The 57671-nt window shown below is 60.9% G+C and carries 53 protein-coding genes and 1 tRNA gene (1 of these 54 running past the window's edge); 30 read left to right on the plus strand and 24 right to left on the minus strand.

Features of this window, described 5'->3' with window-relative positions:
• Nucleotides 1-120 precede the first annotated feature (120 nt).
• The 4 genes from fic to ACFQPB_RS15205 all read right to left on the minus strand — a co-directional run bounded on the left by fic (nt 121) and on the right by ACFQPB_RS15205 (nt 5072).
• Nucleotides 121-1080 carry a protein adenylyltransferase Fic gene (fic, locus tag ACFQPB_RS15190; RefSeq protein WP_382224941.1) on the minus strand — a complete coding sequence of 320 codons (960 nt, stop codon included), beginning with the start codon at nt 1078-1080 and terminating at the stop codon, nt 121-123.
• A gap of 194 nt (nt 1081-1274) precedes the next feature.
• Nucleotides 1275-2012: an acetoacetyl-CoA reductase gene (phbB, locus tag ACFQPB_RS15195; RefSeq protein ID WP_382224944.1), complete on the minus strand. Its 738-nt coding sequence runs from the start codon at nt 2010-2012 to the stop codon at nt 1275-1277.
• Nucleotides 2013-2073: 61 nt separating this feature from the next.
• Nucleotides 2074-3252, minus strand: coding sequence for an acetyl-CoA C-acetyltransferase (locus ACFQPB_RS15200; protein WP_382224947.1), 1179 nt, complete (start codon nt 3250-3252; stop codon nt 2074-2076).
• A gap of 32 nt (nt 3253-3284) precedes the next feature.
• Complete coding sequence (locus tag ACFQPB_RS15205; RefSeq protein ID WP_382224949.1) at nt 3285-5072, minus strand: PHA/PHB synthase family protein; 1788 nt, start codon at nt 5070-5072, stop codon at nt 3285-3287.
• Between the two features lie 109 nt (nt 5073-5181).
• Here ACFQPB_RS15205 and ACFQPB_RS15210 point away from each other — a divergent pair, with 109 nt between their 5' ends.
• Complete coding sequence (locus ACFQPB_RS15210; RefSeq protein WP_382204097.1) at nt 5182-5496, plus strand: hypothetical protein; 315 nt, start codon at nt 5182-5184, stop codon at nt 5494-5496.
• Here ACFQPB_RS15210 and pgeF read toward each other — a convergent pair.
• Both pgeF and maiA read right to left on the minus strand, forming a co-directional pair.
• Nucleotides 5416-6219: a peptidoglycan editing factor PgeF gene (gene pgeF / locus ACFQPB_RS15215; protein ID WP_382224951.1), complete on the minus strand. Its 804-nt coding sequence runs from the start codon at nt 6217-6219 to the stop codon at nt 5416-5418. The genes ACFQPB_RS15210 and pgeF overlap by 81 nt on opposite strands.
• On the minus strand, nt 6219-6896 hold the full coding sequence (gene maiA, locus ACFQPB_RS15220) for a maleylacetoacetate isomerase (RefSeq protein ID WP_382224954.1): 678 nt from the start codon (nt 6894-6896) through the stop codon (nt 6219-6221). Before maiA ends, pgeF begins: the two co-directional genes overlap by 1 nt.
• Before the next feature lie 104 nt (nt 6897-7000).
• Between maiA and ACFQPB_RS15225 the strand changes: the two genes are divergently transcribed.
• From ACFQPB_RS15225 to ACFQPB_RS15245, 5 genes are all read left to right on the plus strand, one after another.
• Entirely contained in the window at nt 7001-7705 is a 705-nt protein-coding gene (locus ACFQPB_RS15225) for a fumarylacetoacetate hydrolase family protein (protein WP_382224957.1), read from the plus strand.
• 87 nt (nt 7706-7792) lie between these two features.
• The gene (locus ACFQPB_RS15230; protein ID WP_382224959.1) at nt 7793-8854 is read left to right on the plus strand and encodes a TRAP transporter substrate-binding protein; all 1062 of its coding nucleotides are present in this window, start codon (nt 7793-7795) and stop codon (nt 8852-8854) included.
• Between the two features lie 29 nt (nt 8855-8883).
• Nucleotides 8884-9441, plus strand: coding sequence for an NUDIX hydrolase (locus tag ACFQPB_RS15235; protein WP_382224962.1), 558 nt, complete (start codon nt 8884-8886; stop codon nt 9439-9441).
• 16 nt (nt 9442-9457) lie between these two features.
• Nucleotides 9458-9805, plus strand: a complete 348-nt coding sequence (locus ACFQPB_RS15240; protein WP_382224965.1) for an Hpt domain-containing protein — start codon at nt 9458-9460, stop codon at nt 9803-9805.
• A 14-nt stretch (nt 9806-9819) separates the two neighbouring features.
• Nucleotides 9820-10974 (plus strand): MFS transporter, encoded by a 1155-nt coding sequence (locus tag ACFQPB_RS15245; RefSeq protein WP_382224967.1) that lies wholly within the window; start codon nt 9820-9822, stop codon nt 10972-10974.
• 7 nt (nt 10975-10981) lie between these two features.
• Here the strand turns inward: ACFQPB_RS15245 and ACFQPB_RS15250 are convergent, their stop codons facing one another.
• Nucleotides 10982-13702 (minus strand): cation-translocating P-type ATPase, encoded by a 2721-nt coding sequence (locus tag ACFQPB_RS15250; RefSeq protein WP_382224970.1) that lies wholly within the window; start codon nt 13700-13702, stop codon nt 10982-10984.
• A 483-nt stretch (nt 13703-14185) separates the two neighbouring features.
• Between ACFQPB_RS15250 and ACFQPB_RS15255 the strand changes: the two genes are divergently transcribed.
• From ACFQPB_RS15255 to ACFQPB_RS15335, 17 genes are all read left to right on the plus strand, one after another.
• Entirely contained in the window at nt 14186-15616 is a 1431-nt protein-coding gene (locus ACFQPB_RS15255; protein ID WP_382224973.1) for a tyrosine-type recombinase/integrase, read from the plus strand.
• A 266-nt stretch (nt 15617-15882) separates the two neighbouring features.
• Nucleotides 15883-16338: a helix-turn-helix domain-containing protein gene (locus ACFQPB_RS15260; RefSeq protein WP_382224976.1), complete on the plus strand. Its 456-nt coding sequence runs from the start codon at nt 15883-15885 to the stop codon at nt 16336-16338.
• Nucleotides 16335-18821, plus strand: a complete 2487-nt coding sequence (locus ACFQPB_RS15265) for a VIT domain-containing protein (protein ID WP_382224979.1) — start codon at nt 16335-16337, stop codon at nt 18819-18821. The genes ACFQPB_RS15260 and ACFQPB_RS15265 overlap by 4 nt, the downstream gene beginning before the upstream one ends.
• Nucleotides 18793-19275, plus strand: a complete 483-nt coding sequence (locus tag ACFQPB_RS15270) for a hypothetical protein (RefSeq protein ID WP_382224981.1) — start codon at nt 18793-18795, stop codon at nt 19273-19275. The genes ACFQPB_RS15265 and ACFQPB_RS15270 overlap by 29 nt, the downstream gene beginning before the upstream one ends.
• Nucleotides 19276-19333: 58 nt before the next feature.
• Nucleotides 19334-19939: an SGNH/GDSL hydrolase family protein gene (locus ACFQPB_RS15275; protein WP_382224984.1), complete on the plus strand. Its 606-nt coding sequence runs from the start codon at nt 19334-19336 to the stop codon at nt 19937-19939.
• A 55-nt stretch (nt 19940-19994) separates the two neighbouring features.
• A complete protein-coding gene (locus tag ACFQPB_RS15280) occupies nt 19995-20591 on the plus strand; it encodes a hypothetical protein (RefSeq protein ID WP_382224986.1) in 597 nt (198 codons plus the stop codon).
• A gap of 709 nt (nt 20592-21300) precedes the next feature.
• Nucleotides 21301-21762, plus strand: a complete 462-nt coding sequence (locus tag ACFQPB_RS15285; protein WP_382224989.1) for a hypothetical protein — start codon at nt 21301-21303, stop codon at nt 21760-21762.
• Between the two features lie 147 nt (nt 21763-21909).
• On the plus strand, nt 21910-22143 hold the full coding sequence (locus ACFQPB_RS15290) for a hypothetical protein (protein WP_382224992.1): 234 nt from the start codon (nt 21910-21912) through the stop codon (nt 22141-22143).
• A gap of 88 nt (nt 22144-22231) precedes the next feature.
• Nucleotides 22232-22534, plus strand: coding sequence for a hypothetical protein (locus tag ACFQPB_RS15295; protein ID WP_382224994.1), 303 nt, complete (start codon nt 22232-22234; stop codon nt 22532-22534).
• Nucleotides 22535-22706: 172 nt separating this feature from the next.
• On the plus strand, nt 22707-22865 hold the full coding sequence (locus ACFQPB_RS15300) for a hypothetical protein (protein ID WP_382224997.1): 159 nt from the start codon (nt 22707-22709) through the stop codon (nt 22863-22865).
• Between the two features lie 116 nt (nt 22866-22981).
• The gene (locus ACFQPB_RS15305) at nt 22982-23830 is read left to right on the plus strand and encodes an arginase family protein (protein ID WP_382225165.1); all 849 of its coding nucleotides are present in this window, start codon (nt 22982-22984) and stop codon (nt 23828-23830) included.
• A 10-nt stretch (nt 23831-23840) separates the two neighbouring features.
• Entirely contained in the window at nt 23841-25469 is a 1629-nt protein-coding gene (locus tag ACFQPB_RS15310; RefSeq protein WP_382225000.1) for a hypothetical protein, read from the plus strand.
• A 51-nt stretch (nt 25470-25520) separates the two neighbouring features.
• Nucleotides 25521-26174: a hypothetical protein gene (locus tag ACFQPB_RS15315; protein ID WP_382225003.1), complete on the plus strand. Its 654-nt coding sequence runs from the start codon at nt 25521-25523 to the stop codon at nt 26172-26174.
• Nucleotides 26175-26382: 208 nt separating this feature from the next.
• A complete protein-coding gene (locus ACFQPB_RS15320; protein WP_382225006.1) occupies nt 26383-26682 on the plus strand; it encodes a DUF3293 domain-containing protein in 300 nt (99 codons plus the stop codon).
• A gap of 135 nt (nt 26683-26817) precedes the next feature.
• Nucleotides 26818-27393, plus strand: coding sequence for an HD domain-containing protein (locus ACFQPB_RS15325; protein ID WP_382225008.1), 576 nt, complete (start codon nt 26818-26820; stop codon nt 27391-27393).
• Nucleotides 27394-27747: 354 nt separating this feature from the next.
• Nucleotides 27748-28344: a hypothetical protein gene (locus ACFQPB_RS15330; RefSeq protein WP_382225011.1), complete on the plus strand. Its 597-nt coding sequence runs from the start codon at nt 27748-27750 to the stop codon at nt 28342-28344.
• Nucleotides 28345-28827: 483 nt separating this feature from the next.
• A complete protein-coding gene (locus tag ACFQPB_RS15335; protein ID WP_382225014.1) occupies nt 28828-30054 on the plus strand; it encodes a hypothetical protein in 1227 nt (408 codons plus the stop codon).
• Nucleotides 30055-30138: 84 nt separating this feature from the next.
• On the opposite strand, the gene ACFQPB_RS15340 is transcribed toward ACFQPB_RS15335, so the two are convergent.
• From ACFQPB_RS15340 to ACFQPB_RS15370, 7 genes are all read right to left on the minus strand, one after another.
• A protein-coding gene (locus ACFQPB_RS15340) for an IS3 family transposase (protein WP_382225016.1) occupies nt 30139-31343 on the minus strand; the annotation gives its coding sequence in 2 pieces (ribosomal slippage) (nt 30139-31076 and nt 31076-31343; 1206 coding nt in all).
• A 33-nt stretch (nt 31344-31376) separates the two neighbouring features.
• Nucleotides 31377-31601 (minus strand): hypothetical protein, encoded by a 225-nt coding sequence (locus tag ACFQPB_RS15345; protein ID WP_382225019.1) that lies wholly within the window; start codon nt 31599-31601, stop codon nt 31377-31379.
• Nucleotides 31602-31678: 77 nt separating this feature from the next.
• Entirely contained in the window at nt 31679-32485 is an 807-nt protein-coding gene (locus ACFQPB_RS15350) for a hypothetical protein (protein ID WP_382225021.1), read from the minus strand.
• Nucleotides 32482-32868 (minus strand): hypothetical protein, encoded by a 387-nt coding sequence (locus ACFQPB_RS15355; protein WP_382225023.1) that lies wholly within the window; start codon nt 32866-32868, stop codon nt 32482-32484. The genes ACFQPB_RS15350 and ACFQPB_RS15355 overlap by 4 nt, the downstream gene beginning before the upstream one ends.
• Complete coding sequence (locus tag ACFQPB_RS15360; protein ID WP_382225025.1) at nt 32868-35789, minus strand: hypothetical protein; 2922 nt, start codon at nt 35787-35789, stop codon at nt 32868-32870. The genes ACFQPB_RS15355 and ACFQPB_RS15360 overlap by 1 nt, the downstream gene beginning before the upstream one ends.
• A gap of 11 nt (nt 35790-35800) precedes the next feature.
• Complete coding sequence (locus ACFQPB_RS15365; protein WP_382225027.1) at nt 35801-36049, minus strand: helix-turn-helix transcriptional regulator; 249 nt, start codon at nt 36047-36049, stop codon at nt 35801-35803.
• A 96-nt stretch (nt 36050-36145) separates the two neighbouring features.
• Nucleotides 36146-37375 carry a hypothetical protein gene (locus ACFQPB_RS15370; RefSeq protein ID WP_382225030.1) on the minus strand — a complete coding sequence of 410 codons (1230 nt, stop codon included), beginning with the start codon at nt 37373-37375 and terminating at the stop codon, nt 36146-36148.
• 390 nt (nt 37376-37765) lie between these two features.
• On the opposite strand from ACFQPB_RS15370, the gene ACFQPB_RS15375 reads away from it, so the two are divergent.
• The 7 genes from ACFQPB_RS15375 (at nt 37766) to ACFQPB_RS15405 (ending at nt 49570) form a co-directional block, all read left to right on the plus strand.
• Nucleotides 37766-40903: a DUF499 domain-containing protein gene (locus tag ACFQPB_RS15375; protein WP_382225033.1), complete on the plus strand. Its 3138-nt coding sequence runs from the start codon at nt 37766-37768 to the stop codon at nt 40901-40903.
• Between the two features lie 2 nt (nt 40904-40905).
• Nucleotides 40906-41532 carry a DUF3780 domain-containing protein gene (locus ACFQPB_RS15380; protein ID WP_382225036.1) on the plus strand — a complete coding sequence of 209 codons (627 nt, stop codon included), beginning with the start codon at nt 40906-40908 and terminating at the stop codon, nt 41530-41532.
• Between the two features lie 144 nt (nt 41533-41676).
• On the plus strand, nt 41677-41910 hold the full coding sequence (locus tag ACFQPB_RS15385) for an antitoxin (RefSeq protein ID WP_042419946.1): 234 nt from the start codon (nt 41677-41679) through the stop codon (nt 41908-41910).
• Nucleotides 41907-42308, plus strand: coding sequence for a type II toxin-antitoxin system tRNA(fMet)-specific endonuclease VapC (gene vapC / locus ACFQPB_RS15390; protein ID WP_382225039.1), 402 nt, complete (start codon nt 41907-41909; stop codon nt 42306-42308). The genes ACFQPB_RS15385 and vapC overlap by 4 nt, the downstream gene beginning before the upstream one ends.
• Before the next feature lie 69 nt (nt 42309-42377).
• Entirely contained in the window at nt 42378-45410 is a 3033-nt protein-coding gene (locus ACFQPB_RS15395; RefSeq protein WP_382225042.1) for an anti-phage-associated DUF1156 domain-containing protein, read from the plus strand.
• A gap of 12 nt (nt 45411-45422) precedes the next feature.
• Entirely contained in the window at nt 45423-48218 is a 2796-nt protein-coding gene (locus ACFQPB_RS15400) for a phospholipase D-like domain-containing anti-phage protein (RefSeq protein ID WP_382225045.1), read from the plus strand.
• 71 nt (nt 48219-48289) lie between these two features.
• Complete coding sequence (locus ACFQPB_RS15405; protein WP_382225048.1) at nt 48290-49570, plus strand: hypothetical protein; 1281 nt, start codon at nt 48290-48292, stop codon at nt 49568-49570.
• 27 nt (nt 49571-49597) lie between these two features.
• Here the strand turns inward: ACFQPB_RS15405 and ACFQPB_RS15410 are convergent, their stop codons facing one another.
• The 10 genes from ACFQPB_RS15410 to infC form a co-directional block, all read right to left on the minus strand.
• On the minus strand, nt 49598-50359 hold the full coding sequence (locus tag ACFQPB_RS15410; RefSeq protein WP_382225051.1) for a hypothetical protein: 762 nt from the start codon (nt 50357-50359) through the stop codon (nt 49598-49600).
• 247 nt (nt 50360-50606) lie between these two features.
• Nucleotides 50607-51449 carry an SIR2 family NAD-dependent protein deacylase gene (locus ACFQPB_RS15415; protein ID WP_382225054.1) on the minus strand — a complete coding sequence of 281 codons (843 nt, stop codon included), beginning with the start codon at nt 51447-51449 and terminating at the stop codon, nt 50607-50609.
• Nucleotides 51450-51627: 178 nt separating this feature from the next.
• Nucleotides 51628-51704: transfer RNA gene (locus ACFQPB_RS15420), tRNA-Pro, on the minus strand.
• Between the two features lie 31 nt (nt 51705-51735).
• Nucleotides 51736-52203: a MerR family transcriptional regulator gene (locus ACFQPB_RS15425; protein WP_382203715.1), complete on the minus strand. Its 468-nt coding sequence runs from the start codon at nt 52201-52203 to the stop codon at nt 51736-51738.
• Nucleotides 52204-52305: 102 nt separating this feature from the next.
• Nucleotides 52306-52653: an integration host factor subunit alpha gene (locus ACFQPB_RS15430; protein WP_382203713.1), complete on the minus strand. Its 348-nt coding sequence runs from the start codon at nt 52651-52653 to the stop codon at nt 52306-52308.
• 19 nt (nt 52654-52672) lie between these two features.
• On the minus strand, nt 52673-55108 hold the full coding sequence (pheT, locus tag ACFQPB_RS15435) for a phenylalanine--tRNA ligase subunit beta (protein ID WP_382225057.1): 2436 nt from the start codon (nt 55106-55108) through the stop codon (nt 52673-52675).
• Between the two features lie 15 nt (nt 55109-55123).
• On the minus strand, nt 55124-56176 hold the full coding sequence (gene pheS / locus ACFQPB_RS15440; RefSeq protein WP_382203709.1) for a phenylalanine--tRNA ligase subunit alpha: 1053 nt from the start codon (nt 56174-56176) through the stop codon (nt 55124-55126).
• 128 nt (nt 56177-56304) lie between these two features.
• On the minus strand, nt 56305-56664 hold the full coding sequence (rplT, locus tag ACFQPB_RS15445) for a 50S ribosomal protein L20 (RefSeq protein WP_342128519.1): 360 nt from the start codon (nt 56662-56664) through the stop codon (nt 56305-56307).
• A gap of 24 nt (nt 56665-56688) precedes the next feature.
• On the minus strand, nt 56689-56892 hold the full coding sequence (gene rpmI / locus ACFQPB_RS15450; RefSeq protein ID WP_382203707.1) for a 50S ribosomal protein L35: 204 nt from the start codon (nt 56890-56892) through the stop codon (nt 56689-56691).
• 192 nt (nt 56893-57084) lie between these two features.
• A protein-coding gene (gene infC / locus ACFQPB_RS15455; RefSeq protein ID WP_382203733.1) for a translation initiation factor IF-3 crosses the window boundary here: on the minus strand, nt 57085-57671 show its 3' portion. Its footprint extends 16 nt past the window's final position; only the last 587 of its 603 coding nucleotides appear in the window; the start codon falls outside the window, past its right edge — the gene reads right to left on this strand; it ends in the stop codon at nt 57085-57087.

The following is a 57671-nucleotide window of genomic DNA, read 5'->3' on the forward strand; positions in this document are numbered from 1 at the left end:
ACATTTCCATGGTGATCACCCTCTTTGCCCCCTGCCCAAAATTTGGGCAGAGCGAGTAAAACACCTGGGTCAGTTTTGAGTCGGCACAAACCCCTAAAGTGGGTCAGTTTTCGGTCGGCGTCAACACACCAGGTTGCCGATGCGGCAATAGGGCTGCTCAAAGATCACGTCCACCAGCTCGCGGGTGTAGATCTTGGGCAGGCGCGTGCGCACGTGTTCGGTGGTGTGTTCGGCCAGCGCGCGGATGGCGGCGATCTTGCCGGTGGTCCATTTGGAGGTGTCAGCCACGGCCTGCAGCATGAAGAGCAGCCAGGGCTCCCAAGCGCCGTCGCGCGTGACGCAGAGCAGCAGGCGGTAGTAGTCGGCCTTGTGGGCGATCACATGGCGGCTGAGGTACAGGATGGGCAGGTTCAACAGCCCTTCCTGAATGAGGTAGAGGATGTTGAGCACGCGGCCGGTGCGACCGTTGCCATCGGTAAACGGGTGGATGGCTTCGAACTGGTAGTGGCCCACGGCCATGCGGATCAAGGGGTCCAGCTCGGTCTGGTTGTGCAGAAAGCGCTCCCGGTTGGCCAGCATGTCGCGCAAGCGGGCTTCGCCTTCGGGCGGGGTGTAGACCACCTCGCCGGTGCGGTCGTTGGCGAGCTGGGTGCCCGGGGTGCGGCGGATGTCCATGTCCACGCCCTTGAGGGTGCGACAGACGTCCACGGCGGTGGCGGTGCACAGCGGCCTTGCCTTGAGCGACTGAAAGCCTTGGTGCAGCGCGGTGCGGTAGCGCAAGGCTTCTTTGGTGGCCGGGTCGGCGTTGTCGTGTCCCTGCGCGTACTGGAACAGCTGGTCGGTCGTGGTGACGATGTTTTCGATTTCCGAACTGTCTTTGGCTTCCAGCAGCGGGATGGTGTTGATCAACATCGCCTGGTTGGGGATCAGCTCGGCGGCCTGCTTCAGCTCGGCCAGCGCGGCGCGGGCCTCGATGCAGGCCTTGAGCACGGCCCGGGTCTCCAGCTCGTGCGCCGGGGGCAACGCTGGGAGCTGGTTGTGGGGCTGCTCGGGGTGCCAGGCAAAGGCGGCGTCGGTCATGATGCAAAAATCTCGTTTTGGCGACAGATGGTCAGCGTATGTCGCCACAAACGACACGTCAACAAAACGTGTTCTCGTTTTTATGAAATATCGACACGTACAGCGTGAATGTCGATGCCGATGACAAACCCCGATTATCCCAGCGCGCACAAAAAAACCCGCCGAAGCGGGCTTTGCGAGGGCACCCAGAGGGATCAGCCCATGTGCAGACCGCCGTTGACCGAGAAATCGGCGCCGGTGGCGTAGCCGCCCTCTTCCGAGGCCAACCAGGCGATGATGGAAGCGATCTCGCTGGGTTTGCCCAGGCGCTTGACGGGCACGGTGGCCACGATTTTTTCCAGCACGTCGGGGCGGATGGCATTGACCATGTCGGTGCCGATGTAGCCCGGGCTCACGGTGTTGACGGTCACGCCCTTGGTGGCCAGCTCCTGCGCCAGGGCCATGGAGAAGCCGTGCATGCCAGCCTTGGCGGCCGAGTAGTTGGTCTGGCCGGCCTGGCCCTTTTCACCGTTGACCGACGAGATGTTGATGATGCGGCCCCAGCCCTTTTCCACCATGTCGCCCACAACCTGCTTGGTCACGTTGAACATGGAGTCGAGGTTGGTGTTCATCACCGCGTCCCAGTCTTCGCGCGACATCTTCAGGAACATGCGGTCCTTGGTGATGCCGGCGTTGTTGACCAGCACGTCGATGCTGCCGTGTTCGGCCTTGGTCTTGCTGAAGGCTTCGACGGTGGAGTCCCAATCGCCCACATTGCCCACCGACGCGTAGAAGGTGTAGCCCAGCGCGGCCTGCTCGGCGATCCACTTGGCGTGGTCGCGCGTCGGACCGCAACCGGCGATGACCTTGAAGCCCTCTTTGTGCAGGCGCTGGCAGATGGCGGTACCGATGCCACCCATGCCACCGGTGACGTATGCAACTTTCTGACTCATGTGTGTGTTCCTCTGTTGTCGTTGTGGAAACTGAAATGCGAATGTGATGCTAGGGCGCTTCTCAGCGCTCGACAGCGAGGGAAACCCCCATGCCGCCACCGATGCACAGCGCGGCCAAACCCTTCTTGGCGCCGCTGCGCTGCATTTCGTGCAGCAGCGTCACCAGGATGCGGCAACCGGACGCACCGATGGGGTGGCCGATGGCAATGGCGCCACCGTTGACGTTGACCTTGGCCGGATCGATGTCCAGCGCCTGGTTGACGGCGCAGGCCTGAGCGGCAAAAGCTTCGTTGAGTTCGAACAGGTCCACATCGCCGGCCTTCCAGCCGGCGCGCGCCAGGGCCTTTTGCGAGGCCGGCACCGGGCCCATGCCCATGGTGGCCGGGTCCAGGCCGCTGGTGCCGAAAGCGGCGATGCGCGCCAACGGCGTCAGACCCAGGGCAGCGGCCTTCTTGGCGCTCATCACCATCACGGCGGCCGCGCCGTCGTTGATGCCCGATGCGTTGCCGGCGGTGACCGAGCCGGCCTTGTCAAACGCGGGGCGCAAGCCAGCCAACACCTCGGCGGTGGTCTTGCCGTTGATGAATTCGTCGCTGTTGAACAGCACCGGATCGCCCTTGCGCTGCGGGATGCTCACGCCCACAATTTCGTCCTTGAACTTGCCGGCGGCCTGGGCGGCGGCGGCCTTGGCCTGGCTGCCTGCGGCCAGCGCGTCCTGCATTTCGCGGGTGATGCCGTGGGCCTTGGCCACGTTCTCGGCGGTGATGCCCATGTGGTACTGGTTGTACACGTCCCACAGGCCGTCCACGATCATGGTGTCGACCATCTTCCACTCGCCCATGCGCTGGCCGTCGCGGCTGCCATTGAGCACGTGGGGGCTGGCGCTCATGTTTTCCTGGCCACCGGCAATGACGATTTCGCTGTCGCCCCAGGCGACCGCTTGCGCCGCCAGCATCACCGCCTTGAGGCCGGAGCCGCAAACGGCGTTGATGGTCAGCGCGGGGGTTTCCTTGGCCACGCCGGCCTTCATCATGGCCTGGCGGGCTGGGTTCTGGCCCACGCCTGCGGCCAGCACCTGGCCCATGATCACTTCGCCGATGGCGTCGGCGGGCAGGCCGGTGCGTGCCAGCAGTTCCTTGATGACGATGCTGCCCAGTTCGGTGGCCGGTGATTTGGCCAGCGAACCACCAAACTTGCCCACGGCGGTGCGGGCGGCCGAAACGATGACGATGTCTTCCATGTGCTTCTCCTGTTGCAAATCGGTTGTGTCTCTCAAGCCTTGGCCTTGACGTAGCGGCCAGGGGCCGGCTCGGTGGCCTTGTAGGCGCGGCTGCCGTAGGCTTTGGGCGCAGCAATCTGTTTGCCCGCGTGTCCCTTGAGCCAGTCGGCCCAGTCCGTCCACCAGCTGCCCGGGTGCTCCTTGGCGCTGGCGATCCAGTCGTTGACGTTGGCCGGGAATTTGTTGGCTGGGCCAATCCAGTGGCTGCGCTTCTTGGCCGCAGGTGGGTTGATCACCCCGGCGATGTGGCCGGACGCGCCCATGACAAAACGCTTGGGGCCGGGCAGGTGCTGGGTGCTGGCGTACGCGCCGCCGATGGGCACGATGTGGTCTTCGCGCGAGCCGTAGATGTAAACCGGCAGCTTGACCTGGCGGAAGTCGATCTTCTCGCCGCAGACCGTGGCCACACCCGGCTTGACCAGGTTGTTTTCCAGGTAGGTGTTGCGCAGGTACCAGGTGTAGTAGGGGCCGGGCAGGTTGGTGGCGTCGCTGTTCCAGTAGAGCAGGTCGAAGGGCGGCGGGGTTTCGCCCTTGAGGTAGTTGCCCACCACGTAGTTCCACACCAGGTCGTTGGGGCGCAGAAAGCTGAAGGTGGTGGCCAGATCACGTCCGGGCATGAGGCCGCCCTGGGCGAACTGCATCTCGCGGAACTTGCAGAAGTTCTCATCGATGAACACGTCGAGTATGCCGGTGTCGGTGAAATCGAGCAGCGTGGTCAGCAGCGTGGCGCTTTGCACCGGGTGCTGGCCACGGGCGGCCAGCACGGCCAGCGCGGTGGACAACATGGTGCCCCCCACACAGAAGCCCAGCGCGTTGATGGTGTCGGCGCCCGTGATGTCGCGCACCACGTCGATGGCGCGGATGACCGCGTCTTCGATGTACTGGTCCCAGGTGACCTGGGCCATCGACTCGTCGGGGTTGCGCCAGCTCACCACAAAAGTGCGGTGGCCCTGCTCCACCGCGTAGCGGATCATGGAGTTGGTGGGCTGCAGATCGAGGATGTAGAACTTGTTGATGCAGGGCGGCACCATCAGGAACGGCCGCTCAAACACCTTGGCACCCAGCGGTTTGTATTCGATGAGCTGGAACAGCTCGTTCTCGAACACCACCGCGCCTTCGGTGGTGGCCACGTTCTTGCCCACCTCGAACACGCTCTCATCCGTCATGGACACGTGGCCCTGCTTCATGTCGTGCAGCAGGTTCTGCATGCCTTTGGCAATGCTCTCGCCTTGCGTTTCCAGGGCTTTTTTCTGGGCTTCAGCGTTGAAGGCCAGGAAGTTGCTGGGCGAGCTGGCGTCGATCCACTGTTGCACTGAGAAGCGCACCCGGTTGCGGGTTTTTGCGTCGCCCTGCACCGCCTCGGCCATGGCCATCAGGGTGCGCGCATTCAGCAGATAGGCCGCGGCCGAAAAGGCCGACACGGGGTTTTTGCTCCAGGCTTCGCTGGAGAAGCGGCGGTCGGCCAGGGGCTTGGCCTGCAAGCCCTGGTTCCAGAGTTCGGCCACTTCGGTCAGGTAGTTGCGCTGGATCTCCAGCAGCTTGCCCATGTCGAAGGACACCGGCTGCCCGTTGGCCGCCTTGAACAGATCGGTGGCCCCCACGGGCAAGCCCCAACCGTTGGCCCCTGCCCCACTGGGCACCGCAGCCTGCATGGCGGCCATCAAGGGGTTTTCCGCGAGGTCAGGTACTTTGACCGTGCCTTGCGCTATCTTCGTCCATTGATTGACCAGCTGTTGCTGGAACTGTTGCGCGGTGGCCAGCCAATTCGGTTCTGAACTCATACGTGTCTCCAACGTGATAGGGCATTATCGCTGTGCAGCAAGAGGCGTTCCATGCGCTATCAACCCCGATGATGCGGGCCAATCCCTTACCTCCCACTGACTCAACACCATGTACCTCGTAGTCATAGCCTGGCTGTATGTCACCTTGATGATGGCCTTCGCCGAGGCCACCAACCCCGAAGGCAGTGTCCTGGGTGCCATTGTGACCTTTTTGCTCTACGGTCTTGGGCCCATGGCATTGGTGGTTTACCTGATGTCGACCCCCGCGCGCAAACGAAAGATCAAGGCCCGCGAGGCTGCGGAACTGGCGGCCTGGCAGGCCGCGCAGGCCCAGGCGCCGGCCTCAGCCGAGCCAGATGCAGGCGGCCATGCGCCCGGTGCTGCCGAGCCGCCCGGCGTCGCGCCGGTGCGAAAAGAAACGTGAAGCTTGGCCGACGGTGCACCAGTCGGCGGAGCCGTCGTTGCCCCACATGGACGTGACGCCGGCGGCCTGCAGGCGCTGCCGCGCCAGCCCCGCCAGATCGGCGAGGCATTTGCCCTGAGGCTGAGGCACAAAACAGACCTGCGCGGCGGGCAAGCTGTCGGTGAATGCCGCCTGCACCTCGGGCCCCACCTCAAATGCCGTTGGACCGATGCAGGGGCCCAGCCAGGCCAGCCAATCGGCATCGGCCACCGACTCGCCCGCCTCAGCCGCGCGCGCGCGCAGCGCCGCCAGCACCGACTCGATGACGCCAACGCCTTGCTGGCCCGCCAAGCCACGCCAGCCCGCGTGAGCAGCCGCCACCCAGCGACCGGCGCGATCGGTGAGCAGGATGGGCAGGCAATCGGCCACCATGATGGTGCAGGCCTGCCCCACTTCGGCGCTGAGGCAGGCATCGGCGACCGGCACACCGGGCGCGGGCGCTGGGCGGTCCAGGTGGGCCACCGCCACGCCGTGCACCTGCTGCAAAAACACCGGGGCGGCGTGGATGGCGCCGCCCAGGCGCTGGCGGTTGGTCGCCACGGCGTCGGGCGCATCGCCCACATGGTCGCCGAGGTTCAGGCTGTCAAAAGGCGCCTGCGACACACCGCCCGCGCGGGTGGTGAAGATGGCCTTCACGCGCGCCGGTGCAGGCCACTCAGGCACCAGCCAGTCGGACTCAGCCATCAGGGCGTGAAGTCCGGGCAGCTCGACGGATGGGCCTGCTGGAAGGCGGGCAGTTTCATGCAGGCCTCGTGAACGGCCATCGTCAAAGGCAGGTTCTCGTACTTCAAGCCAAAACGCGTACCGTTGATCACCTGGGGCACCAGGCAGCAGTCGGCCAGGGTGGGCGTGTCGCCGTAGGAATAGACCGAGGGCGGCAAACCGGCGGCGGCGCGCTGCTCGGCCAGGTCTTGCAAGCGGCGCTCGTACGACTGCAGACCTTCCAGCACCCAATGGTTGTACCAGGCGTCGCGCTGCGCGTCGGTGACCTGGAGCGTGCTGCCCAGGTACTTGAGGATGCGCAGGTTGTTCACGGGGTGGATTTCGCAGGCCACGGTTTGGGCCAGGGCGCGGACGCGGGCGCGGCCCAGCGGATCGGCCGGCAACAACGGCGGGTGGGGGTGGGTTTCGTCCAGGTATTCGATGATGGCCATGGACTGGCTCAGCAGCGCCTGGTCGGGGTCACCCTGCACATCCAGCACGGGCACCAGGGTGTCGGGGCTCACTGCGCGGTAGGCATCCTGCTTGTGCTCGCCCTTAGGCAAGGCCACCGGCAGGTACTCGTAGGGCAGGCCCTTGAGGTTGAGGGCGATGCGCACCCGGAAAGAGGTGCCCGAACGGAAAAAGTTGTAGAGCTTCATGGGCGCTAGGATAAACCCAGCCTCGCAAAACCACGGGCCAACAAACCCTGCTGAGCGTGGCACACTGCCCGCCTCGGTCAGCCCACACACCTTCAGGAAAACCCATGTCGCTTGATGCTTTTGTGTTCGTCCCCCCTGCCACGGTCTCGGTCCCGGTGGTGGGCCAGCCGGCCCGCTTTCCGGTGCACCGCATCTACTGCGTGGGCCGCAACTACGAGGAACACGCCAAGGAAATGGGCTTCACCGGTCGCGAGCCGCCCTTCTTTTTTCTCAAGCCGGCCGATGCCATTGTGGTGGCCGATGCCGGGCAGACCGCAGCAATAACCTACCCCAGCCAGACCAGCAACCTGCACCACGAAATCGAGTTGGTGGTGGCCATTGGCACCGGGGGCAAAAACATCCAGGCGGCCGACGCCTTCAAGCACATCTACGGCTACGCCGTGGGCCTGGACATGACGCGGCGCGACCTGCAAAACGACATGAAGAAGCAGGGCCGCCCCTGGTGCATCGGCAAGGCCTTCGACCAGTCCGCCCCCATCGGCCCCATCACCCTCGCCGCACAGGCAGGCGACATTGCGCAGGCCGACATCTGGGTGCAGGTGAACGGGGCAGACCGCCAGCGCAGCAACGTGTCCAAGCTCATCTGGAACATTGCCGAAACCATCGAACACCTGTCGGCCGCCTGGAAATTGCAAGCCGGCGACCTGATCTACACCGGCACACCCGAAGGGGTGGCCGCCGTGAAAGCTGGCGACGTGATGGAAGGTGGCGTAGGGGGCCTCACACCCATCCGTGTGGCGGTGGCATAAGGCCCCGCTTCAGTAGATACGCGGATTGAGCCCAGACCAACCCCGGGGCTACACTCGCGCCCACCTCAGACCCCCAGGAGACTTCCCATGATCCAGCGCCGCACCCTGCTCCAGTCCTCCGCCGCCGTGGCGCTGGGCGCCCCCGCCCTGGCGGGCTTTGCCCAACAAAGCGTGACGCTCAAGTTCCACACCTTCATGGCGCCACAGTCCAACGTGTGGCTCAACATGCACAAGTGGTGGATGGACAAGGTCGAAAAGGAGTCAGGCGGGCGCATCAAGTTCGAGGCCTACCCGGCCATGCAGCTGGGCGGCTCGCCGGTGCAGCTGTTTGACCAGGCCAAAGACGGCGTGGTCGACATCGTCTGGACGCTGCCGGGCAACACCGCTGGGCGCTTCCCGCGCACCGAAGTGTTCGAGCTGCCTTTCATGATGACCAACGCCGAGGCCACCTCCAAGGCCTTCTGGGAGTACATCCAGACCATGGCGGCCGACGAGTACAAGGACATCCAGCCCATCGCCCTGCAGGTGCACGGCCCGGGTATGTTCCACACCAAAAACAAACAGATCCGGCACCCCGATGACCTGCGTGGCATGAAGCTGCGCGGCCCCACCCGCCAGATCACCAAGATGCTGGGCTACCTGGGCGCCACGCCGGTGGGCATGCCACTGCCGCAAATTCCGGACGCGCTGTCCAAGGGTGTGATCGACGGCTGCGCCATTCCCTGGGAAGTGGTGCCCGCCGTCAAGGTGCACGAGCTGACCAAGTTCCACAGCGAGTTCGACCCCGCCGGCGGCGCGCTGTACACCACCACCTTTGTGATGGGCATGAACAAGGCCAAATACGCCTCGCTGCCGCCCGACCTCAAAAAAATCATCGACGCCAACTCAGGCATGGCCACCTCAGCCTACCTGGGCCAGGTGCAGCAGGCGGGTGACGTGCCGGGCCGCAAGGCCGCTGCCGACCGTGGCAACACGATCTACACCATTCCCCAGGCCGATGCGCAGGAGTTCCGCCGCAAGGCCCGCCAGGTGGAGGTGGAGTGGGTGGACGACATGAACAAGCGCGGCTTCGACGGCCGCAAGCTGCTCGACACCGCACGCAGCCTGATCGACAAACACACCAAGGCGACCAAACCCGCCAAGGCTTGAGGGACCTGCGGCGACGCTACACTCGTCGCATGCTGCCGCGTTTCCCCGTCAACCACTGCCGTGTGTGCGGCACCCAGGTGCAACACCGGGTGCCCGATGATGGTGACACGCGCGTGCGCGCCGTCTGCCCCGCCTGCCACACCATCCACTACGAGAACCCGCTCAACGTGGTGGGCACGGTGCCCGTGTGGGGCGAGACCGGCGAACAGGTGTTGCTGTGCAAACGCAACATCGAACCCCGCCTGGGCAAATGGACCTTGCCCGCCGGCTTCATGGAACTGGGCGAGACCACCGCCGAAGGCGCGGCGCGAGAGACCGACGAGGAAGCTGGCGCGCAAATCGAAATGGGCCCGCTGTACACCCTGCTCAACGTGGCGCGGGTGGGCCAGGTACACATGTACTACCGCGCACGGCTGCTGAGCGACCAATTTGACCCCGGGCACGAAACCCAGGAGGCCCGCCTGTTCACCGAAGATCAGATCCCCTGGGACGACATCGCCTTCCGCACGGTCAGAGAAACACTGCTGTGCTATTTTGCCGACCGCCGAAGCGGACACTTCGGTTTTCACACCCTCGACATTGCCTGACCTGGCACAGCGCCCTATGCAGCTCATCGACCACGCCACCCTGAACGAACTGCGCGAAGCGCTGGGTGACGAACTCGACGGCATCGTGAAGCTGTACGTTGACGGTTTGCCCGAGCAAAGCGCCCACCTGGTGGCGCTGCTGAGCGCGAGCGATTGGGTGGCACTGCGGCGCACCGCCCACAGCCTCAAGGGCAGCAGCATCAGCATGGGCGCTGAGCAACTGGGGGCGTTGGCCGCACAGATCGAGAAGCTGGCCGCCACCGGCATGGGCAGCACCGAACTCGACACCGCCGTGGCGCGTGTGGCGGCGCTGGCGCTGGAGACCGCCAACGCCTACGTCGAATCGGGCTGGGTGCGGACCTGAACACCACCTCGCTGGTGCTTCGCCTGGGCAGCGCCCAGACGCTGGCCTGGGCCTCGTCCTACTACCTGCCGGCCATGCTGGCCGGTGCCATGGCCGCCGAACTGGGCATGGCCGCCACCGAGGTGTGGCTGGGTTTCAGCCTGGCGCTGGGCGTGTCGGCGCTGCTCGGGCCGTTCAGCGGCCGCGCGATCGACCACCACGGTGGCCGCCGTGTGCTCAGTCTGGTCAGCCTGCTGTTCGCCACCGGTCTGCTGACCTTGGCGCTCGCGCCCACACCAGCGGTGTTGTGGGTGGGCTGGCTGGTTCTTGGCGTGGCCATGGGTTGTGGTTTGTATGACGCGGCGTTTGCCGCCCTGGTGCGCATTCAGGGCGGGCACGCCCGTTCGGCCATCACCGGCATCACCCTGCTGGCGGGTTTTGCCAGCACCGTGGGCTGGCCGCTCACGGCCTGGCTGGCCCACACCTGGGGCTGGCGCGAAGCCTGCGCCACCTGGGCCGTGCTGCACCTGGTGCTCGGCCTGCCACTCAATGCCAGCCTGCCGCAGGCACGCGCCGCCGAACCTCAGCGACAAATGAAGTCGGCGGCTGTGCAAGCGGCCAGCGCGTCTGCGCCCAACCAGCCGCCGCGCCGCGTGGCATGGGCACTGGCCTACGTGTTTGCCGCCACCTGGTTCATCAGCACGGCCATGGCAGCCCATTTGCCGCAATTGCTCATGGCGCACGGCGCCACCCTGTCGGCGGCGGTGGCCACCGCCGCGCTGGTGGGGCCGGCCCAGGTGGCTGGCCGCCTGGCCGAATACGGCTTGATGCAGCGCTTTCATCCCGTGTGGTCGGCACGCGTGGCCGCACTCGCACACCCGCTGGGTGCCGCCTCCTGGCTGGCATTTGGGCCGGTGGCCAGCCCAGCGTTTGTTGTGTTGCACGGCGTGGGCAATGGCATCCTCACCATCGCCAAGGGCACGCTGCCGCTGGCCCTGTTCGGGCCACAAGGCTACGGTCAGCGCCAAGGCTGGATCATGGCGCCATCGCGGCTGGCACAGGCGCTGGCACCGCTGCTGTTTGGCGCCTGTGTGGCGCGCTGGGGTGCAGGTGCCATGTGGGTGTCCACCGCGCTGGGCCTGAGCGCGTTGGGTGTGCTGGCCTGGCTCAAGGCCGACCCAGCACGCTGACGCAGGCTCACATCCGGAAGGCACCCGCGCGACGCAGCCAGGCTTTTTCCAGCTCCACGGCGCAGAACAGTGCCACCCCCAGCAGCAGGATCAGGCCCCACGAAGCGGCGTCCAGCGCCACGCTGCGGAACAGCAACTGCAAGGTGGGTGTGTAGGTGAACAGCAGTTGCAGCACGATGAGGATGGCCAACACCAGCATGGCCATGCGGTTGCCGGTGAGGGTCTCCAGCCGGAACGCGTGGTCGGTGAAACGGCGCACGTTGAACAGATAGAACATTTCGCTCACCACGATCATGTTGACGGCGGCGGTGCGCGCAGTCTCCAGGCTGCTGCCACGCGCCAGCTCCCAGTTGAAAACAACAAAGGTGGCCGCCACCATGAGCAGCATCACAAACAGGATGCGGCGCGCCAGCGCGCCAGTGACGATGGGCTCGTCCACCGGCCGGGGCGCGTGGTCCATCACCCCGCGCTCTGGCGCCTCGAAGGCCAACGCAAGTGCCAATGTCACCGAGGTCACGGTGTTGACCCACAAGATTTGCGCCGCCGTCACCGGCAGGGGCAGGCCGGCAAAAATGGCCAGCAAAATCACGCCGGCCTCGCCACCGTTGGTGGGCAGCATGAACATCAAGGACTTTTTGATGTTGTCGAACACCACCCGCCCTTCGCGCACCGCGCGGGCTATGGTGGCGAAGTTGTCGTCGGTCAACACCAGGTCCGACGCCTCGCGCGCGGCATCTGTGCCCTTGCCGCCCATGGCCACGCCGATGTCAGCCGCCTTGAGCGCGGGCGCATCGTTGACGCCATCCCCCGTCATGGCCACCAAATGCCCTTGCGACTGCAGCGCCGCGATCAGGCGCAACTTGTGCTCCGGGCTGGCGCGGGCGAACACGTCGGTGTCCAGTGCGCGGGTTTTCAGTTGTTGGTCGTCCAGGCTTTCGATCACATCGCCCGTGAGCGCCGTATCGGCCGCCAACCCCAGTTGCCGACCGATGGCTGCGGCCGTGACCGCATGGTCGCCGGTGATCATCTTCACCCGTATGCCAGCGCGCTGGCAATCGGCCACCGCAGCAATGGCCTCGTCGCGCGGCGGATCGATGATGCCGACCAAACCGAGCAACTCGAAGCCACCCCGCATGTCCTGCACATCGATTTCGTGCCGGGAGACATCCCAGCGGGACTGGGCCAGCGCCAGCACACGTTCGCCCACGCCGGCCGCGCGTGCCACGGCAGCGTGCCAGTGCGCCAGGTCCAGTGGCTGGCCACCGGCCTGGGTGGCACACAGCGCCAGCACACGCTCTGGTGCGCCCTTGAGCAGCACCAGGTGGTGGCCTTCGTGGTCGTGGTGCAGCGTGGCCATGTACTGCCGCTCAGACTCGAACGGTATCGCGTCCAGACGCGGGCATTGGGCCAGCACTTCGGACAGGTTCAACCCCGCTTTGAGCGCCAGCGTCAGCAGGGCGCCCTCGGTCGGGTCACCCACCAGTTGCCAAGTGGCTTCTGGGCCAGTGTGCAAACGCGCGTCGTTGCACAACAGCGCCACACGGGCCAGGTCCATCAGCACCGGGTTGTCGCCTGGGTCCAGCGACCGCCCGTGGTGCAAAAAGCCGCCCTCCGGCACGTAGCCGGTGCCCGTCACCGCCAGTTCGGCGCCTGGCAGCAGCACGCGCACGGCGGTCATTTCGTTGCGGGTCAGGGTGCCTGTTTTGTCGGAACAGATCACCGTGACCGAGCCGAGCGTTTCCACCGCCGGCAGGCGCCGCACGATGGCTTTGTTGCGCGCCAGCACCCGCGTACCGATGGCCAGAACAATGGTGACCACCGCCGGCAAACCCTCTGGGATGGCGGCAACGGCCAAGCCCACCACCGCCAGAAACACCTCCATCATCGGCATCTGCGCGACCCAGTGACCGTACACCAAGGTGAGTGCGCCAACACCCAGAATGACAGCGGTGATCTGACGCGCAAACTGGTCGAGTCGGCGCGTGAGTGGCGTGGCCAGCGTGTGCATCTCACCCACCAGGCTGCCGATGCGACCGATCTCGGTTTGGGCGCCCGTGGCCACCACCACACCCTGGCCCTGCCCAAACGCCACCAGCGTGCCCGAGTACGCCATGCACAGCCGGTCGCCCATGGCGGCGTCGGCAGGCACCGGCACCACGGTCTTTTCTACCGGCGCCGATTCGCCGGTGAGTGCCGCTTCCACCAACCGCAGGTTCTTGGTGCGCAACAGCCGCACATCGGCCGGCACCTTGTCGCCCGACTCCAGCCAGACCACGTCGCCCGGCACCAGCCCGGCGGCATCGATCTGGTGCCGTTCGCCACCCCGCAGCACGTTGGCGCGGGACGCCAGCAAGCCCCGCACGGCATCCAGCGCGCGCTCGGCCTTGCCCTCTTGGATGTGTCCGATCAAAGCGTTGATCAGCACCACACCAAGAATCACACCGCTGTCCACATAGTCCCGGAGCGCCAACGTCGCCAAGCCCGCTGCGATCAACACATAAATCAGCGGGTTGTGGAACTGCAACAGAAAACGGTGCCACGCCGGGCGACGGTGGGCCACAGCCAATTGGTTGGGGCCATGTTGCGCCAGGCGGGTTTTTGCCTCGTCGGCCCGCAAGCCCACATGTGCGTTGCTGCCCAAGGACTGCAACGTGACGTCGGCGGCCAGTGCATGCCAACAGGGTGCTGTCGCTGCTGACTCAGCCAAAGGGGCGTGCGGAGGGGACATGGCAACTTCCTCGCGCCTTTGTGGGCAGCGTCTTGCGGTTCAAGCGGTGTTTGAGATGCCACCGTGCCAGCCAGCAACAGCCACGCAGGCACGGAAACCCGAACGGGACATCGAGAGCGAGATCGCCGGTGGATCGTCAAACGCTCAGGTCATTGTAGAAATCGCTGTGACACGCTGATTTGATGTGGCGCAACCGACAGCCCAAGCACGAGGCGCAAAAAAAGCCTGAGGTCGTGAAACCTCAGGCTTTTCGAAGAAATGGTCGGCGTGGCGGGATTCGAACTCGCGACCCCTTGCACCCCATGCAAGTATTTTAGCTTCCAACAGTGTCCCGGAACGTCAATATCAGAGACAAAATCTCATAATAATCAATACTTTAGGAAGACATTCTAAAATTTATCGTCCTAGAAGAGCCAACAACGTACACTCACAACCACCCTGAACTGTGGGGGTAAATGTGGGGGTAAATTTTCGGAGGCTGCTATGGGCGTGATCTCTCAGCTTGAACTTTTGGCACTCAAGGCCAGCGACAACGGACGAACCATAGCGCTGGGTGATGGATTGCGTGGCACGGTACGGGCAGGGGCAGACGGATCGATCAGCGTGTACGTTACGTACCGCTACCGCCTCAACGGCAGCAAGCCACGAGAACCATCTATTGGTACCTGGCGCGCAAAAGGCGGCAAGTCTGTCGGCACGTCCTTGAAGGCGCTGCGTGACGAGGCCGGGCGTATCCGAGGGATGGTCAAAGCCGGCATTGACCCAGTAGAACAAGCTCAAGTGGAACGACAGCGGGATGCCGCCATGGCGGATGCCGAACGCCTGAAGATTGAAGCCGACCGGCAAGAAGCCATCCTGACTCAACAACAGCGCCTGCAGACGCTGGCAGCGCAACAGGCACGGTTGACAGTAGAGGGGTTATTTGAGCAGTGGCGGCGACTGGAGTTGGTCAAGCGAGTCGACAAAGGCAACGAGACAGAAAGATCTTTCAAGCGCGACGTGTTCCCACTGATCGGTAGCATGGCCGCTGCTGACGTGGAGAAGGTGCATGTCCAGGAAGTGGTCGACACCATCAAAGCGCGCGCCACCGACAAACAGAACATGGTCCGCACCGCCAAAAAGACCTTGGCTGACCTGCGACAGATGTTTGGCTTTGCGCTGGACCGCGATTACATCGACGCGGACCCGACGGCGCGCATCAAGAAAGCCAAGATCGGCAAGGACGTTGAACGCGACCGCGTGCTGTCCGAGTCCGAACTGATCACGCTATTTCAAAAACTGCCAAATTCGGGCATGGCCGATACCAGCCAAGTTGCACTCTTGCTTCAGGTAGCGACCCTGGCGCGCATTGGTGAGGTGTTGGGGGCGCGATGGGAACATATCGACTTCGCTCGTCGTACTTGGACACTGCCAGAGACCAAGAATGGCAAGCGCCATGAAATTTGGCTGAGTGAGTTCGCCATGCGCCAGTTGAAAAAACTAAAGGCCATCACCGGCCTCACGCCTTGGCTGTTTCCGGCAACCCGAGCCAAGAAAGATCAACCGGACTTTGCGAACCACGTTTGCGAAAAGACCGTCACCAAGCAAGTGGGTGACCGGCAAAGACCTGGTGGTACCCCAATGTCCGGGCGATCGAAGCATATTGAAGCTCTTGTGCTGTCCGGTGGCAAGTGGACTCCCCACGATCTACGACGAACGGGCGCCACGATGATGGCTGAATTGGGCGCACTACCTGATGTGGTCGAGCGCTGCCTGAATCACACCGAAGAAAAGAAGGTCAAGCGCATCTATCAGCGGGCTCAGTTTGAAGCCCCGATGCGCGACGCATGGACGCTGTTGGGAGCCCACCTGGATACGCTCAATGCAACAGTCGCAGGCTTAGCCCGAGACCAAGCGACACCCAGGACAACCTGAGTTCACGGTCGCCAGGCACCCAGGGCTAAGCTGCGCTTCACGTACCACGCCTATCAGATGACAACGCGCCGGCTGATGACGGTCGTCGGAGAAGAATCAGCTTCGGATCGTCAACGCATGCACACGGTTGCTCAGATGTTTCGACACACGCCCCGTGCTCAGTGAACGACCAGGCTGTCACTGCAAGCGAAGCACCGGCAGGACGCCAAACAGACTCATATTAATACAGTTGTTTAAATACAGTCATAGTGATTTAATGCGTCACTATGGACACTGATTCAACGTCGTCGACACCAAGCTACCCACTGGCTGACCTGTGTGTGCTCGCGGACTTGCCGCCCCGGACGGTTCGCTATTACGTGCAGATTGGGTTGGTTGATCGTCCCGAGGGGGAGACCCGAGCCGCGCGCTATGGCGCAACGCAGTTGGAGCAACTGCTGCTGATCAAGAAATGGACGGCGGCGGGTCTGTCTTTAGATCGGATTCGGGAGCTGCTGCGTGGCGAGCAAGCCCCGGTACCACCTAGGGCGCGAGCCATTGGTTCGGTAGAGGTGCGAAGCCATCTGATGGTGGCAGACGGTGTGGACGTGGTGATCGAACCGGGGCGTGCGGGCCTGTCACCCGAGCAGGTGCGCCAGTTCATCAAGGGTGTGATGGCGGTATTCGCTCAGGTCAGTGGCGCCGATGCGGTGCCAGTGGCTGATGCAAAGAGCAAGAAATGAAAGGCAAGAACATGGACCAGCGTGAGTGTGCGCGTTTGGAGACGCGGGACGGGCAAGCGGTGAACCTGATGTGGGTCGGGCTTTCAGGAGACCTGCGCGGTCTGATGTTTGAGGCGAGCATCGAACAGCGCTTTTGCAACCCGGGCGACAAAAACGTGGAGGTTGTCTACAGCTTCCCCTTGCCTTGGGGTGCCGTCTTGATGGGCGTTGACGTTGTGTTGGGAGACAAGCGCCTTACGGGCGCGGTCGTTGAGAAGAAAAAGGCTGAAGCGCGCTACGAGGAAGCCATCTCGGAAGGAGATGCCGCGATCATGCTTGAGAAGAACCGTGATCACAGCTACAGCCTGAACCTAGGCAATCTCGCTGCCCGTGAGCATTGCGCCATCACGCTGCGCTATGCCCAGACGCTGCAGTTCGAACAGCGTGGCCTGCGGCTGCTGATCCCGACGGTGATTGCGCCCCGCTACGGCGATGCTCAGCAAGATGGCGGTCTGATGCCGCACCATGCACCCAGCCACAGTCTGACGGCAGATCATCCGTTTGAACTTGAGCTGCGGCTTCACGGCGAGCTGGCGCAGGCACGTGTCGCCTCACCCAGCCACCCCGTTGGTGTTTCCCACGGAACATCCGATCAGGGCAGTGTGCTGACCGTGTCATTGGCACGTCGGGAGTCTTTAGACCGAGACTTTGTGCTGGTGGTCGATCAGCTAGCGCACGACTCGGTGGCTGTTGCTGCTCAAGATTGCATAGAGCCCAGTCGCGTGGCGATCCTGGCCAGCTTTTGCCCTCGCATTCGCTCGGAAGGAATCCCCACAACGGCCGTCAAAATCTTGGTCGATTGCTCCGGTTCGATGGCAGGTGACAGCATCGATGCGGCAAAGCGGGCCTTGCAAGCCATCGTCCGGCAATTGGGTGCAGGTGACCGTTTTTCTTTGTCCCGGTTCGGCAGCACCGTGGAGCACCGCTCGCGCGGCCTGTGGAAGGCGACTGAGACGACAAAACTCGCCGCCCAGCGATGGATCGGCGCCATGGAGGCCGATCTGGGTGGTACCGAGATGGAAGCAGCTCTGTCGTCGACTTTCGCCTTGGCCCAAACGGTCAGCAGTGACATTCTGTTGGTGACCGACGGGGAAATCAGCGCGATCGATAGCACCATCGACTCCGCTAAAGGTTCAGGACATCGCTTGTTCATCGTAGGGATTGGCAGCAGCCCAGCCGAGACTCACCTGCGTCGCTTGGCGGAGGCTTCCGGCGGTGCCTGTGACTTTGTGGCACCTGGCGAGGCGGTAGAACCCGCCGTCCTGAGGATGTTTGCGCGCTTGAGGTCGCCTCGACTGGCTGACTTGAGCCTCGAATGGCCTGGGGGCGTGGTTCCCGAGTGGGTGTCGCCGCTTCTGCCCTCGGTGTTTGATGGCGACACGGTGAACGTTTTTGCATTTTTTGGGCAGGTGCCGACAGGCGACGTGCGGCTGCTGGGCAGGCGGTCCCTAGACGACGTGCCGCAGGAGATTGGCACTGCAACCCTCCCGAGTAGGTTGGGGGTGGCAGACACACTGTCGCGAGTGGCGGCCGCTATGCATTTCCACTCGGCCGGTAACAAGATCTCGATTGGTCAACCGATTGATGCCATTCGCCTGGCAGTTGACTACCAATTGGTGACCGACAAGACCAACTTCCTACTGGTTCACGAGCGACCGGACGGCGAAAAAGCCACCGATATGCCAGAGCTTCACAAAGTCGACCAGATGGTTCCGGCTGGTTGGGGTGGTACTGGCACAGTGATGTTCTCCCGCAGCGGTGGATACCTCAATACAAGGGTCATCAGCTATCCGGATCCAACAACCCTGGACTGGGGAGATGTTGACGTGCCTGCTGTGCCAGCGGTCTTTAGATCAGCGCGAAACACTTCACCCAAAGTAGACGTGGATGACGACTTTGAAATACCCGCCTTCCTTCGACGGCGAGACACGGGCGTGGATTTTCATGAGCCACCCTATTGGAGCAACTCTGCGTACTACACAGGTCTCACCCCTATCGGGGTCAGCGAGCGGTTGCGCACCACACCAGCGTCCGAATGGCCAACAACCTACATGGGGTTGCGGCAGCTGGGCGTGGGCGAATGGTTGGTTGACTGGCTCGAGCTTGTGATGGCTAGTCACCAAGGCACTTTGTATGCCGAGCCCAAAGTGGTCGCGGCTTTCTTGTACCTGATGTCCAGGCGAGACACCTATGAATCACTGGCAAAGTCCGGAGGCGTACTTGGTGCATTTAAGTCCACCGTACAGCGTCTGGGCGGCATGTTCGTCCGTGACCCGGCTGCGAGTGCAGCCAGCATCGATGTGGTCTTGGTCGAAGCGATGGTGGCCGTTTTGGATGAAATGACTGCCAGTACGTGGCCTGACCGAGTACTTTCTATGGATGGTGGGGAGCAGGTCACGGTTGACGAGGTGCGTGATGCGAGAGAAAACCCAACTATCGCTTGATCTGGACAAACCCTGCAATCACTGTGAGCTGCGTCTTGAGGATGGTGTTGGGCACGGCAAGCATCTGACCGACGGGAAGATCATCCTGTATTCGGAGATCTGGGCCGACGGACGCCACATCGATGAACCGCACTTTATCGATCTGCCCCTGCTCGTCCAGAGTTTGCATGAGCAGCGGTGGTTCGACATCTTCACCTGCGGCTTTGGGGTAGGGGGGGGCGCTAGCATCGTTGACGGCATTCAAGTGACCCACGACAAAGGTCTTGTTCGGTGGTCTTTCCGCCAGCCCCAAAGCTCAGGCAATCTTGTGGACCCAGAGTTGAGTGAGTGGGAGAATTCAGCCGTGCCAGTTGAGTTAACTTTTGAGCGAACCGAGATGGTGAGAGCCCATCTGATACGTCTGCGCGAAGGAGGGGCTTTGACCATGCAAGAACTGAACGCCAGGCAAACCTGAATACCGCAGGCTAATAAGCACACCAAAACAACGATTGTTACTTCAACAGACGCATCCAATGGTCACACAACCACACATCGCCCTGCTCGGCGACTCGATCCTCGACAACGCCCGATACGTGGTTGCTGGCCAAGCCGTCGTCGACCACTTACGGCAGGGACTTGGGGCAGGCATTGGCTGTAGCCTGGTCGCCGTTGACGGCGACACCACCCGAAACGTCTATGCTCAACTGCAACGGTTGCCAGCAAACACCACTCACCTGGTCTTGAGCATGGGCGGCAACGATGCGCTGGCTTGGTTGCCCACGTTGAACCAGCCCGCGGGGTCGGTGATGGAAGCGCTCGACCATCTGCAACGCATCCAGGCCGAATTCCGCGAGCACTACGAAGCCTTGCTCGAGCAAATCCGCCTAGTCAACAAGCCCACGCTGGTGTTCACCATCTACGATGCCGTTCCAGGGTTGACCCCCGCGCTGAGAGCGGCGCTGTCCCTTTTCAACGATGTGGTGCTGCGTACTGCTATGCGACACACGTTTGACATCATGGAGCTGCGCGACCTGCTCACACAGCCGGAAGACTACTCCTCGGTATCGCCCATCGAGCCCTCTGAACAGGCTGGCAAGAAGCTGGCCAGCGCCATCAGCAAATGGGTGGCGGATGCCTGAACTCAGGGCTTCCACGGCGAAGCTCACCGCACAAGACGTTGAGCACGCCATCTATGTGGACTACGAGGGCAACGTCGACCAGTTGCCCAATCTGCTGGGGTGGCGCATTGATGGCGTCAATCATGGCGCCATCCTCGACAATGACTTTGCTTCCTGCGCAGACCGCTATCGCGCCAAAGACGTTCTCTTGGAGGACCATGAGGAACAGGTGCGGCGGTTGGTTCTCCTTGCCGAGCTTGAAGACCGCCGAGTGGTGAGCTGGAGCGAGCACGACTGGCGCCACATGATGGCGGCACTATCCACCACCGACTGGCAGGCCCGCTTGTGTCTCGTCTACCGCAACGCCATCAAGACCGCACGCCCCTGGTACCGCAAGACCTATGGCCACACGCCACCTGAGGCATCGCTGCACCACTTTTTGACCTGCATTGGCAGGCCTCAGCCTGCGCGGTACGGCCAAGCTGTCGTGGGTGCGGCCTTACGCCTGGTACGCGGGCAATTGCGGGAGGGGCGCGAGTACGCCCAACTCACCCCAAAAGCTCGTGCGAGTTGGGTCAAGGTGGTCAAACACAACCGCCTAGACCTGGAGGGGATGCAGTTGGTCCTGCAAGCCGTCACGGCACCCTGGTTTGGGGCCCAAGGGAAGGTTTGAATTCGCGGCGACTGCGCTTCGATGTGGGCGCGGACGCGTTTGAGCCACGCCTTCAGCAACCCGGGCAGGCTGCCGTGGCGTCAATTTTCCTCGCTGGCTCCGGTGCGTCCTATTTTTTCTCAAAACATCGCCCAGAAGCCCGTTTTCGGGCCTTAGTGACGCAGTTTTGCGCGAGGGGGTTGACAAGTTGGGTCGACTCGCTATAATTCACGCCAGCGCTGAGTTCTGTCAAATTGCAGAGCGCTTTACAAATACTGCTAAAGCGACCAAACCCGTTTTGGCGTTTGCTGGGCCCCTCGTTTCGACGAGCCGCCCGCAAGACAGTCGAAGCGGGTTTTTTTCGTTTGGAACTCTGGTTGTGTCGCAAGACAGAACCGTCGCCGGATTTGACCGACAGATTGCCGGGGCGACTCACAAATGCTGGCTAAAGAGCGGCTCTCCGGGCAACCGGAAGCCATTTTCGGAAACGACTTTGACTCGGAGAGCTTCACATGGCCCAGACAGACATGACCTCGCAGCGAATGCTTCGCTGACACCCCCGAAACGTTAACGAGCCCATTTCACCGCGACAGCGGTGGTGCGTCTGCGCACGCCTGCACCCCTTCGGAATGCCGGCTCGTCAGAAGCGCCACAGCACGCGGTCGGGAGAAGTATCGCCTTCTCCGACGCCGTCGCGGTGTGTTCAGACGTTTCGCAAAAGGAGTCATGCATGTCGAACACCCCCTTCGTCGAGTCCCTGTCCAACGACCCCGTGGAGCAAGCGATTGCTCGCAAGGTCAACAGGGTCCTCAACGACACGACGCTGGACCGCCAGCGCCGTGAGACCTTGGTGAGAAAGGCGCAGCGCGAGCTCATCGAGCACCGCAAGCGCAAGGAGCAGCAAGCCGCGCTCCTTCAACAGGTGGCAGCCATCAAGCTGCCCCGGGGCTACCAGGCCCACAGCGTCGCCGTCAGCGACGGGCGCGTTCAGGTTGGCACCCTGAACCGCCAACAGGGCTTTGCCTGGCTCGATGCCGGCAAAGCGCCGCAAGGTGCTGATGCCACTCGGCGGCCGATGCAACTGCCCCGTCCTGCGAAGGCGGGTCGCGGTGGGGTTCGAAAGGACCTCGCCCGCTCACTGGCCGAGCGTCGCAAGGCGCTGGGTTATGGCCAAGCGGCCACGGGTGCCTGAGAGGGCACTGCCGCTCAGTCGGCATAGGGGCCACCGGACGAACAACCTCCTCGGCCAGCCATGAAGCCAGGCGCAGCCTGTCCCCAGACAACCACAAGCACCAACCGATTCCGACCACTTGCAACCCACAACGCAAAGGATTTCGCCATGACCGACAAGACACCCCACGCACCCCACGCCTTCCTCGATGCGGGGGGATTCACCTACAGCGCCCAGGTGCGCCCCATCCTGAGGCCGCAAGGCTCGTTTCACCTTCGCATTGCCAGCCGCTGGGCCGGAGCACGAAACCCCGGCGATGAGCAAACGACGCTCAGCCTGACGTTGACCCGCGAAGAGCTGGCAACGTTGACTGCAACCCTGCATGCCGCGCTGGCTGAGTAAGCCTGCGAAGCAGAACAGACCTCCCACCACTCGCTGAAGAGAACAGGAAATAAACATGCCTCTGAATTGCAAAGCAGGAGACCTGGCCGTGGTCATCGCCGATGAGCACGGCTGCGAAGCCAACATCGGTCGCTTCGTGACTGTGGTCAAGCCGGCCACGTTCGTCGATGAACCGGGGCACTGGTGGGTGATTCGTCCCGTGGGCGACCCGATGTGGATGTGCTTTTCGCCGAGCCGCGGCCGTGCTGCGGCGGTCTCAAGCCAGTCGGACAACATCGCCATCGAAGACCGGGCATTGCGACCCATTCGTGGACTGCCGCGAGACAGAAGTGCCGGCACCAACGCCGACGCAGCAATTCCCTCCCCGACCCATCACACCGTGGAGGCTTGACATGAGGTTGAACTGCAAACCTGGCGATTTGGCTATGACCGTGAACACCGAGTTTCCCGAGAACCGAGGCGACATCGTACGTGTGCTCTATCGGCACGTCAGCACACCCGACTGGGACTGGGGTGAAGTGCCTGCCTGGTGGTGCAACTGTTAAGACATGATGATTTGGCAAATGAAAGGCAACTACATCTACAGCCTGGAGGGCCCCATTCCTGACCGCTATCTGCGGCCCATTCGCTGTCAGGGTGCTGCTGACAACGCGGAAGAGATGGTCTTGCAGGAACAGGAGCAAGCACAGGAACAGATGCAGGAACTGGCACTGGTCGGCTGACGTATCTGCCGCAAAAGAACCGCACCCACCTGTCACCAACCAACCAAGCCAGTTCGTCCACATCCTCGAGCCAAAAACCCGCACAGCAAACAACCCCAAAGGACCAGCCCTTGAAAGTGTTTTACCGACCCGAACAAACCGCCCGCAATGCCGGCGCCTACTCCCCATCGGCGGCCAAGCCCGCGCTGGTGGTGGCCGACTGGCTCCAGCATGGCCTCATTCAGGAGAGCGACGTTCTGAGCTTTGAGCCTGTGACGCCGGAGGATTTGATTCGGGCGCACGACCCCATCTTTGTGGATGGCGTGCTGTCGCTTGAAATGCCCAATGGGTTCAACAACCGCGATGCCGAAGTGGCGGCCTCCTTGCCGTACACCAGCGGCTCGCTGCTGGCTGCTGCCCGCCATGCGCTGGCTCACCAGACCAATGTGTGCTCACCCACCAGTGGCTTTCACCATGCGGGCTACGACTTCGCAGGCGGGTATTGCACGTTCAATGGCCTGATGGTCACTGCTTTGGCACTGCTGGCCTCTGGTGAGGTGAGTAGCGTGGGCATCATCGATTGCGATGCCCACTATGGCAATGGCACCCAAAACATCCTTGACCGACTGGCGGTGCGCGGCGTGCGCCACCACACCATGGGCAAACACTTCCGAACGGCCGCTGATGTGGGCCAAGGCGGTGGGAAGTTCCTGAGTTGGCTGGAACAGTCCCTGCAAGACTGCGCTGGTGTGGACCTGCTGATTTACCAGGCCGGTGCCGACCCGCATCTCAAAGACCCGCTGGGCGGCATGCTGAGCGACGTGGCGATGTGCAAGCGCGACCACCTGGTATTTCAGGCTTTCAAGGATAAGCCCTTGGTCTGGAATCTGGCCGGCGGCTACCAGCGCGACAGTGCGGGCGGCATCGAGCCAGTTCTGCGGCTGCATCGCAACACCGTGCAAGCCCTGCGGGTCTATCAGTCCTGAGGTCGCAGTCATGCCAGACCAGCACCCCAACCAGGAGCCGGAAGGCACTCGCAACGGGCATCTGTCCGGTGACGGCATGGGCGCCAGGCCGTCCGTTGACGAGGCGCTCAACCTCGACGCCATGCCTGCAGAGGCACTTGCCACGCTATTGCCCATCGAGGTACCGCTGTTGCATCCACACTTCGGCCTGTTGCCTGACCGCTTGGTGGGCTACCGACTGGGCGCGCACCACCTGTGGGAACGCCTGCGCGGCGTGATGGACAACCCGGTGCAGGTATACCCCTGGCGAGGGGACAAGAAGGTGGTGCAGGTGCTGCGGCTGTGGGTGCTGGTGGTGTGGGCCAGTGGTCGCATAACCGCGCTGCGCTGGCACGCCAAATCTTGTGGGCTGCTTGTTCTCAAGCCCGTGGGTGATGCAGAACTGGATTTGTTCCAGATGGGCTCGCGCTCGCCCTGGTATGCCCACCACCGGGACGCCACCAAGTGGGAGTACGTGCAGGAACACCTGGACTTTGGAGGGAGGCGCACGGCACCTGAGCCCAGGGCTCTCAACAGCGCCGTCTTTCTGAAGCTGCGCCGCCGGGTGCTGGCCTACGCCCGCAGCAGTCGGCTGGACGCGCGCATTCGACAGGCCTTGCAGTTGGACTACAGGGTGATGAAGCAGGCCGTGTCGTTCGTCGGTCTCAAGCGTCATCCGAACGGCTGCGACGTGCGCATTTCCTCCTACAACTGGATGGTCGAACACCAACACGCGTTGGCCACCATCCGGCGGGATGACCCTGGCTTGACCCAGTGGTTCGTTTTGTGCGCCCAGGACCAGGACTTCCCACCTGGTGGCGAGCCGGTGCAACGGTTGAAATGCCACTTGAAGCATCCAAGAATCGGCCGGCTAGGCTGGCGCTTGCTGCTCAAACACAGCCGGTACCTGTTAATACAGGCCATCCGACACTTTGGAGCAAACACGATTGATGCGGCCATTGGCGTGGTCAAGGCGCATGTCATCGTGGGTTCCGGAAAGCTGGTGCCCCCGCACTTGGTCGACCTGATAAGCGGCATTCGAGGCTCCCCGAGCGAGTTCTGGGTCTGTGGGGATGACATCCTGAGGTTTTTGGTGGGTTTGTGGCGTGAGCGGCCACCTGTCACACCAGGGGACTTCCAGGATTGGCAGGAAGTCTTCGATTGGTTTCGGGCGTATGGTCTTCCGTCGCAACTGAATACCCGGCAAAGGTCCATGGGACTGCCTTACCTCTTGCGTTGCGCGCGCCGCTGGATAAGCGAGCAGGAGCGTCTTCGGCTCGCAGCGTTGACCCCTCTGCCGGTCTGGCACGAGGCCATCCACAGGAATGCGTTCAGGCTTGTGTTTCTGCGAACGCCGCGCGAAATGATGGAAGAGGGCGACGCGATGAGCCATTGTCTGGGCAGCCACCCATGCACCTCGCCCAACGACCTGTATGCCCGCGTTCTGTACAACGGCGAGCACGTGGGCACTGCCTGGTATCAGCACGACGAAGACAGGTGGCGGCTGATGGAAGCGCACAAACGCGCGAACAGTGCGTTCAGGGTGGCCGAGGAGGAGCAGCTCGTTGCTTTTGCGCGGCACATCAAACGCCCGGTCTATGACGGTCGTGGCGGTGAGTAACCCACGCTGCATAGACAACGAACCACCGTCCCAGTTCAACAAGGAATGAGTATGAAAGCAAAGTGGATAGCGCAGGCCTTGATGGCCAACTCTTCCAAGGAATTTCTGACCCTGAGCAAGGCGGAGTTGGCGAGCTGGCATCTGTCGGGCGCCCGCGTCAGCAATCGCAGCCCCTACAGCAACTATGGTGTCTACGCCGTCGCGCATCACGGGCGCCTCAACATCGAGACACAGCAAAAGCTTCTGTCTATGGAGGTCAAAGATTGGCCAACGGGGCCCTATAGGGACTGGACTATCCAGAGCAGTCACTACGCGCACCTGCCCAAGTTGCAGGCCACCCGAGTGGGGCAAGACACCTGGGCAGTTCCCATCATCCCCGACGACCCTGGTCACTCACTCGACGGCTGGAGCTATGACCTGGGGTTGGCCCCAGGGGAGATGGAGGCACTCAGGCCGATCGCCGCCATCCTCGCATCACGATGCCTGCTGACCTCTTATTGCAAAATCATTGCGCAGCGGGATAAGCACCCCATCCCTTGGGATGACAGCCGCATTCAACTGGCGCAGCTCGGTGGTATGACCATCGCGCAGTTGCAAGCAGGGTTCGCGGTGGCCAAGGCAAAATGTTCTTCAATCAAGGCGCCTTGCGCACCGAGCAACCTGGCAGTACTTGGCGCTCCGCTGCGACTCTTTCATATCGATTGAAGAAAAATTTCGAATATCTGCTTGAGATCACGTAGAGCAACTAAACGAAGAATCCAGACTCTCTAGACCGGAGAATTTCTTGCTTTCTGATTCTGTCATTGATCCCGCCACTAGCCGGGCATACTTGGAAACACACTACCGTGTGCATGGCGAGCCCCCGTTCGCTCTGCGAATCGGGCAGGTTAGTCACAGCCTGTTGTCGCTGTACATGCACTACGACGTGGACTGTGCCGCGTTCCTCACCGGCTGCAACCCATTCAGCCGAAAGTTGACCGAAATCGAAAACCAAGAACGGCAAAAGTCGCTGGCGGAGGAACTGACCCGACGTAGCTTGATCTTTCTGGAGGGAATCGGGCAGCACCCTTCCAACAACTGGCCCGGAGAGGAAAGCTTTCTCGTCTTGGGTTTGGAGCATCAAGCCGCAAAAACTTTGGGTCAGCGTTTCGAACAAAACGCGATCGTTTGTTGTGGCGCCGATGGCGTTCCACAACTGGCTCTCTTGAGGTGACGCATGTTTGAGCTTTCCGCTCGGCAGCCGTTGAGGGCGAACAGATCAAGCGAATCGATCTTTATGGCGCCCATCCGCTCACTCGGTCAGACCCACTTGTGATGATCCCGTAATAAATGACTAGGAGGCAGTTTTATGCTGACAGAGCGAATCTCAGAAGCCCTCGCACTTGCAGTCCAGGCCCATGAAAAACAGGTGCGCAAGGGGACATCCATTCCTTATGTTGCGCACCCGATGGGCGTCGCGTCAATCGCCCTTGAGTTTGGAGCCGACGAAGATCAGGCGATCGCTGCGCTCCTTCACGATGTCCTCGAAGATGGGGGGCCTCAGTACAGATCCGCTATCAAGAAAGGGTTTGGCGAGCGAGTCCTGGCCATCGTCGAGGGCTGTACTGATGGGGTGCCAGATGCGTCCGGTGAGAAAGGGGAATGGGGAGAGCGAAAGCGTGCCTACCTGGATCACCTTGCGCAGGCGTCCGACGACGTGCTGCTCGTCTCGGGCTCTGACAAACTACACAACGCCCGGGCGATAGTCAGTGACCTTCTGAAGATTGGGCCTGATGTATTTAAGCGCTTCACTGCGGGTCGCGAAGGTACCCTCTGGTACTACCGATCTCTGGCTGAAATCTTTGAACGGCGGCGCGCTCCAATGGCTGCAATGCTTGCTGCTGAAGTTCGTCAAATGGAGCAACTGGCGTCAATCAATGTATGATTTTGATCGAGCAAATTCGGGAACTGCTTCTGTCTACATCGACGGATTGCCTTTCGGGAGGTGGGTTCAGGGAAGGAGTGACCATGGAAGATGGACGGCAAATCACCTACGAGTTTCCGTTCGCCACCGGCATGGCCTGGTGTGCGAAGAGATCCTCATATTTGAGTCGGTTTGGCGAGCCGCCGAGTTGGGTGCAGAGGCTTCATCCGACTCATCGGATCAGGGTATGTGCCCTATCGCTCGACGTAGATCAGCCTCTGCCTCAAGCGATAGAGGAACACGCATTGGTGCAGTACTTTATCTAAGCCCACAAGCTACGATTTGAGGCAGTAAGCGCCGGTAGGAGGCTGTGCAATGGATGAGTACCGTGAGATCTTCTCTGTTCATGAGTCAGGCGCGAGCGACTCTTGGCAGTGGATTGTTTCTATTTCACGAATCGATATCGTCAACTACAGGCTTCTTGTATATCAAGTCCTATGGGAAAGCGCGGATGAAGATGAGGGCGCTTTCTATGAACTGTCGGCTTTTTGTTCAGGCGCAGAATTATTCAAATTCGTCCAGTCTGTCTGGGTAAATGACCACGAAGAGAAATTGCGAGAGGAGGACTGGAAGCAGATTGAGTTGAATCTACGCGCTATTGATCACGATCTTGCCGATCAAGTACGTGAAGCTGTACAACTTGCCTTCGAGCACGTAGAGCCTCAGGAATCTAGCGAAAAACAACAGATAGAAAGCTGTATCAAAAGCGCTACTTGGAAGCGGAATATATATTCCGGTGGAGGTGCAATGTGGGCCGCTTTGGCAGACGGAAAAAGAATGGAGCAAGCGCTGAGCGATTTTGTAAGAGAACACCACAGCAGACACGGTGTGACACCACAGGGAGTCCATCTAATTTGTGGCAAAGAAGTCACCTTTTCGGATCCAACGACCAGGGAGAATTTTAAGCCATGAGGCAAAAAATGGACGGCTTGCAGTCCCGATCGGCGCCTCGCGTTACGGTGGTATTTCGATATCGCTAAGGGCTGGGGAAAGGATCGGTTTGCCGACGATCTTGTGAGTTGCTTGCGCAATACGGATCACAAGACTGAGCTAGAGCGAGATGCGATTGCGTGGATACACGACGCAGCGAAAATCGGGGCTCCCGGCCAGAATATGCTTCGCGGCTTGGGCTAAGGACCGACGAGTGACCCTGTCGCTCACGATGCTGGCGTTAGTTACCTTGGCACGGACCCGTTAGTGCGAGTGGGTGGTAAGCCCGGTTCGACGTCGTAAATTGCCCAATGTTTACGATGCCATGGGCTGCTCGGTCAGTCTCGAAGACCGAACGTCGTGCGCCCGGTTCGTGTTCCATTTCGGGCGAACTTACCATGTGACTCTGATTGCAGATGAAGAGTCGTAGTTCTAAAGACCAACAGGCTGAGATTGAGGTTGCACATGCACAAACGCTTTGGACAAATCCCTAGGTCAAGACCCGGCGCCGCTTCCGATATCGCTGACGCGGCGCAGCACGTTGAAAGCTCGCTGGATGATGCCCCCGAACCTGATCTCCTACCTGACTCCGATCGGTTCCCGCGTCCCGGAGTAGATATCCCCAGTGCCGATGACGCTCAAGAAGTGGTCGATGAAGTTGACCTAGATTCTGTACCGGTTAGTCAGGGACAAGAGGAGGAAAGCCATGAAGGCGCTGCCGGCGGAGTTGTCGAGGGGGGCGTCGAATACTTGGCCTTTTACAAGTCTTTCCGGGATGTCTTGAGAGCGCCGGCGCGCAATCGGTGGGGTATTTTCTTAATCAAGAAGCGCTGTGTTGCTCTGGCCACCGACATGAGCATCAGTACCGGGGAGTCATTCGCCGATTGCCTGGACGCTCTAGCGGCATTTCTGTACACGCACGAGCTGTATCACTACCGCTTTGACGCCCACTGCCTTCAGATGGAAGCAACCGGCGGGTTGCCGGTGTACAGGCCATACCGTAGGCTCGTCGCGAAGCGTCCTGTTCATGAATGGCACGAGGAGTCGATTGCCAATTTCTACGGTCTGAAAGCCCTTCAGCCGAGCCGGAGATTCCTCTACCCTAACGCCATATTCGATTATTTGTGGGACCTCGTGGCCAATAGCCCGGGCGCTTACGCCGGAGGCATAGACAAGCACCAGAGGCAACAGAGTGCGCTGATGGCTCAGCAGGCCAGTGCAGTGTTTGGCAACGCTGGTCCGACCGTTTGGCGGGGACTGATCGAGTCGACTATTCGGACAGGAATGGGCCTTGCGAAACCGCGGGAAGCTAAATTGAGCTCCTTCTTGCGGTTGGACAATTGTCCGGTGTATTGGATCGACTGGGTAAAGGGGGGTAAGAGCGTCCTGGTCCCATTCGCGGTGTCTGTTGCCGAGGTCAGTAATGACTTCATCAAGCGATACCTAGCGGGGATTCATGATCATCACAGCGATCACAGCTACTACCGGATCGATAACGGGGCGAAGGTCAAGCTTCCAAACCCGCACCGGGCTGATCTGACTAATGGTGAGTTCCACAACATCGTCGGTATGGCCGGGATGACAAGCCCTCAGTTCTACAGAGAAAGGGTTCGAACGTCTGTTTGGCGAAGAGGTGTGCCTCGTACGCCTGTGCTGCCTCCCCGCATTGGGCCGCATGACAAATCGCGTTAAACAGTAGTGAGCCGTTTGCCCCGGGCCTTGGTAGAAGTCGAAGTGTGACCTTGCCCCTGTTTCGTGTAGCTCTTAACCCACGGTTCACGCGGCCTTTTTACGCTGTGCCTCGTACCAGCGTTGTTCGTATTGCATCGGGCTGAGATAGCCCAGCGAGGAATGCAGCCTGCGGTGATTGTAGAAGGCCATCCAGTCCATCACCGCCTGCCGGGCCTGCTCACGGGTGGCGAACTTGTGTCCATGCACGCTGGCCGTTTTCAACCGCCCCCAGAAGCTTTCCGTTGGAGCGTTATCCCAGCAGTTACCCTTCCTGCTCATCGATGAACGCATGTCCCAGCCCTTCATGGCGCTCTGGACCTCGTGGCTGCAATATTGACTGCCCCGGTCGCTGTGGAATATCAAACCGGCTGCTGGGCGCCGACGCCACCACGCCATGGCCAGCGCGTCCTTGACCAGGCTGGCCTGCATGTGCGGCTGCAGGCTCCAGCCCACCACCTGGCGGCTAAACAGGTCGATGACGGCGGCCAGGTACAGCCAGCCCTCGTCCGTCTGGATGTAGGTGATGTCACCACTCCAGAGCTGGTTGGGGGTTTCAGCATTGAAGCGCCGCTGGACCAAATCGGGCGCCACCGGCAGGCTGTGGCGGCTGTCGGTGGTCACCACAAACTTGCGCTTCGTCTTGGCCTTGATGCCGTGCTGCTGCATGAGCTTGCGAACCCGGTCTTTGCCCACCCGGATGCCTCGGGCCACAAGCTCCTTGTGCATGCGTGGCCAGCCGTATTCGCCCTTGACCTCGGCGTGGATGGCACGGATGTGCGCCAGCAGGGCTTCATCGCTGTGGAGTCGGCCAGGGCCGCTGCGGCCATGACCATCCTCTCGCCGACGCAGCCAGTTGAAGTAGCCGCTCGTGCTGACCTCCAGCACCCCGCAGGACACGCTCACCGGGTAACGGTACTTCATTTGGTCAATCCAGGCGTACCTCGCAGCGTGTCCTGCGCGAAGTACGCCGCGGCTTTTTTTGCGATGTCGCGCTCCATGCGAAGGCGAGCATTCTCGGCGCGCAGCCGGGTAATCTCCATCTGCTCGGGCGAGACTTTGGTCGCCTTGTCGGCGCTGCCCACGCCGTCCAGCTCTCCCTTGGATGACAGTCGCACCCAGTTGCTCAGACTGGCCTTGGGAATGCCCAGCACCTTGGCCACCACCGCAATCGCCTGGCCAGCTCGCACCTGCCGAACCGCCTCCAGTTTGAACTCCCGCGTGTATTGCGCACGCACTTGCTTGTCACTCATTGCTCAACTCCTTGTCGCTATTTTCAACAAGGGTCAAGAACTCCACTTTTCGGGGGCAAGGTCAGTTGCAAGGCACGACTCCTCGAACTCCCCGATGTCAACCTGCCGGTAGATGACCCGACCGTAGAGCTTCAGAAACTTGGGTCCGATGCCCTCGCTGCGCCACCGTTCAAGGGTGTCCTTCAGCTTCCCCACGGCGCTGTCGCGGCTGAGCAGGTAGTAGTCGACGTAGCGCCGGCCTTCCGAACCGTTGGTCAATCACCGCTCGCCCACTTGGTGATGGCGACCGCATTTTGCGAAACAGATTCAGGCCTCCAGCAGCTGAATGCAGGGCGCTACGGCGATTGGCTTGTCCTGAGGTCCTTAAGCTTGATGAGCATGGCAAGAGTGCGTTCAAATTTGCGGTCCAAATGCGTCTCGTAGCGCGACAGCTTCTCCAACCGAAAAGCTTGCAGGCCTTCGCCAATGGTTTGGTTAACGATAGCGTCGTGATGCCGGGACTCTTTTTCTTGTTGGTACGCCGAGGGGGTGACGCGCTCGTTGATGAACGCCTCCAACCCCAATGCATCGGCTGCGTATTCCTCATCGTCAACACAGTTTTGCCACCATTCGCGCGTATCGGGCATCAACTCTCGAAGTGCATTTCTATAGGAACGAGGCCCACCCTTGCGCAAAATGAAACATGCCTTATTGATGGCACTGATCTCAAGCTTCGCACCCTCCCGGCATTCGGCAACATCTGTTGGCGTCAGGTCCATCAGATCGCGGATGTCGGTGTTCTCACCAGACAAACCCATCTCGAATGGTGCCGCTGTCGGAATGACAGTCTTGGCGCTGCGGGCGGAATCCTTCAAACCTTTATTGATGGTGGCGCCTTCAGCTTGCAGCACCCGACGCTTTCGCCAGATCACGCTCGCGAGCTCTTCAACCAAATGCTGCTCCGTAGCACCCGCAGGCAGGTGCTCATCCATAAGTGAGTTCACCAGGCTCTCATAGTCGGCATGGTTCTCGTGGCTGAGCACCGTGTAGCGGCTCAAAATCCCGTGCTTGAGAGCATTGAAGCGGACCATTTCGTAAGGCTGCGAGCCAGGGTCAGGCGATGGCGTCATCGGAACAGTGCTGGCTGTGTTGGTGCTATTCACGATCGGCTTTCATCAGTGTTTCTCAGGTCGTCCGTCGCGTAGGTCTTCCACAGTGCTTTGCCAACGCTGCAACGTTGTCCGTAACGGCATCCTCTTCCAGCAGCGATGCAGGTTAGACAGTTAAAGTGGTGGACGTAATAGGCCTCCGCACGGGCTTCCACAACATCGGGCGAGTCAGATGAGGCAGGGGCATAGCAGGCGAAATCATTCGCAGCCGTCAACCATTCGACCAACAGCACCTTGCTGATGCGGACGAGGTCACGAATCTCTGCAGTCAACCGACTGGACGGAGCGACTGCCAGACCGCCAGCGGGCGCCAAGGAGACCTGCAGCCCGGCACGAGAAAGCTGCGCCATGACAATTTCTGCGGCGTCTGCGGCCATCAAAAAATCTCCACGTCGTCGAGCCGGCTCGCATCCGCCAAGCTGTCGGCGTGGTGAATCTCGCAACTTGACACAACTCTCGCAACTGCGATGTTTGCCTCGTCGGCTGCGGCACGTTCCAAGGTGCGAACCACAGTCCAACGTTTGAGACCATTGGTTTTGTTGCCAAGCACAAGTCGCAAGCCGGTGCACAGTTGACCCGAGTGGCGCTCCAGCCAACGACCCAAGATACGAACGTTGAGCTTCCCGTTTTGCCCCGCAATTTCGTCGAGTGCGTCAAACAACACGGACTGGGCACCGTACTGCTCCGTGGCTTTGGAAATGGCCTGAGCCGGCGACGTTGGCGTGTTTCCAAATGTCGCGATCCAAGCATTCAACAACGCCGCCAACTTGGAGATTTCTGGATTTTCAGACGAGGCACGATCAATCGAATCCGCAGGATCAACAAACAAGGGCAAGTCCGCACGATCCTGACCCGACTCCAACATTCGCTCCCTGAGCCAGCACAGAGGCTGGCGGACCAAGTCATCCCAGAGCTCAAACGACGCGATACGCCCCTTTCCCACCTTGGGTCGCCCAGCGGCAATGTAGGCCCGGACGATGGTCAGTGCGGCCACCACCAGAGCCTGGCGGTTGTTGCAGACCTCGGTGAGCGGGTCGAAATCAAACTCACGTTTGAAGGGTGTTTCAATTTGCGCGTCGAGCCGCGCCAGCAAAATCCGGCGGTGGGTGTCTCCGGTCAGGACCAAGTTGTTGCCCGACACCAGAAACAGAGAGCGGTTGGGCAACTCCACATTCTCCGAAACGCCCAACACGCGGTCGGCAAACAAGGACGATGTCAGGAACGAATCAATCACCGAGTTTCCGAGCGGTTCACGGACGTTATCCCACAGCAGAACCTTGGAGCCACCACGCAAGGCTGCAAACAGCCGTTTCCGGCATTCGTCGTCTTCGTTGGTGGGCGGCAGTACAGCCACATCACCGCCGGTGGCCAGTGCGCCGATGCACTTGGCCAACAAGGTCTTACCTGTGCCAGCCGCTGGGGCATCAAAGCCGGTTGCCGGACAGGTGGGAAGTGCCGGCCGCAAGCACGCAGCCAGCATAGCAGCCAGGGTCACGCCGACGGCAACCTCGTCGGCAAATGGGAACAGGCGAATCGGCCGCCAAAGCTTTGCCAAGGCGATCAGAGCCTGTTCGGCAGTAGGTGCCGACGGCACGGTCAGAGGATAGGGCTCTGTCGTGACGTACATCAGACCCGTTGCCGCGTCGTGGCCTGGTTCGTCCAAGACACTGCCATCGGGCCGCAAAGTTGGCGCCGTCGTCACAGCAGTCAACTTGCGAAAGTTTCGACTTCCATGCTTGGCTATGATGGCGTTGGCGATATAGGTCGGTGCGTCTTCCGGAATTTCTCGCCTTGAGATGACATTCCCATCGCCATCCTCTTCGATCTTGACGCTGTAGAACTCCGCTACCCGACCAGCATGATCAACCAGCCAGTCGCGACTGACTGGCGTGGCCTTGCCTTCGGCCACAAACGCAATCGCATTGGTGCCAAAGTCAAACAGCTCGCTACGTTCACGCAAGACGTGCAACAACGCATCGGTAGCTTCCACCCGCATACCCCGGCCCAACTGAACACGTGCGGACTGACGACGCAACTCGTAGCGCACGCCCCCATGTCGGTGTGAAAACAGATCGGGGCGCGTGCCGTTTAGCAGGCGCGCCACCGCGACACGCTTATCTGAATCCGGATCCAACGGATCAGCGAACCGGGTGTTGTGCCAGTGGTGAGGGCTGTCCAGGAGCTGCGCCACGGTAACCACCCTGCCATCGGAACACGTCAGCTCGAAGTCACCCATCAGCACCTGATGCACAACTGCGCGCTCAAGCACGCCTGTGGCTTGCGCCAACTTGATGCCACGACTCTGGGCCAAAGCGGGGGCTTTCTCCGTCACCCAATTGCGTCGCGCAGCCTCACATTTTTCTGCGACAGCAGAGCGCGCCGCCTTGATTCCAGCCTGGGCTTGCTTCTTGATCGTGGGCGTGGCGCTATCGATCAACAGGTGCAGGTCGAACTGGGCTGTCGCATCGCCGTAAATCACGCCATCAACCCCGGCACGAGTGACTCCGTCCACAAGTATCACAGGACCAGCAAAATCCAGACGCTCGGGCTGCCAAACCGAGACATCGACCAGGCAACGAGGCAGCCGTTGGCCGGCGACACCTATGGCGCACCACCCAGCACCGGGGGTGGCCCACAGAAGCGCCTCCAGCGCTTTTCCAGCCTCAGGAATGAGTGAGGCATCCATCACAGGGATGTAAATGCGGTGGCGGGTCAAGCCAGACAACACCACACCATCGGGGCCAACACAACCTGCTGAAGCACTCGGACGCCAAAGCATGGGGGCATCTGCCAAAGCCGGTGCGGCTGCTATCAGGTGATCCCGAAACTGGAGCGGCGACAGTTCACCGTCAGGTAAGCCGTCGTGGTCCAACATCATCACCCCGGGTGCCGCCCGGAACTTGAAGTTTTCGCGTGTGCGGGCAACCGCACCCATTTGCAGCGCGTTGGTGTCACCCTGCGTACAGACCGCCACAGCGTCGTCTTTCGTGACGCCCCAGGTGACTGCCTGCGCGCTGGTTAAGGCATCCAGATGTTGCTTGAGCTCATACAGATTGGAAACAAAAACACGCTGCGCGTACCCCTGGCTGAGCATCGCCGAAGTTTCCTTGCGCATGCTGCCGTGAGCATTCACCCCGATGACCTTGGTCAATCGTGACGGCTTGACACCAGTTATGACGGTAAACGCCAGTGGCGGCGAAGGCGGTATTGCCGGCGTGGTTTGCTCGTCAACATCCATGTCCCGCTCCACGCAGTTGTGAGAGTTGTCTGGCGTTGTGAGATTTTGGGTGGCCGTCATGTTGGACACACTCAGGCAGCAGAAAGGGTTTCGCGCTTAGCGTGCAGCGCGTCAACCAATTCGCGGATTTCGTCGTCTGTCTTGCCACCAATGCGGGCGACGTTCAACGCATCAATCTCGTCGGCAGGCCAGCCAACGGCGCGCGACCCCAGACTGACGGGCTTGGTCCACAAACCCTGAGAAATGCGCAGGTAGATGGTGGAGCGGGAGTAGCCGGATTTGGTTTTGGCACCGGGGATGCGCAGGATGGTGTGTGACATGTTGGCACCTTGGTAGGTGTTATTGAACATGTCGCAATTGGGCCAATTGGCCCTGCATCTGCGAAGTGCCTGTGCTGAGGAGCGGCTAGGCGCTGCTCAGCAGCGACTAGGATCAGGGGTGTTGGTGAGTGCTCGCCTCGCGGTCGAAATCGACATGTCCAGTGCCGCACACTCCTGCTCTGCACAAAGATCTCTGGTCGTGTACTTTCCGCTTGCCCAGATGTCACGTATGCGCTGCTGTTTGTCACGGCTTCCGCCGGGTTTATCGTGCTTGGCGTCTGCGGCTGCTTTCGCTTTTTGCTTGCGCCATTCGGCAGTCCCTAAAGCGGGCGGGCTCTTTTCACCAGGCTGACTGGCCGCATCAAAATCTTCTGCCTCAATCTGGACCACATCGGACAGATGAAAAAATCCACTCTCCAACGAAGGCCAGTCGGCGTACTCAGGGTAAGTTCCTTGGGTTCCGCCGTAAACAGGGTGCATATCCATCAGTCGCGATTCCGCAATCTTTGCCTGGATGAATGCGACCGCATGCAAACCCAAATGCCGACTCCACCTGTCAATCAAAGCAGCGCCAGTGATGTAGCGATCGGCAGGCTTAAACAGGCGAATGTCTTCCTCCTTAAACCAACAGGCCATTAAGGGAGCTACGTAATCTTTGACGCCGCTACCTGGCATGAAAACAAACGGGGGTGGTGGGTCCAGTTCATTGGCATTCGTGTAGGCTGCAATCCCGCCGTCTTTTGGACCACTCCATATCCAAGCAGCCAGTTCCTCCGGCGTTGCTCCGAGCCGTTCGGCCAACTGGCGCATCGCTTTCGGGTATGCGATGTAACGTGTTGCAGATACAGGCTTAACCGCCGACTGGCTACCAACACCATCTATTTTGTGTACTCCTACTGGCAAGTTGTCGCCCCGTGCGGTCTGCATCTTCAAATCCATTAGGGCAATTTTTTTATGCAGCTCGGCTAGTCGAGCCTCTTTCTGTGCCAAGTCGGCTGCTGTGGGCGCGGCAACTGCTTCCCACTGGATCAACTGGGCTTTCAGTGCCTCGAGTCGCTCAAAAAAATCCATCCAGAACTGTCGGTCCTGCGCATTCGCGGGATCGTGCTGGTAGTCCAACTGCAATGCAACGCTGCGGCGCTGGTCGGCAGATAGCGTCTCCCAATCCAGCGGAACAAACTCCGTCTCAACCCGTAGCCGTAACGTCTCGGGCAGGTCGCGCAGCGAGGTTTTGAACCAGCCCTCAAGCTCGGGAGCTAGCCCATTGAATTCACTCACAATCAGAAGCACCAACCGGCGCGCTTCTGCCGGAAAGGCGTCGACCATAAGCGGATGTAAACATGATTTTTCACTCCTAAAGATACGAAGATTCGGGTGATATCAGGCCAACCTGACACCACAGTTCATTACTGTACATTGCAGCATGTGAAGAGCCTAAATTCTGTTGAAAATCATGGCAAAAAGAGCGCCCAGTCCCCCGACCTTCAGACCGAGTCCTGCACTCAAGATGCGATGTTGATCCCCACCGCCCGACACTACGTCTGACACGTTTTTGAGAGTGCGGCGACGAGTTGGACGAACTGTGCTCAGGAAAACCTCGTCACATCCAGGATGAACAGACACCACCGAAGGTCGACAAGGTCAAACGCAAGTCATGTAAAAGTTGAGCCGCGTGCCAACCTACCGCAAAAAATTTGAACAAATCTTGAGCCAACCATGAGCATCCACTCCCTTTGCAAGCCCCGTCTGTCAGTTCATGCGGCGGATCGTCGTGCCACGGTTCTCAACCTTGACACCTTCTTGAAAGGCGAAGTCAGCGGTCCAGATTTTTTCGAAGAGAACTACTTCACCCACGGCATGCTCACGCTGGTGGATCGAGCTTTTCGGCATCTGGGTGGGTCTGGAGCGGGGTCTTCGGTGTTTTTGCTCTCGCAGGCCATGGGCGGTGGCAAGACGCACAGCATGATCGCGTTAGGCTTGTTGGCACGTGATCCAGCCTTGCGCAACAAAGTGCTCACTGAGAATCAAAACCCGGCGCCCAGCCTGGGGGCCTGCAGGGTAGTGGGGTTCAATGGCCGCAGCACCGATGCGGCTGGTGGCATCTGGGGCTCCATCGCTCAGCAACTGGGCAAGGCCGATCAGTTCGCCCGCTACGTCTCTCCTTTGCTCAGCGCGCCGGGCCCAGAAGCCTGGAAGCAGTTGCTAGGGGGTGAACCTCTGGTTCTGTTCCTGGATGAACTGCCTCCATACCTTGAATACGCGGTTGCCGTACCGGTAGGCAATGCAGACCTGGGCGTTGTGACAACAGCCGCACTGGCAAACCTGTTTGTCGCAGTGGCTGACATGAGCAACGTGTGCCTCGTGCTGTCTGACCTTGCAGGCTCCAACTTCAGCGTGGGCCAATCTAGGCTGGAAGACGCTTTCAACCGCGCAGTGCAGGGCATCACATCCGAGTCTCGGCGTATCGCCGTGCCCATCACGCCGGTCAACCCCAACGGCGACGAGCTATACCACATCCTTCGCAGACGCCTGTTCGCACAAGTGGCACCGGAGGCCGAGGTCAAAAAGGTGGCAGAGGCCTACCGTGAAGCGCTGCGCGAGGCCGTGCAGATGGGCCTGACCGCCACATCGCCCGAAACGCTGTTCACCCGCGTGCTGGATGCCTACCCCTTCCACCCAGACCTGCGCGAGCTCGTCGGAAAATTCAAGGAAAACGAGGGCTTCCAGCAGACCCGTGGCGTGATTCGTCTGATGCAGATGGTGGTTTCCAACCTGTGGAACTCGGGCAAAGCGGCCACCATCGACCTGATCCACCCCTACGACCTGGACTTGAACCTCGACGAAATTGCGTCTGAAGTCCGTACCATCAATCCTTCCCTCAGCGAAGCCATCGCCCACGACATTGCCCACTCGGGTGATGCCGAGGTCGAGCAGATTGACCTGACCAACGGCAACTCAGATGCCTCTGATGCGGCTCGGCTCATCCTTGTCGCTTCCCTATCAACCACGCCGGGCGCCATCCATGGCTTGCGCGAATACCAGCTGGTCGATTGCCTGCAACGCCCGGGACGCGACTTGTCCACCTTTAAGGCCAACGTGCTCGACAAGCTGGCGACCCGCGCCTGGTATCTGCACAACTCCACCGATGGTCGCCTGTATTTCAAGAACCAGCAAAACCTGGCTGCCAAGCTGCGTTCCATGGCCCTCTCGCTGCACACCGAGACCGTGGACCGCATGCTGCGCGAGCACCTGGAGTCTTACTTCGCCCCCTCGCTGCGCGACTGCTACCAAGCCATCAAAGTGCTGCCGCCACTTGACGAAGTTCAGATCGAACTGGAAAAAACCACCTTGGTCATAGTGCGGCCAGGTGGTCAAGCCAACCAACTGCCCATCTCTGCAGACTGGCAAGCCTGGTGGGCCCAGCAGCAGTACAAAAACCGTGTGCTGTTTCTGACCGGTTCGCGTGACACCTTCCAAAAGGTGCTCGACTCCGCCCGCCAAACCCGCGCCCTGCAAAGCATTGAAGACGAACTGCGCTCGGAAAACACCCCGTCTGACGACCCGCAATGGCGCGCACTGGATGCTCTGCGTGACCGCGTGGGTCTGCAGTTCACCGCCGCGCTGAAAGAAGCCTTCGACCAGATCGTTTACCCCTCCATCAACAGCGCCCTGCGTGCCACTGGCACCGACCTGGCCTTTGCTGGCAACCAAAGCGGCGAAGCCACCCTGCGCCACACCCTGGAAGGCGCACAAAAGTTCACTACCAAAATCGACGATGACAGCTTCCGCACCCGTGCGGAGGCACGCCTGTTTGGTTCTACCGAGACGAAGGTCGTGCTTTGGTCTGACTTCAAACGCGCCGCTGCCGTCAACACCAATTGGCCGCTGCACAAACTCTCGGCGCTGGACGACCTCAAAGCCGCATGTTTGCTGCGCGGCCATTGGCGCGAAGAGGGCAACCATGTTCGCCGTGGCCCATTCCCACCGCCCGCGCCTGAAGTGTCGGTGCGCGAGCTTTCCGTACAAGAAGAAAGCCCCGGCTACACCTACCTGAAGATCGAGCCCCTGCACGCCCCCGCTGTGGTGTTTGAAACCGGCGACGCAGAGCCCACTGCGGCTTCCTCCCCGGTGCCCACACCCACCCGCTTTGAAGCAACGGCACTGCGCTACCGCTTTCTGGCGCATGACCCAGCCGACCTCGCACGCACAAGCGCCGTAAAGGACTGGACGGCCAAGCTGCGCCTCAAGTACCAGCTCCACAACCGGGGCGATCACTTTGAGGTGGAACTGCTCGCGCTGCCCAAGGCCAACAGCGTAAGCATCCGCTACACCACCGATGGTTCATCGCCCACCAGCGTGGGCACTGCCACTTACGATGGCCCGTTCCGCGTGCCCGCCAATTGCCGCGTGGTGTGTGCCATGGCCACCGCCAGTGAATACGGCCTCAGTTCTGAAACCATCCGCATCACCATCCCCCAGCAGGGGGGCGTAGAACGCCCCTCGCTTGACCTCATCGCCCCAGCCCGCTGGACGCAACAAACCAAGCTCGACGACGCCGCAGCCGTGTGGGACACCATTGGGCGGCTGGAGAAAGCGGGCTCAGTTATGGCCCATGACATCAGCCTCACCGCCGAGAGTGCCGATGGCCAGCAGAACGTCGAATATTCCGGCGCGCTGGAGGGCGGCTACGACGCCCCTGCCGTCAAAGCCATCGCGCAAAAACTGCAAGACATCGTCAGCGAAGGCAGCCTGCGCATGGCAATTGGCAGCCTGGCATTCCCCAGCGGCCAGGCACTGCTTGACTGGCTTAAAGCCACCAACCAGGCCTTCAATGCCGCCAAGGTGCGCCAATAACCATGGCACGCAGTTCTGCAAGCACCACCCGCAAGGTCGTGGGCCTGGGTTTTTTGCCCGAAGAGGCCCGCCACGGCTTTTTGATTGACGTGCCCAAAGGCACCGCAAGCAGCGACATGATCTGCATCACCGAGCACCGGGGCAACGACCTGGACAGCCTGGGTGCACGCGCCACGCAACCACCCCAGCCCAACGCCCCCGGCTTGCGCGTCGTCATTGACCGCGCCCGCTGGTTGGCCCTGGCCCCCGCCTTTTGGGACGAAGCCAACCGCCGCCTGCGCGCCAACGGTCTGCCGGTGGCCAAGTTTGTCAAAGCGCCTGCCAAGCCCGTGCCTGTACACCCATCGCTGGGCAAAGAGCTGTGCATTCTGTGCTGGGCGGTAGAGGATGCTCCACCCGACGACATCCCTAACGCCCTGCACAACTGGGAGGTGCTGGCCCCCGAAGAGCGCTGGTGGCTCTACACCATGACCGTGGCCACCACCGGCCAGGCCATGCAAAAGGGCATAGGCTGGCGCAAGGCGCTGCGTGCGGCGCTGGCCGACAACCCGTTTGTCAAAGGCGAAGGCCTCTCGCCCAAGGCGCGGCGCGAACTGCTGGGGCACTCGCAGCTGTCGCTGTCGCTCTGATTTGCTATCGATTTTGGCTCTAACCCTTATTTGAAAAGCGCAAGCAGCTATTGAATCAATAGCAAACATTCCGCTTTCAACTCCGCGCTGGACAGAACCACAAGCGGTAGCTACCATTGATATCCACCAATTGAGGAGCCCGCCATGGACACCGCACGCCTTTTTCAATCCGGCCGCAGCCAAGCCGTACGGCTGCCCAAGGAATACCGCTTCACCGGCACTGAAGTCGTGGTGAAGCACTTTGGCAACGGCGTACTGCTGCTGCCTGCAGACAACCCCTGGCAAACGCTGCAAGCCGGGCTGGCCGCTTTTGAGCCCGGCTTTGTGCTCACCCGCGAGCAGCCTGACACCCAGCAGCGGGACGAGATCAACCCATGATCCTGCTCGATACCAACATCTGCATCTACATCATCAACGCTAAGCCCCCCGCCGTGCTGGCGCGCTTTCAGCAATACCGCATGGGCGATGTGGGGCTGTGCAGCGTGGTGGCTGCAGAGCTGGCATTTGGCGTGGCCAAAAGCGGCTCGGCCCGCAACCGCCAGGCGCTGGAGATGTTTCTGGCCCCGCTCACCATCCTGCCGTTTGACGATGCTGCCGTGTGGGCCTATGGCGACCTGCGCGCCGACCTGGAGCGCCGTGGCACTCCCATTGGCGCACTCGACACCATGATTGCCGCCCACGCCCTGAGCCAACACGCCCTGCTGGTCACCAACAACACCCGCGAATTTGCCAAAGTGCCTGGCCTGCAGCTGGACAACTGGGCCGCCGCCACCTGAATTTGAGGCCAAATCGGCCTCTGGCGCTTTCTGCATAAGCGCAAGCAGCTATCAAATTTGAATTAATCCATGCCCACTTTCATCGAAACCCAGTTCCCCATTGCCCGCCTATCGGCCGAGGCCTACAAAGAGCGCAAGGCCAACAACGGGCAAACGCTGACCCGTTTGGGCAAATGGTGGGGCCGCAAGCCCTTGATTCTGGTGCGTGCGTCCATCCTGGGCATGCTCATGCCCGCCAGCAACGACGCCAAAAAGGACCGCGAGATATTCCTCAAAATCCTTACGATGGACGACGATGGCACCTGGCAGCGCTGCAAGGGCGAGATACCCGCAGCCGCGTGGCGCGAAGCCGCCACGCCCGAAGTGCAGGCGGAGTTTTTTGGCGCGCGCGGACTCAAGCAGGGCCTGAGCGATGAAGACAAGGAAGCCCTTTTCACCCGGATTTGGGAAGCCCTGAGCCCCGAGCAGCAGCAGGCGCTGGATGCACAGCGCATGCGCCCCATCCCCGACCGGGCCGAGTTCGATGCCTTGTCCTATGCCGAGCGTCTGGTGCATTGCAAACGTCCCGAAAATATTGACGGCCCCACATCGACTATCTGGGTCGACATCAACACCCACCTGGGCACCACGGCCACCTGCTTGGCAGAACTCATCGACCAACTGGGTCAACGCACATTTGGTCACACGCCCCGCGTGGGCGACAGCTTTTGTGGGGGTGGTTCCATACCGTTTGAGGCGGCGCGTATAGGCTGCGAAGCCTTCGCCTCTGATCTGAATCCCGTGGCAGGGCTGCTGACTTGGTCCAGCCTGAACCTTCTGGGCGGCAGTCAAGATGTGCAAGAGGATGTTACGCGGGTGCAAGCCGCTGCATTGACTGCGGCAGACCAGCAAGTCACAGCATGGGGCATTGAGCACAACGAACAGGGTGAACGCGCAGATGCCTACCTGTACTGCGTGGAGGTGAAACCCGAAGGGTGCGACTACTTCATCCCACTGGCTCCCAGCTGGCTGATCGGCGAAAAGTCCAGGGTGGTAGCGCGCTGGCAACGCGTACCGGGCTCAGATCGCCTTAAACCCGATATCGCCGTGGTTTCCGAGGACGAGCTCGCACTCTATAAGGGCAAGAAAGGCGCAACCGTAGACGACAGTCGGGTGATTGATCCGTTCGACGCCAACCGGTCGTGGTCTATCGAAGCTCTGCGTGGTCCAGATGGTTTGCGCCTCTGGAGCAATGACGACATTGTGCCCCGCGTGGGTGATGTGTTCCAGGAGAGGCTTTATTGCATTCGATGGGTCAAAACTGTGATCAGGAATGGCAAACCCAAAGAAATCCGCCGCTATGCTGCGCCCGATTCCGCCGATTTGTTGCGTGACGCCAAGGTCCAAAGTCTTTTGCGCGAGCGTTTCAATGAATGGCAAAGAAAAGGATTTATCCCATCCAAGAGTATTCCTGAGCAAGGTGCAGAGACTGATCGCCTCTTTCGTGAACGCGGCTGGACCCACTGGCACCATCTGTTTACGCCACGTCAACTTTTGACCCATGGATTGTTGGCGGAACAGTCGTTTGCTCTAGCAAGGTCAAAGGCAGCCATCGTTGGATGTCTTCTTGGACTCGGGCGGATCGCCAATTGGGACTCGCGTGGAAGTGCTTGGATGTGGCACGGGTCCAATGAAAAAGGGGATCAGACATTCAATAATCAGGCCTTGAACACTTTGGTCAGCTACTCTGGTAGAGGCCTTGAGAAAATTGGCCCCACTTTTCGATTACTGGATGGCGCATCGCCAATCAAGGTCGCCAACACAGGTTCGACTGCCGTGGTGGATGCACGGGATTTGACCAATGCTTGTGACCTTTGGATCACAGACCCACCTTATGCAGACGCGGTGAACTACCACGAACTGGGCGACTTCTTTCTCGCTTGGTACGACAAACAGCTCACCAACGCTTTCCCAGAGTGGACGCCCGATGCCCGCGCTCAACTAGCGGTGAGGGGCAATGGTGATGATTTCCGCCGCTCCATGGTCGAGATCTACAAAAACCTGGCTCGCCATATGCCCGACCACGGCTTGCAAATGGTCATGTTCACGCACAAAGACCCGGCAGTTTGGGCTGACCTGGGCATGATTCTCTGGGCAGCAGGCTTGAAAGCCACCGCAGCCTGGACTATCAGCACCGAAACCGAGGCTGCTGGTATCAAGAAGGGGGATTACGTGCAAGGCACCGTCTGCCTGGTGTTGCGCAAGCGCGTGGCCAACGAACCTGGCTTTTTGGACGAGGTGTATCCGCTGGTCGAAGACGAAGTGAAGCGCCAGATTGCCAGCATGCAGGCGCTGGATGAAGGCGGCGAACCCAACTTCAACGATGCCGATTACCAGCTGGCCGCCTATGCCGCTGCCCTGAAGGTGCTGACGCAATACGGCAACCTGGACGGCAAGGACGTGGAGCACGAAGTGTTTGCCGTGCGTGCCAAGGGCGAGAAGAGCGACTTCCAGGCCGTGATTGAACGGGCCCTGGGCATTGCTTGCGACACGCTCATCCCACGCGGTCTGGAGAACGCCTGGCGCGACCTGAGCCTCGTGGAGCGCTATTACCTGCGCTCGCTCGACATCGAGAGCCGGGGCGAGCGCCGCAAGGGCATGTACGAAGAGCTGGCGCGTGGCTTTGGCGTAACCGACATCAAACCGCTGCTGAAAAGCGACAAGGCCAACGGCACCCGCGTGGCCAGCGCAAGCGCCTTGGCCGCTAGCGTTTTGGTAGCTGTTGGCCATGATGGGGCGGGCATTGCAGGCCAAACGGGAACCAATGTTGGCAGAGGCAGGGGCCGTGTTGCGGCAGCGGGGCCGCACCCTTTTGCGGCATCGCCCCTGCGGCACCTGCTGTTTGCTGTGCGCGAAACGGCCGTCAACGACAACAGCCCTGAGCCGGGCCGCCAATACCTGCGCGACACCTTTGGTCAAAGCTACTGGGGCCGGCGCGAGGGCTTTGTGAACTTGCTGGAATGGCTGGCCGCACTAGGCAATGCCGAGGGCATGGGCGAGTGGGTAGCTGACTCTGAAGCCGCCCGCATGCTGGCCGGGCGTCTGCGCAACGACCACGCTTGACGTAGGCAGCGCATGTTGCAGCGCCATTCAAGCCGCCTGAACCGCCTTGATAAGTCGGTGTTGGCCCAGCGCCTGCGTGGCGCCGTCAGTTACGACCGCATTGCGGGATACTTTCGTTCCAGCCTGTTTGAGGTGGCGGGAGAGGCGCTGGCCAGTGTGGCCGGGCCAGTGCGCATCATCTGCAATTCAGACCTGGACCCGCAAGACCTGGTGACCGCCGCCGCCGCACAAGCCGCGCTGCGACGCAGCTGGTGCGCGGGCAGGCCCGAAGATGCGCGGCCTGCCGCCTTGCCGCGCTACCGTGCTTTGTACGACGCATTGACCAGCAACAAGCTGGAGGTGCGCGTGCTGCCGGACACGGCCTTTGGCCTGATCCACGGCAAGGCCGGGGTGCTGCGCTATGCCGATGGCACGGCTACCGCCTTCATGGGCAGCGTGAATGAAAGCCTATCGGCCTGGAAGCTGAACTACGAGCTGCTGTGGGAAGACAACGACCCCGAAACCATCGCCTGGGTGCAGGCGGAGTTTGATGCGCTTTGGAACGACCCGCGCGCGGTAAACCTGGCCTGCTGCCCTTTCATCGTGCAGGACGTGCAACGCATCATCACCCGCACGGTCATCGAGCCAACGCAACTGCCCGCAATGCCAGACCCCACGCAAGTGGCAGCCGCTGTGGCCGTGGAGGCACCGGTGTACCGCCGCGAGCAGGGCCTGTGGCCGCACCAAAAATACTTTGCCCAGCTGGCGCTAGAGCGACACCGCCTGGGCGGTGCACGCCTGGTGCTGGCCGACCAGGTGGGCCTGGGCAAGACGGTGCAGCTGGCCATGGCCGCCATGCTGATGGCGCTTGACGACCCCGAGGGCGGGCCGATTTTGGTGCTGGCGCCCAAGCCCTTGCTGCAGCAGTGGCAGGACGAGCTGATGGAGTTGCTGGATCTGCCATCGGCCCGCTGGACCGGTAAGGCCTGGGTGGATGAAAACGATCTGGAGTACCCGTCCGACGGTGCCAAGTCGCTGGGCAAGTGCCCGCGCCGCATCGGGCTGGTGTCGCAGGGGCTGGTGGTTCGTGGCTTGCCGGAAGCGGTTGGCCAGCTGCTGAGCCGCCGCTACACCTGCGTGATCGTGGACGAAGCGCACCGCGCCCGCCGTCGCAAGGTCCCCAAGGTGGATGCAGATGCCGATGAGGTCAATGAGCGCGCCGAGCCCAACAAGCTGATGGCCTTTTTGCGCGAGATGGGCCCCAAGACCAAAAGCATGTTGCTGGCCACGGCCACGCCGGTGCAACTGCACCCGGTGGAGGCGTGGGATTTGCTGCACATCCTGTCGCAAGGCAACGAGGGCGTTCTGGGCGGCTGGACGCACACCAGCCCGTGGTTTCGCCCCAATGTTTGCCTGGACATTGCCACGGGCGATACGGTGGTTCCCACGGCGGACGTGCGCGAGGGCTGGCAATTTGTACGCGACCCGCTGCCCTCCAAGTTCGAAAATCCGGCGTTCGACCGCATTCGCCGCAGCTTGGATGCTGAAGACACGCGGTGGCAATTTGCGCCCGAGAGTCTGGAACAGCTCTCCCCTGCCATTCGACGCGTACAACTGCAAAACGGCCTGCTGCCTGAGTACGGTGCCCACTACAACCCGCTGCTGCGCTGCATCGTGCGCCGCACCCGTTCCTACCTGGAGGCCACCATCAATCCCGCCACGGGCAGCTACTTTTTGCCCAAGGTGGCGGTGAAGCTATTTGGCGAAGATCACGAAGGCGCGTTGGTGCTTGGCAGCTATCTGCGTGATGCGTATGTGGAGGCGGAAGAGTTTTCGCAGCTGCTGGCGCAGCGGGTGAAGGGCGCGGGCTTCTTCAAAACGCTGCTGCTGCGGCGCTTGGGTAGTTCGATGGAAGCCGGAAGGCGTACCGTGGCCAAGCTGCTGGGCGAGGAGCCAGACACCTCGGACGATGAAGAGGATGACGACGCCGACGATGAGGCACCGGTGCAGGTGGGACGGCCACCGCAAGGTGCAAGCGATTTCAAGAACTTCACCGACAAGGAAATTGATTCGCTGCGGCGCTGCCTGAGCCTGCTCAAGCAAGGTGGCAACAACGACCCCAAGCTGGAGGCGCTGATTGGCTACTTGCTGGGCACCCACCCGGGAGTATCCGGGAGCTGGCTGGAGCGCGGCTGCATCCTGTTCTCGCAGTATTACGACACTGTGCGCTGGACCGGCGATGAAATGGCCAAGCGCCCAGAATTTGCGGGCATGGACATTGGCCTCTACGCAGGCAGCAACCGTTCGGGCTTTTGGCGCGATGGGCGGTTTCAGCGCTGCGAACGCAATGTGCTCAAAAAGCGCGTGCGCGAGGGTGACCTGAAGCTGCTGCTAGGCACTGATGCAGCGTCAGAGGGCCTGAACCTGCAGCGCCTGGGCACGCTGATCAACATCGACTTGCCCTGGAACCCCACTCGGCTGGAACAGCGCAAAGGGCGCATCCAGCGCATTGGCCAGGCCCGCAGCGAAATTTGGATTGCCAACCTGCGCTACCGCGACTCGGTGGAAGACCGCGTGCACCAGGTACTGGCCGACCGGCTGGAAGCCATCCATGGCCTGTTCGGGCAGATCCCCGATACCCTGGAAGATGTGTGGGTGCAGGTAGCCTTGAACGACGAGGCAGCCGCCAATCAACTGATTGACCGCACCGCGGCCACACGGAATCCGTTTGATGCGAAATACAGCAAGGTGGAGGATGCGGATTGGGAAACCTGCGCCACAGTGTTGAATGGGCTGACCATGAAAGAGATGCTTTCGAGGGCATGGTGAGTTGAGTTTGTTGTTTTAGTTCGTAGCCTGCGGCGAAAGCCTGGTCGTCGTTGCACAAACAAGGTATAGACATGAAGTCTGGTGCACTTTTTTGCGAGCTGTCTCCACGACGTATTGCCGAGTGGGTAAGGTCGGCTGAAGGAGCAGTTTGCTACGCTGGCCCAGGCATTCAGCTTGATCTGGCGCAGGCAATGGTCGAAACAGCGGAGCGATTGGGCAAAGAAATGCTGACGGTGAGTCTGGATTTCGATGATCGCGTTATGCGCATGGGCTATGGCGACGTTGGCGCGGTCAGGTTGCTGCTTGACGCTGGCATTTCGGTGCTCGACTCGCCTGGTCTGCGTACGGCTTTGGTTGTGGTGGACAACGAGGGCTATGTATTTACCCCCACTGCGCTGTACCTAGAGGCGGAACCCAACGACGGCGATGCCTCCAACGCCATGCGGATGTCGAGTGAACAAGTGGCACAGGCTCTCGCGCGGCTGTCGCCCGCTGCCAAAGTGATTGCCATGGCGCAGGCAAAAACACCTGAAGCCAAACAGCAAATCGAAGCTTTGACGGTGGATGTTGTGTCTACGCCCATCTCGGCGTCAAAGCTAGCCGAAGTGACCAACAGCTTGAAAGCAGCGCCACCAGTGAGCTTTGACCTAGCGCGTCAGGTACGGGTGTTCGAGCCGTATCTGCAATACGTGGAGTTGAGCTTGACCGGCGCGGCCATCCAACGCCACCGTCTTGCGATTCCGCCCAACATCCAGAAACTGGGTGGAAGCAAAGAGCTTGAAAGTCGTTTGCGCACGACGTTTGAATTGATTGAGAAGGGCAGCAAGCTGTCGTCCAAACCACTGGAGGACGCGCTGAACGAGATACGCAAGAACTTCACACCTTCGCTCGGCAAGGATCATGGGCGGGTGGTGCTGAAGGCAGCCAAGCCCCATTTGGCGGCCAGACTAAAAGAATTTCGCAGCAAGCTGGAGGCGCATCAGAAGACAGTCGAAGCGGACTTGCAGAAGCATCTTGACACTTCACGGGAGCAAATCGTCGCCTACTACCTGCCGCGCGTTATGGAAACCAAACCAGATGCACTGGTTGGTCAATCGCTCAACGGCGAGGTTTCGGAGGCAGCCGCGAGCCGGTGGCTCAACAGCGAGTTGGATCGAGTTTTTCCAAAGGCCGATTCTTTGATCCAGGAGATGAAACTGGAAGAACGGTTCAAGGACGTGACCTTCGAGACGCTGAACCGCGAGGACTTTTTAGACTCGGTTAAGGACGCGTTCCCGAATGTAGATTGGGAGAAGGCCTATTCGGAATTCAGGGCTGCCGGTCAAAATACGCGCAATAGTTTATCGCCCTGAACTTTACGAGTTCAAAGTTTTCTACCGCTAGTCAACATCCTCATATGATCCCAACTCACCACACCACGCGCACTTTAAATTCATTTCATAGTTTTTGGCGTAGCCGCACAATACACATCTAAAATTCTTAGCCATGCGTGAGGGAGCTCCACCTTCCTTCTTTAGCCTAGGAAAGGATGCAGCCTCTTGAGCAGGCCCGGGAACAGAACTAGCCAATCGTTTTTTCTCTATGTACTTACTCTGAAATAGTGCTGCAATGTGTTCCCCAGGCCGTCTAGGGGACTGCTTCGTAAGATGAATCCCATTCCCGAAAGGGCAATGATACGCATCTAGGATATACGGAATTTCCACCCTTAGATCATCGATGGCAGCTTGCGCATCAGCTACGCTCTCAAAAATTACCTTCATATCTCGCGTTTGACTGCTACGACAGTTAGGGCAACGAGAGCGAACCCGACGCGAAGCGGTGTGCAGGTCTCTGTCTTCATTTGGACCTACTACTTTCGACTTTTTTTCAACTAAAGGAAGCCCCTGACTGTCTAAAAGATGAAAAAAAGAGCATCTTTTGCAATGAACTACAGATGTGGATGCAGATGCCGTGCTCCACATAGATTCACGCTCCACTACCGCTTCCGCTTCAGTCAAGAAAGTAATGAGCGGCCTGCCACTCACTATTTCAGTACATAATTTTTTTTGGGCGGTAGGCTCAACAACCTGGCGCTTGACAACGGTTTGAACACCGCTCCGCAGATCACTTAGCTGATCGGCTAATGATTGTCCCTTCTTCATGGATGCCTCCTGCCCCCGCGCCAAGGTTAAATTAGAGACACCGTTCCAGCGGCATCCCGCACCATGCTACCAACGAATACAGCAGTCGTGCCGCCACGATAAGGTAACGGCGAAACATTTGAGCTACTCACGGTAGTCACGCCGCGACCCATGTTGACAGAAGCCGGCGGTTGCTACAGGGGCCGCCTCACACGACCAACAGCTCGCTGACAACCACCATAGTCCGCATCCTTGCCGCGACCTGTTTTCACCAGCGATCCGCCAGTGCTGACTCAAGTAACTGCAGCGCCTCGAGCGCTCGAAGCTGAATCCCTACATCTCGCGGAGTCGGGACCGTGCAGTCCAGCGGGTTGATGCGAATCAGGCGCCCTGCGTAGCGGTGAAGAATTTGATGCGAGAAGTGTCGAACTGTAGGAATTGCAGTTCCAGCACCAACCTCAACTACCACGGGTCTTTCTACCAGTTGAAGCCAGGCCTCCAGTGCTCGTGCCTGCCCAGCTTGACGGTGCTCGAGCCACTCGTGATCGTTGAACATCATTACGTTCGGTCGAGCCAGCGCCCCACATCGTGGGCATGTGGGCGGATTGTTGAGAAGGCGGCACTCAACCTCGTCGACCACTGGATGAAATTCGTCCGCAGTCCAGACAGCCTCGCTGCATGCATCAAGGCATTGCAGGTGATGGATAGAACCGTGGCATTCTTCGACAAGCCCCCAAGAAGTAGATGCAAGTTGGAAATGGCCGTCTACGTTGCTGGTAAAAACCCCAGCGCCAAAAAACATCTGGTCACCCCAGCGTCTCAAGAGCCCAAATCCAGCATGAGGTTCGGTACGCCTGTATAGATTTAGACGGTGACCATAGAAGCCCCAAGCGAGGAGCGGCTCGGTGCGGAAGGCCATAGGGCTCGCGATACGATGGAACTCGATCCGCTCGCGTCCCAACGCGGGGTAGGCCTTCCAAAGACCCTCCGATCCACGGAAATCTGGCAAACCTGAATCTACCCCCATCCCAGCACCGCACGCAACGACGATGGCATCTGCCTGCGCGATCAAATCTGCTGCATGCTCAAGGAGACTGGTCTGAATGTGCATGTTGCGCATCTTCGCATGCTGCCCACGGGTCATCAGCTGCCGCACGGAACCACCTGCACGCTGCCTACCCACCATAGCAATCATGGACTGTGGGGGTAAATGTGGGGGTAAATCTATCGGTCTAACCGGAAAAAAGAAAAGGACTTAGCCTCTTTCGAAGCTAAGTCCTTGATTTTAATGGTCGGCGTGGCGGGATTCGAACTCGCGACCCCTTGCACCCCATGCAAGTGCGCTACCAGGCTGCGCTACACGCCGACAAGCCTCAAATTATAGCTTGTTTTGCATCCTATCCGGCAGGTTGGCTCAGTAAATCACGAATGGCGAGCAATTCGGTACGCACTTGCTGCAAGGCGTCCAGCGCGTCTTGCGATGAAGCGAGTTTTTGCATCGCTTCAAAGGGATCGCTCTCGTTCATCGCAGCGGTGTCAACTTCGAAAACCTCCATGCCCCCGATGCCAACACCATCGTCACCGCTGCGTTTTTTGTCGCGCTCCAGTTGCGCCAGCTCCTGCAGGCGGTTGCGGGCGCCGCTGATGGTGAAACCCTGGTCGTACAGCAGCTCGCGGATGCGCCGGATCATCAGCACCTCGTGGTGCTGGTAATAACGGCGGTTGCCCCGGCGCTTCATCGGACGGAGTTGGGTGAATTCCTGCTCCCAGTAGCGCAGCACGTGGGGTTTGACACCGCACAGCTCGCCCACCTCGCCGATGGTGAAGTAGCGCTTGGCCGGAATGGGTGGAAGCTGGATTTCCATTGGAATCAACGCGGTACAAACCAAACCTTGGAATCTACTCCAACTGGCCCGTGGACGCAAAAGCGTTGCGTCCACTGTGGCTGCACCGCCACCCTCGCGTCATCACGCATCAGGGGTCGTGCTGGGCGCTGCACCCACCGTGGCCTGCACCTGCTCTTTGAGCTTGGGGCTGGCGTGGAAGGTGACCACACGCCGCGCCTCGATGGCCACCGGTTCACCCGTGCGTGGGTTGCGCCCCGGGCGGGCGGCCTTGGTGCGGATGTGGAAGTTGCCGAAGCCGGAGATCTTCACGTCCTTTCCGTCGACCAGCCCATCGGCAATGAGATCGAAAAACGCATCGACCATGTCCTTGGACTCGCGTTTGTTCAGACCGATCTGGTCGAACAGCATGTCGGCCAGCTGGGCTTTGGTCAGGGCCGGCGTTTCGAGGTTGTCAACGGGTTCGCTCATGGTGTCTCCTCCCGGTGTCTCAGGCGCGCAGGCGGGCGCCCAGGCGCTCGTGTGTCGCGGCCAGCACGGCCGACACGGCGGCGTCGATTTCCTCTTCGGTCAGTGTGGCGTCCATCTTGTTGAAAACCAGGCGCACGGCCAGGCTCTTTTCGCCAACGGCCACCGCCGCATTGTCCTGCCCGGCTTTGGGGCGGTAGACGTCGAACAGGGTCGCCTGGCGCAACACGCCGCCCGTGGCCGCCGAATCGATGGCCTGCATCAGCGCCGCATGTGTGACGCTCTCGGTCACCACCAGCGCGATGTCGCGCTCCACCGCCTGGTGGCGGGCCACCGGTTGGGCCACCGGCACATCGCGGGCCAACACGGCGTCAAGTGCGAGTTCGAACAACACCGGGGCCTGAGGCAGCTCATAGGCCTGGCGCCATTTGGGGTGCAGCTCGCCCACGAAACCAATCGCTTGGCTGTCGATGAGCACGCGGGCGCACCGGCCCGGGTGCATGGCCGGGTGGGTGGCTGGCTCAAAGGTGGCACGGCGCGGTGCCAGCAAGGCCTGCACATCCGCCTTCACGTCGAAGAAGTCCACCTTGCGCGCGGCCTCGCTGCTCCATTGCAACGGGCCCACGTCGCCGTAGGCCAGACCCGCCACACGCATGGGCTGGGCGAAGCCGGCGACGCTGGTGTCGCTGTCGGGCACGCTGGCGTCTTTGCTGAACACACGGCCCAGCTCGAACACGCGCACGCGTTCGGCCTTGCGCGCCAGGTTGAAGCGCAGCACGTGCACCAGGCTGCCCGCCAACGAGGAACGCATCACGTTCATCTGGCTGGCGATGGGGTTGAGCAGCTTGATGGGGTCGGCGTTGCCGGCCAGCTCGTGTTCCCAGCGCTCTTCGACGAAACTGAAGTTGATCGTTTCCTGGTAGCCCAGTTGCGCGATCTGGCGGCGCACCGCGAAAGGACCGCGCTTGGCTTCGGGCCGAATTTTGGCGGTGATGGGCGCCAGCGGCGGTGTGGTCGGTAACTGCTCGTAGCCAATGACGCGCGCCACCTCTTCGATAAGGTCTTCTTCGAGGGTGAGGTCAAAACGGAAAGGCGGCGGCGTGACCGTGACCACATCGCCCGCCACCGACACCGACAGGCCCAGGCGCTGCAGGGCATCGGCACACTGCTGCACCGACACCGGCATGCCGATAACCTTGGCCGCGCGCGCGGCACGCAAAGTCACCGGCTTGGCCTGGGGCACGTTGACCACCTGGTCGTCCATGGGGCCAGCCTGGCCACCGCAGATGTCGATGATGAGCTGGGTGATGCGCTCGATGTGTTCCACCGTGGTGGAGGGATCGACACCGCGCTCGAAGCGGTGGCCGGCGTCGGTGCTGAAGTTGTAGCGGCGCGAGCGGCCGGCCACGGCCTGCGGCCACCAGAAGGCGGCTTCCACAAACACGTTGCTGGTGTCGTCGGACACGGCCGTGGCGTCGCCACCCATGATGCCGGCCAGCGATTCGACTTGCACGCCGTCGGCGATCACGCCCACCTTCTCGTCCACCGTGATGGTGTTGCCGTTGAGCAGCTTGAGTTGTTCGCCAGGCTGGCCCCAGCGCACGTCCAGGCCGCCGTGAATCTTGTCGAAGTCAAAAATGTGCGAGGGCCGACCGAGCTCGAACATCACATAGTTGGAGATGTCCACCAGCGGCGAGACGCTGCGTTGGCCACAACGCGCCAGACGCTCGACCATCCAGGCCGGCGTCTGTGCCTTGGTGTTGACACCACGCACGATGCGGCCTGAGAAGCGGCCACACAGGTCGGGTGCACTGACCTTGACGGCAAGGCGGTCATCGGCAGGCAACGTGACAGGCACAGCCGGGAAGCTGGGCGTCTGCAAAGGTGCACCGGTGAGCGCCGACAGCTCGCGCGCAATGCCATACACGCTCAGGCAGTGCGCCAGGTTGGGCGTGAGCTTGAGGGTGAACAGGGTGTCGTCCAGACGCAGGTGCTCGCGGATGTTCTGGCCGACAGGTGCATCGGCGCTGAGTTCGAGCAAGCCGCCATGGTCTTCCGACAGCTTGAGTTCACGCGCCGAACACAGCATGCCGGCGCTGTCCACGCCGCGCAGTTTGGCAGCCTTGATGGCGAAGGGCTTGCCGTCATCGCCGGGCGGCAGTTCAGCGCCCACCAGGGCCACCGGCACCTTGATGCCCACGCGGGCATTGGGCGCACCACAGACGATTTGCAGCAGCGCGCCGCCCTGCCCGGCATCGACCTGGCACACGCGCAGGCGATCGGCGTTGGGGTGTTGTTCGGCGGCCTTGATCTCGCCCACCACGACCTTGTCGAACGGCGGTGCCACGGGCTGGAGTTCTTCGACTTCCAGGCCGGCCATGGTCAGGGTGTCGGCCAGTTGCCGGGTGGACAGCGGCGGGTTGCAGAATGCGCGCAGCCAGGATTCGGGGAATTGCATGTTGCTGGCCTTTGCTTATTGGAACTGCGAGAGGAAACGGATGTCGCCGTCGAAGAACAGGCGCAGGTCGTTCACGCCGTAGCGGAGCATGGTCAGGCGGTCGGGGCCCATGCCAAAGGCAAAGCCGATGAAACGCTCGGGGTCCAGGCCCATGTTGCGCACCACGTTGGGGTGCACCTGGCCGGAACCGGCCACTTCCAGCCAGCGGCCGGCCAGCGGGCCGCTCTGGAACTGGATGTCGATCTCGGCGCTGGGCTCGGTGAAGGGGAAGAAGCTGGGGCGGAAACGCAGCACCAGGTCGTCGCTCTCGAAGAAAGTCCGGCAGAAATCGGTGAACACGACCTTGAGGTCCTTGAAGCTCACGTTCTCGCCAATCCACAGGCCTTCGCACTGGTGGAACATGGGCGAGTGGGTGGCGTCACTGTCCACACGGTACGTGCGGCCTGGCGCGATCACGCGAATCTCCGGCATGCCGTTGCCCGCATCCAGCGCGGCGCGGTGGCGCTTGACGTGCTGCACCGCGTGGCGGATCTGCATCGGGCTGGTGTGGGTGCGCAGCAGGTTGGGTGCTTCGGCGCTGCCACCTTCGACGTAGAAGGTGTCGTGCATGGAGCGCGCGGGGTGGTCAGCAGGGGTGTTGAGCGCGGTGAAGTTGAACCAGTCGCTCTCGATCTCGGGGCCCTCGGCCACCTCGAAACCCATGGAACCGAAGATGGCCTCGATGCGCTCCAGCGTGAGGCTCACGGGGTGCAGACCGCCGGTGCCGCGCTGGCGACCGGGCAAGGTCACGTCGAGCGCTTCGGCCTGCAACTGCGCCTGCAGCTCGGCATCGGCCAGGGCGCGGCGACGTTCGGTCAGCGCAGCCTCGATGGCTTGCTTGGTGAGGTTGATGGCGGCACCACGCGTCTTTTTCTCTTCGACGCTCAGCGTGGCCATGCCCTTCATGAGCTCGGTCACACGACCACTTTTGCCCAGAAACTGCGCCTTGGCGTTTTCCAGCTCGGCCGGCGTGGCGGCCTGTTCGAACAAGGCCTTGGCATCCAGCACCAGCGAGTCCAACTCTGTCATTTGAAACACCTTGAATGGGGACGGCGGCCACGGAGCCACCAATGAAAAAGGGCCAGTGCTGCTTCGTAGCCCCGGCCCTTGTTCGGGTGTGCGAATGCGCCTCACAGCGCATTGGCTCACCGTGCGGATCAAGCAGCCAGTTTGGCCTTGGCCTGCTCCACGATGGCGGCAAACGCCGCCTTGTCGTTCACCGCGAGGTCGGCCAGCACTTTGCGGTCGATCTCGATGGCGGCCTTCTTCAAGCCGTTGGCGAACTGGCTGTAGGTCATGCCCAGTTCACGCGCACCGGCGTTGATACGGGCAATCCACAGCTGGCGGAACACGCGCTTGCGGGTGCGACGGTCGCGGTAGGCATATTGCCCCGCTTTCATCACTGCCTGCTTGGCAATGCGGAATACGTTGCCGCGGCGACCGCGGAAGCCTTTTGCAAGGGCCAGAACTTTTTTGTGGCGGGCGCGAGCCGTTACACCACGTTTGACGCGAGGCATGTGTGTTCTCCTGTTCGTCGTTGATCAAATGCCCTGGCCGGGCAGCATTTGTGCCATGTGACCCATGTTGGTCTCATGCACATTCACCGCACCACGCAGGTGACGCTTGTTCTTGGTGGTCTTCTTGGTCAGGATGTGACGCTTGAAGGCTTGACCGCGCTTGACGGTGCCACCGGGACGAACGCGAAAACGTTTCTTCGCGCTGCTCTTGGTCTTCATTTTGGGCATATGAATGCTCCTTTTCATTTGTGCTCGTGAGGCGCCGCGAACCTTCCGCGGACTTGTTGGCCCCGAGCCACTTGGGTCAGGCGGCACACAAGGCACCACCTGTTCGGGCAACGGCAACGTTGGTTGCCACCACCCAGGCACTGCGTGGGTGACCAAACCCACACAACACCCAAACCTGAACCAGCCTGAAAATCAGGCGGCCGGTGCACCAGCCGGCGTTTCAGCCGCTGGCTTGGCCGGACCACCCGCCTTGCGGCGGCCGGGCGCGATCATCATGATCATCTGACGGCCTTCGAGCTTGGGGAACTGCTCCACCAGGATCGTGTCGCCCAAGTCGTCGCGAATCCGGTTCAGCAAGGCCAACCCCAATTCCTGGTGGGTGATCTCGCGGCCACGGAAACGCAAGGTGATCTTGCATTTGTCGCCATCATCCAGAAAACGCCGGATGTTGCGCATCTTGATGTTGTAGTCGCCATCGTCGGTACCGGGACGGAATTTGACTTCCTTGATCTCGATGACCGTCTGCTTGGCTTTCGCTTCCGCCGCCTTCTTCTGCTCCTGGTACTTGAACTTGCCGTAGTCCATCAAACGGCACACAGGAGGGTTGGCCGTGGCGGCAATCTCCACCAGATCCACGTCGAGATCGCCAGCCATGCGCAGGGCTTCCTGCAAGCTGACAATGCCCAGGGGCTCGCCCTCCGGACCCGAGAGACGGACCTCAGGGGCCATGATCTCGCGGTTCAGGCGGTGGGCGCGCTCTTCACGCTGGCGGCGGTCGC

Origin of the sequence: Hydrogenophaga atypica (genome assembly GCF_042665215.1) — a bacterium.
In the GTDB taxonomy this organism is placed as follows: Bacteria; Pseudomonadota; Gammaproteobacteria; order Burkholderiales; family Burkholderiaceae_C; genus Hydrogenophaga; species Hydrogenophaga defluvii_A.

Coding starts and splice junctions, on each gene's coding strand:
- ACFQPB_RS15320 (WP_382225006.1), top strand. CDS start 26,383: ATGCACTACGACGTGGACTGTGCCGCGTTCCTCACCGGCTGCAACCCA.
- pheT (WP_382225057.1), bottom strand. CDS start 55,108: ATGCAATTCCCCGAATCCTGGCTGCGCGCATTCTGCAACCCGCCGCTG.
- ACFQPB_RS15285 (WP_382224989.1), top strand. CDS start 21,301: ATGTCGAACACCCCCTTCGTCGAGTCCCTGTCCAACGACCCCGTGGAG.
- ACFQPB_RS15400 (WP_382225045.1), top strand. CDS start 45,423: ATGTTGCAGCGCCATTCAAGCCGCCTGAACCGCCTTGATAAGTCGGTG.
- ACFQPB_RS15365 (WP_382225027.1), bottom strand. CDS start 36,049: ATGTCACACACCATCCTGCGCATCCCCGGTGCCAAAACCAAATCCGGC.
- vapC (WP_382225039.1), top strand. CDS start 41,907: ATGATCCTGCTCGATACCAACATCTGCATCTACATCATCAACGCTAAG.
- ACFQPB_RS15355 (WP_382225023.1), bottom strand. CDS start 32,868: ATGGCCGCAGACGCCGCAGAAATTGTCATGGCGCAGCTTTCTCGTGCC.
- ACFQPB_RS15325 (WP_382225008.1), top strand. CDS start 26,818: ATGCTGACAGAGCGAATCTCAGAAGCCCTCGCACTTGCAGTCCAGGCC.
- ACFQPB_RS15415 (WP_382225054.1), bottom strand. CDS start 51,449: ATGCACATTCAGACCAGTCTCCTTGAGCATGCAGCAGATTTGATCGCG.
- ACFQPB_RS15200 (WP_382224947.1), bottom strand. CDS start 3,252: ATGGAAGACATCGTCATCGTTTCGGCCGCCCGCACCGCCGTGGGCAAG.
- pgeF (WP_382224951.1), bottom strand. CDS start 6,219: ATGGCTGAGTCCGACTGGCTGGTGCCTGAGTGGCCTGCACCGGCGCGC.
- ACFQPB_RS15310 (WP_382225000.1), top strand. CDS start 23,841: ATGCCAGACCAGCACCCCAACCAGGAGCCGGAAGGCACTCGCAACGGG.
- ACFQPB_RS15385 (WP_042419946.1), top strand. CDS start 41,677: ATGGACACCGCACGCCTTTTTCAATCCGGCCGCAGCCAAGCCGTACGG.
- ACFQPB_RS15370 (WP_382225030.1), bottom strand. CDS start 37,375: ATGGTCGACGCCTTTCCGGCAGAAGCGCGCCGGTTGGTGCTTCTGATT.
- phbB (WP_382224944.1), bottom strand. CDS start 2,012: ATGAGTCAGAAAGTTGCATACGTCACCGGTGGCATGGGTGGCATCGGT.
- ACFQPB_RS15425 (WP_382203715.1), bottom strand. CDS start 52,203: ATGGAAATCCAGCTTCCACCCATTCCGGCCAAGCGCTACTTCACCATC.
- ACFQPB_RS15205 (WP_382224949.1), bottom strand. CDS start 5,072: ATGAGTTCAGAACCGAATTGGCTGGCCACCGCGCAACAGTTCCAGCAA.
- ACFQPB_RS15335 (WP_382225014.1), top strand. CDS start 28,828: ATGCACAAACGCTTTGGACAAATCCCTAGGTCAAGACCCGGCGCCGCT.
- ACFQPB_RS15230 (WP_382224959.1), top strand. CDS start 7,793: ATGATCCAGCGCCGCACCCTGCTCCAGTCCTCCGCCGCCGTGGCGCTG.
- ACFQPB_RS15275 (WP_382224984.1), top strand. CDS start 19,334: ATGGTCACACAACCACACATCGCCCTGCTCGGCGACTCGATCCTCGAC.
- ACFQPB_RS15270 (WP_382224981.1), top strand. CDS start 18,793: ATGCGAGAGAAAACCCAACTATCGCTTGATCTGGACAAACCCTGCAAT.
- ACFQPB_RS15375 (WP_382225033.1), top strand. CDS start 37,766: ATGAGCATCCACTCCCTTTGCAAGCCCCGTCTGTCAGTTCATGCGGCG.
- ACFQPB_RS15235 (WP_382224962.1), top strand. CDS start 8,884: ATGCTGCCGCGTTTCCCCGTCAACCACTGCCGTGTGTGCGGCACCCAG.
- ACFQPB_RS15250 (WP_382224970.1), bottom strand. CDS start 13,702: ATGTCCCCTCCGCACGCCCCTTTGGCTGAGTCAGCAGCGACAGCACCC.
- ACFQPB_RS15210 (WP_382204097.1), top strand. CDS start 5,182: ATGTACCTCGTAGTCATAGCCTGGCTGTATGTCACCTTGATGATGGCC.
- ACFQPB_RS15255 (WP_382224973.1), top strand. CDS start 14,186: ATGGGCGTGATCTCTCAGCTTGAACTTTTGGCACTCAAGGCCAGCGAC.
- ACFQPB_RS15290 (WP_382224992.1), top strand. CDS start 21,910: ATGACCGACAAGACACCCCACGCACCCCACGCCTTCCTCGATGCGGGG.
- ACFQPB_RS15410 (WP_382225051.1), bottom strand. CDS start 50,359: ATGAAGAAGGGACAATCATTAGCCGATCAGCTAAGTGATCTGCGGAGC.
- pheS (WP_382203709.1), bottom strand. CDS start 56,176: ATGACAGAGTTGGACTCGCTGGTGCTGGATGCCAAGGCCTTGTTCGAA.
- ACFQPB_RS15405 (WP_382225048.1), top strand. CDS start 48,290: ATGAAGTCTGGTGCACTTTTTTGCGAGCTGTCTCCACGACGTATTGCC.
- ACFQPB_RS15315 (WP_382225003.1), top strand. CDS start 25,521: ATGAAAGCAAAGTGGATAGCGCAGGCCTTGATGGCCAACTCTTCCAAG.
- ACFQPB_RS15300 (WP_382224997.1), top strand. CDS start 22,707: ATGAAAGGCAACTACATCTACAGCCTGGAGGGCCCCATTCCTGACCGC.
- fic (WP_382224941.1), bottom strand. CDS start 1,080: ATGACCGACGCCGCCTTTGCCTGGCACCCCGAGCAGCCCCACAACCAG.
- ACFQPB_RS15380 (WP_382225036.1), top strand. CDS start 40,906: ATGGCACGCAGTTCTGCAAGCACCACCCGCAAGGTCGTGGGCCTGGGT.
- rplT (WP_342128519.1), bottom strand. CDS start 56,664: ATGCCTCGCGTCAAACGTGGTGTAACGGCTCGCGCCCGCCACAAAAAA.
- ACFQPB_RS15430 (WP_382203713.1), bottom strand. CDS start 52,653: ATGAGCGAACCCGTTGACAACCTCGAAACGCCGGCCCTGACCAAAGCC.
- maiA (WP_382224954.1), bottom strand. CDS start 6,896: ATGAAGCTCTACAACTTTTTCCGTTCGGGCACCTCTTTCCGGGTGCGC.
- ACFQPB_RS15260 (WP_382224976.1), top strand. CDS start 15,883: ATGGACACTGATTCAACGTCGTCGACACCAAGCTACCCACTGGCTGAC.
- ACFQPB_RS15265 (WP_382224979.1), top strand. CDS start 16,335: ATGAAAGGCAAGAACATGGACCAGCGTGAGTGTGCGCGTTTGGAGACG.
- ACFQPB_RS15360 (WP_382225025.1), bottom strand. CDS start 35,789: ATGACGGCCACCCAAAATCTCACAACGCCAGACAACTCTCACAACTGC.
- ACFQPB_RS15330 (WP_382225011.1), top strand. CDS start 27,748: ATGGATGAGTACCGTGAGATCTTCTCTGTTCATGAGTCAGGCGCGAGC.
- rpmI (WP_382203707.1), bottom strand. CDS start 56,892: ATGCCCAAAATGAAGACCAAGAGCAGCGCGAAGAAACGTTTTCGCGTT.
- ACFQPB_RS15240 (WP_382224965.1), top strand. CDS start 9,458: ATGCAGCTCATCGACCACGCCACCCTGAACGAACTGCGCGAAGCGCTG.
- ACFQPB_RS15225 (WP_382224957.1), top strand. CDS start 7,001: ATGTCGCTTGATGCTTTTGTGTTCGTCCCCCCTGCCACGGTCTCGGTC.
- ACFQPB_RS15395 (WP_382225042.1), top strand. CDS start 42,378: ATGCCCACTTTCATCGAAACCCAGTTCCCCATTGCCCGCCTATCGGCC.